Raw genomic sequence first — 57,671 nt, 5'->3', positions numbered from 1 at the left:
GGGAGCTGGCCGGGCTGCTGCGCGCGGGAGCGGGCGCCTACGCCCTGGACGCCGCGGCGGACCCCGCCCCGTACGGCAGGGCGCTGGGGTCGGTGCGGGTGGAGCGCACATCGGGGCTGGTCGAGCTGGCCCTCGACGCCGACGGGCAGACCCTGCGCATCCGGGGCGCAGCCGAGAGCCTGGCGATCCTGGCGGGCAACTTCGAGGCGGTCGCCACCGAACCCGACCCGCACTACCACGTGCACATCGAATACTTCCCCGACCACATGTACCTGGCCGAGACCTCCGACGCGCTGATCCTGATCGCCGACAGCTGACCGCCCGCGAAAGTCGGTGGTGGGCGGTAGGGGTCGGTGGCTACCGTCCGGACGTGACCCATCTGAGCCCGCTGGGATACCTGCTCGGACTTCAGGGTGCGGCCCTGCTGCGCGGCATGCGCGAGGGCACCGCCGACCGCGAGTTCGTCCGGGCGCGCATCGACGAGATCCGCGCCCTGCTCGACGAGCCCGCGCTGCGGGCGGGCGGAGTCGACGCCGTGCCCGGCGCGATCAGCTCCGCCGAGGTCTACCGCGACTGGGCGCCGAACTACGACCAGCCGAACACCATGATCGAGCTGGAGCAGCCCGTGGTGCGGCAGATCCTCGACGGGCTGCCGGTCGGCACCGCGCTCGACGCCGCCTGCGGCACCGGCCGGCACGGGGCATACCTGGCCGGGCTCGGCCACCGGATCATCGGCGTCGACGAGTCGCCCGAGATGCTGGCGCTGGCCCGCGCGCGGCTGCCCGAGGCCGAGCTGCACCGGGCCGGGCTGGACCGGCTGCCGCTGGCCGACGCCTGCGTCGACACGGTGGTGTGCGGGCTAGCACTGGCCCACCTGCCCGACCTCGGTGCGGTGCTGGCGGAGTTCGCACGGGTGCTGCGCCCCGGCGGGCACCTGGTGATCTCGGACGCGCACCTGCTGCTGTCGTACCTGCGCCCGACCCTGCCGCGCGATCCGGGCCCGGACGGGCGCCCGAGCATCCTCACCGAATACCACCGGCCGCTGAGCGCGTACCTGGGGGCGGCGCTGCCGCTGGGGTTCCAGGTGCGCCGGTGCGAGGAGCTGGTCCGGTCGACGGTGCTGCCCGAGCCGCCGGAGGCGCTGCCCACCCACATGAGCTGGGACCTCCAGTTCTGGTGCCCGGAGGCCTCGCTGGCCGCGATCGGCGGCCTCCCGTCGGTGGTCGTCTGGCACTTCCAGCTCGACCCGGTCACGCCGGGTGGGTCGGTGCAGGTCCGAGGCTGACCTGGGCGGCCGTGTGGTTGTCCACAGGTCCGCGGTCGCGTTTTCCGATTCGTCGGGGTCGGCGCCTAGGATCGACCGGTGAGTGATGCGGCAGAGGTGCTGAGCAGGGTCTTCGGTTACGACAGCTTCCGTGGCGCCCAGGCCGACATCATCGATCATGTCATCGGTGGCGGCGACGCGCTCGTGCTCATGCCCACCGGCGGCGGCAAGTCGCTGTGCTACCAGATCCCGGCCCTGGTCCGCCCCGGCGTCGGCGTGGTCGTCTCGCCGCTGATCGCGCTCATGCAGGACCAGGTCGACGCCCTGCGGGCGCTCGGCGTGCGGGCCGGTTTCCTGAACTCGACGCTGGACTTCGACGAGCGCCGGATGGTCGAGGCCGAGTTCCTGGCCGGGGAGATCGACCTGCTCTACCTCGCCCCCGAGGGCCTGGCCTCCGGGTCGGCGCTCAACCTGCTGGAGCGCGGCAAGATCTCGCTGTTCGCGATCGACGAGGCGCACTGCGTGTCGCAGTGGGGCCACGACTTCCGGCCCGACTACCTGGCCCTGTCGGTGCTGCACGAGCGGTTCCCGGACGTCCCGCGCATCGCGCTGACCGCCACCGCGACCACCTCGACCCGGGTCGAGATCGCGTCCCGGCTCGACCTGGGCGCCGCGCGGCTGTTCATCTCCAGCTTCGACCGCCCGAACATCCAGTACCGGATCGTGCCGAAGAACAACCCGGCCAAGCAGCTGCTGGAGCTGCTGCGTGAGGAGCACGCCGGTGACGCGGGCATCGTCTACTGCCTGTCGCGGGCGTCGGTGGACAAGACGGCGCAGTTCCTGGTCGACAACGGCATCCCGGCGCTGCCGTACCACGCGGGGCTGGACACGCGCACGCGCGCGCAGAACCAGTCGCGGTTCCTGCGCGAGGACGGCCTGGTCATGGTCGCCACGATCGCGTTCGGCATGGGCATCGACAAGCCCGACGTGCGGTTCGTCGCCCACCTGGACCTGCCGAAGTCGGTCGAGGGCTACTACCAGGAGACCGGCCGGGCCGGGCGCGACGGGCAGCCGTCCACGGCCTGGCTGGCGTACGGGCTGCAGGACGTGGTCCAGCAGCGCAAGATGATCGACAGCTCGGAGGGCGACCTCGCCTACCGGCGCGGCCTGGCCGCGCACCTGGACGCGATGCTGGCCCTGTGCGAGACGGTGCAGTGCCGCCGCAGCCAGCTGCTGGCGTATTTCGGCGAGCCCGGCGCCGCCGACTGCGGCAACTGCGACACCTGCCTGAACCCGCCGCAGACCTGGGACGGCACCGTCGCGGCGCAGAAGCTGCTGTCGACGGTGCTGCGGCTTCAGCGCGAGCGCAACCAGCGCTTCGGCGCCGGGCAGTCGATCGACATCCTGCTCGGCCGCGAGACCGACAAGGTGCGCCAGCACCGGCACCAGGAGCTGTCGGTGTTCGGCATCGGCACCGACCTGAGCGAGTCGGAGTGGCGCGCGGTGGTGCGCCAGCTGCTGGCGCAGGGGCTGCTGGCGGTCGAGGGGGAGTACAGCACGCTCGGCCTGACCGACGCCGCCGCCGAGGTGCTGGGGCGCCGCCGCGACGTGCAGATGCGCCGGGAGCCGGAGCGGCCCGCGCGATCGGGCGGCGGGTCGTCGTCGGGGCGCAAGGCCGCCGCGGCCGTGGCCGAGCTGCCCGCGCAGGCGGCGCCGCTGTTCGAGAAGCTGCGTGCCTGGCGGGCAGCCACGGCCAAGGAGCAGGGCGTGCCCGCGTACGTGGTGTTCCACGACGCGACCCTGCGCCAGATCGCGACCGAGGTGCCGTCCAGCCTTGCCGAGCTGGGCCGCATCAGCGGGGTCGGCGAGAACAAGCTCGCCAAGTACGGCGAGCAGGTCCTCGCCGCGCTCACGGAGTGACGGCGATGTTGGTCAGGCCGTTGACGGCGTTGCTGACGGTGTTGGAGGCGTAGACGACGTTGAGGTTGCCCGCGCACTTCGACGTCGACGTGATCTTGATGGCGTACTGGCCGACCCCGCCCAGGTCGGACGTGTTGCCGCGCCAGATGTTGCCGCAGCCGTTGAGGAACGACGGCGTGGTGGCCGGATTGTGCGTCTCGTACCCGTTGACGAACGTCCCCGGCGCGGCGAACGTGCCGGTGTTGCCCTCGATCAGGTAGCCGATGCCCTTGACGTCGATCCACGAGTCGGCCGAGTTCTGCCCGGAGATGCCCTGGCCGTTGAACGTGTTGCCCCGGATGACGCCGTCGAAGGTGCCCTCCTTGACGTCGATCAGCTCGGCGGCGACGTTCGGGCCGATCCGGTTGTTGAGCACCTGGACCCGGTCGGAGCGGTCGACGCCGCCGGAGTTGCCGTGGCAGTCCCAGTTCGACCCGGCCGACCCCAGGTAGACGCCCTCGCCGTAGCCGGGCTGGACCAGGCCGGTGTATTCGACGACCGAGTTGCGCAGGATGCCGTCGGCCGAGGAGCGCCGGAAGTGGATGCCCTCGTCCTCGGTGTGGTGGACGTACACCCCGTCGATGACGACGTGGTGTGAGTCGTCCAGCACGATGCCCTTCTTCGACTCCGCCACGGTGAACCCGGTCAGGTTCCAGTACGGCGCCCCGAACAGCCACAGGCCGTAGCCGGAGTCCCAGCCCGCGGTGGGAGCGGGGCACGACGGGGCGGTGCCGCTGGGCCCGTCGTTGATCAGGATCGCGGTGCGCGGCCCGGTCAGCGTGATCGGCGCGGCGGCGGTCCCGGCGCGCTGCGTGGCGAACGCCCCCCGGTACGTGCCCGCCGCCAGCCGGATCGTCTGCCCCGGCGTCGCCGCCGCCAGCGCGCTGACCAGCTGCGCCGCCGTGGACACATCGACGATGGGCCCGGACGGGCTCGCCGACGGGCTCGGTGACGGGCTCGCCGACGGCGACGCGCTCGGCGAGGCCGACGGCCGGGGCGACGGACTGGCCGACGGACTGGCCGACGGACTGGGCGAGGCGGTGCCGCCGGAGCAGGGTGCGCCGTTGACGGTGCAGTTCAGCGCGGTGCCCCGGCCGGCGGCGTTGAAGCCGAACGTCTGCGAGGCGCCCGGGTTGACGGTGCCGTTCCAGCTCAGGTTGGTGAACTTGTAGTGCTGGCCGGTCTGGGTGCGGGTCGAGCTCCACGATGAGCTGACCGTGGTCCCGGCGGGCAGGTCGAACTCCACCGTCCAGCCGCTGGCGGCCGCGTCGCCGCCGTTGCTGACGGCGACGTCTGCGCCGTACCCGGTGTCCCAGACGCTGACCTGCGTGATCGTCGCGGTCAGCCGGGGTGCCGCCGCGGCCGCCGGGCTGCTCAGCAGGGCCGGGACGGCTGCCGCGAGCAGGGTGGCCACCGCACCGGCGACGGCCAGGAGAGGTCTGCGCATCGACGCGCTCCTTTTAGGAAGGAAGGTTTACCGTTGTGGGGAACAGCGTCTCTGACTTCTCGATTTTGTCCAAATCGCGCGGCCGGTCCGCACGTGGCGTGGCTGGGTCGCCTCGGATCGGAGGTCTGCGGATGGGCAGTACTGACGCGGTTCTACGGCGATTTGGTTGATACCGCGAAGGTAACGCTTAGATAACAGGGTGCCAGGCCGCGAGTGACACAACGTGACTTTGCGCGTCGAGGGCGCAGGCCGCTGTTCGATGATCCGCAGGAGCGTGTGCTCATTTGTCCATATCGGCATAATTGCGCTCGGTGGTCGAAACCCCCTTCCCGTCGGTAGATCGTTTCGCGGCTGCCCCCCGCCGGGCGTCGGCCCTTGTTAGCGTTCGCTCGCTTTGAGGTGTGCTAACGGGAGGAGCCCCTGAATGGCTGGCGCAGCTATGCCCTCAAGACGTTTGATGACAGGACAGTCCGCGGCGCGATGGGCGCGCAGGACGGCCGGAATCGTAGCGGCGGCGCTGGTAGCGGCCGGGATGGCCGTGGTCAGCGCACCACAGACGGCAGATGCCGCAATGTCCTGCCAAGACTCCGCCGAGTCCGCTGCGGTCGCATCCGACATTGCGAAGCGATGCGGCAATCACGTGCTGGTGTCGGACATGGTGGACGAATACGCGACCCACGTCGCCAATCCTGACGGCACTTTTACCTTCAGTGCGTCGACGGACCCGCAGCGAGTCCGCAAGGCGCGGGGATGGGTGCCGATCGACCGCAGCCTGGCCGTGGTGGGAGACCGGGTCGTGCCGGCGGCGACGCTGCTCGACGTGTCGCTGTCGGCGGGCGGCACCGGCGATGCGGTGGTCATGCGCGACGGCGCGGCGAGCCTGAGCCTGTCGTGGCCGAAGCCGCTGCCCGCTCCCGTGCTGGACGGCAATGTCGCCACGTATCCGGAGGTCATCCCCGGGGTGGATCTCCGGATCACGGTCGAGGTGCAGTCGTTTTCCCAGGTGCTCGTGGTGAAGACCCGCAAGGCGGCGGCGAATCCGTCCCTCGCGCGTCTGACGTGGGGTGTCCGGGCCGACGGCGTCGACCTTCGCACCGCCTCGACCGGCGAGCTCCGCGCGGTCGACTCCACCGGGCGGGTGGTGTTCATGGCGCCTCCGGCCACGATGTGGGATTCACCGGCACAGCCGAACCCGGCTCAGGCCAGGATGCTCGGCCTGCCGGAAGGCGAGACCCTCGATGAGGCGCCGGCCTCGGTGATCGGCATCCCCGCGCAACTGTCCCAGGGCCGGCTCGCCGTGGTGCCCGACGCCGGCATGCTCAAGGCGGCGGACACGACGTTCCCGGTCATGATCGACCCCAGCTTCTCCTCCGGCTACGCCCGCTGGGCGACGGTGGAGAAGACGGCCCCGGACACCGCGTACCAGACGACCAACAACTGGCCGCGGGACTACATCCGGGCCGGTCGCGCGTGGGGCGAGACGAGTGTGTGGCGGTCGCTGATGACGTTCACCCTCACCGGGATGGCAGCCTCGACGCTGGTGTCCAACCCGTCGTTCACGATCAGGCTCGATCACTCCGGGGCGTGCGCCGACACGCCGGTGGAACTATGGCGCATCAACTACTTCCTGAACACCGGGGTCACCTGGAACAGCTCCAAGGCCGGCTGGATCAGCAACTACGGCAGCAGGTCCGGCAGCGCCAACGACTCCTGCTCGGCACAGAACTCGGAATACCTGGAATGGTCCACCTCGGCGATGAGGTCGATGATCCAGTCGACGCTGGACGGCGGCTGGGGCACGTTCAACGTCGGGCTGAAGGCGCCGAACGAGACTGACGAGAACCAGTGGAAGAAGTTCGGCATCGGCACGGCGACGTTGGAGGCGACCTACAACAGGGCCCCGAACACGCCCACCTCCGCCACGATGACCGACTGCCCGGCGCCGTGTGCCAGCGGCGCGTACGTCGCGGTGGGCAACCCGACGTTGAAGGCGCTGGCGTCCGACCCGGACGGGGGCACGTTGACGGTGTCGTTCGTGGTCGCCGACCTGGCCGGGGTGACGCAGCGCTCGGGCCAGGTGACCGGCTACCTGTCGGGGTCGGCGGCACCTGCGTCCTGGCAGGTCTCGCCAGCGTTGCCGACCGGGGTCTACCAGTGGCGGGTCCAGGCGTGTGACGCATACATATGCGGCTCGTTCACACCGTGGTTCGGGTTCACCACCGATCTGAACTCGCCGTCGACTCCGGCGATCACGCCGGTCAGTCCTTCGCTGTACTTCGAGGACAACGGATCGGGCGTCAGCTCCGGCGGGGTCGGTGTCGCGGGAAGTCTCAAGCTGAGCCCGGCCAACGGTGAGACCGACGTCGTCGCCTACGAATGGCACTTCGAGTCGGGCACGGTGACGACGGTGAACCAGCTGACGAACTACTCGGCCACGATCTCGGTGACGCCGACCTACGACGGGGTCCGCACGCTGTGGGTGAAGGCGGTGGACGTCGCGGGCCGCAAGTCCGCCGACAAGGCGTACCGGTTCCTCGTCGCCTCGCCCGCACCCGACGCCGCGGTCTGGATGATGAACGAGACCACCGGCACCACTGTTGCCGATTCCATCGGCAGCTATCCGGCGACCGCCGCCAACGTGACCTGGGCGGCGGGCAAGGTGGACAACGCCGCGCAGTTCAGCGGGACCGGCGCGATCACCACTGCGGTGCCGGTCCTGATGACCGGTCCCGACGTCGGCCAGCAGGTCGGCCGCGACTTCTCGGTGTCGGCCTGGGTGAAGCTGACCAATACGAGCGCTGACCGGGTGGCCGTGGCACAGATCGGCGCCCACCAGGCGATGTTCCGGCTGGGCTACTCCACGGCGGCCAACGGCGGCAGCGGCGGCTGGTGCTTCACGGTGTCCGCGGCCGACGTCAACAGCGCGGCCACCCAGTCCGTGTGCGCGAACTGGACGGTGGCCACCGGCCAGTGGGTGTACCTGACCGGCGTCTTCGACGCTGACGCCGGCAGCACCGGCAACATGTCCGACAACACCATGACGATCTACGTCGATGGCGGCGACCCCTTCGGAATGTCGACCGCGTCCGCGTACGCGGCGGTGCCCTGGGTCACCCCGCCGTCGGGCAAGTTGACGATCGGCCGTGGCCTGGTCGACTCGACCGCCACCGGCTACTGGATCGGTCAGATCGACACCGTGCGCGTGCACCAGCGCGCGCTGACCGCAGAGGACGTGCAGAGCTTCTACCTGACGGACGCCTTCCTGTGAGGGCGTGGACAGCCAGTGAACATGCAGTCGCCATCGATGACGGGGAGGAAACGATGCGAGCTGTACGTGCAAGAACAGTGCCGCTGATGCGGCGGGTGCTGCTACCGGTGCTGGCCGCGACGGTGCTGGTGGGCGGGCTGCAAGTGCCCGCCCAGGCACAGTCGGCCGGACCCGCCCAGGTGGCGCCCGTGGCGCCCGAGGCGGCACGGGTGCCGACGAGGCAGGTCAAGCCGGATGTGCGGCCGGTGTTCTCGGCCGGGCACCGGGTGGTGTCGCAGCCCGCGACCGTGTCCTGGCCGGCCGCCGGCCAGTCGAAGGTGTCGCTCGCCGGGGTTCCGGCGGGCATCCGTACCGAGCGCGGGGTGTCGGCAAGTGGCGCTGCCGCCTCGACTACCGGTGGAGTGGTGCGGGTGGCGCCCGCACCTGCCCAGGCGGGGTCGGATGTGCAGCGCGGCTTCGCTCCGGCCGGAGACACCGTGACGTCGGCGTCGGTGCGGGTGCACGGCCGTGCCGACGCCGAGGCCGCCGGCATCGACGGCGTGATCGTGGATGTCGCGCGCGCCGACTCGGTCCGCCGGTCGGGCGCGGTGACCGTGGCCGTCGACTACTCGGGTTTCGCGAAGGCCTACGGTGCCGATTGGGCGACGCGACTGCGGCTGGTGCAGCTGCCCGCGTGTGCCCTCACGACGCCGAAGGCGTCGCAGTGCGCGACGTCGAACCCGCTGGCGTCGACGAACGACGCAGGTTCCCAGACGGTGACCGCGGTGACGCCGCTGGCGGCCGACGGCGGATTCACGGTGCTGGCCCTGACCGCCGGTCCGTCGGGCAACAACGGCAGCTACAACGCCACCAGCCTGTCACCTGCCTCGACGTGGCAGGTCTCCGCGCAGACCGGTGCGTTCTCGTGGTCGTACCCGTTCCGCATGGTGCCGGGCGTCGGCGGCCCGCAGCCGTCGCTGTCGCTGTCGTACAGCTCGCAGGCCATCGACGGGCGCACGTCCACGACGAACACGCAGGGTTCGTGGATCGGTGACGGCTGGGACATGTGGACCGGCTACATCGAGCGCACCTACAAGTCCTGCGCTTCCGACACCGGTCAGGTCGGCGGCAGCGACCCGAACAACAAGACCAACCCGACCGGTGACCAGTGCTGGTGGAAGTCGAACGGCACGATGTCGCTCAACGGCCGGTCGACCGAGCTGGTCGACGCGGGCGGCGGCAAGTGGCGCGGCAAGTCCGACGACGGGTCGCTGATCGAGCTGCTGACCAACACCGGTTTCGGCAACGGCGACGCCGACGGCGAGTACTGGAAGGTCACCACGGTCGACGGCACCCAGTACTTCTTCGGCCGCAACCACGGTGTGGGCGGGGCGACCGCGTCGGAGGCGACCAACTCGGCGTGGCTGACCCAGGTGTACGGCAACCACGTCGGCGAGCCCGGCTACACCGCCGGCAACTTCGCCGCGTCCCGCCGCACGCAGGCGTGGCGGTGGAACCTGGACTACGTCGTCGATCCGCACGGCAACACGATGACGCTGTTCTACGGCAAGGAGACCGGTGCGTACGGGCGCGAGAGCGACCCGGCCAAGCGCACCACCTACGACCGCGGCGGCTACCTGACCAAGATCGAGTACGCCTCCCGCAACGACGCCCCGGCGACGACCCAGCCCGGTGCGCGAGTGCTGTTCGCGGTCAACGACCGCTGCGTCACGTCCTGCTACTCCAGCGGTGACCCGGTGGCCGCGAACTGGCCCGACACCCCGTGGGACCAGTACTGCAAGGCGGCGCCCTGCACCAACGCGCTGTCACCCACCTACTGGACCAGTCAGCGGCTGACCCGGGTGAGCACCCAGGTCTACTCCGGCTCCGGCACGGCGTTCAACGACGTCGAATGGTGGGACCTGCACCAGGACTTCCTCAACGCCGGGGTCAGCGAGGGCACCCCGATGTGGCTGCGCTCGATCGACCACACCGGCAAGGTCACCACCGCCGGCGGGGCTGAGGCGTCCGACCCTCCGATCACGTTCAACCCCGGGGCCGATCCGCTGGCCAACCGGGTCGACGGACCCACCGACGGGCGTACCAACCTGTTCCGGTTCCGGATCCAGTCCATCACCACCGAGTCGGGGACCCAGATCGGGATCACGTACTCCGCGAAGGAGTGCACCCGCACCGCCCTGCCCACCCCCGACACGAACACCAAGCGCTGCTACCCCCAGATGTACGCCCCGGACGGCGTCAACGCGACCGTCGACTGGTTCCACAAGTACGTCGTGACCCGCCTGGACGAGCACGACCAGACCGGTGCGTCGGCGGACATGCAGACGGAGTACTTCTACCTCGACACCCCCGCCTGGCACTACGACGACAGCGAACTGGTCAAGCCCGAGGAGCGCACCTGGGGGCAGTTCCGCGGCTACAGCCACGTCCAGATCAGCAAGGGCAAGGGCACCGACCCGCGCCTGGTCGACGACTACCTGTACTACCGCGGCATGGACGGCGACAAGCTGTCCGGCGGCGGCACCCGTACCGTGAAGATCACTGACTCGCAGGGCGTCCAGGTCGACGACCGCGACGAACTGAACGGGCAGGTCCGCGAGGAGACGAAACTCGACTCCGCCTCCAGCCTCGTCGTGTCCAGCACCATCACCGACATGTGGGTAAACGGCCCCACCGCGACTTCTGGGTCGCTGAAGGCGTGGATGGTCCAGCCGCAGACCCGCCGCGAACGCACCCGCCTGCTCAACGGCACCTACCGCTGGACCAAGCAGACCACGGGTTACAACACCGACGGCCTGCCCGAGACGGTCGACGACTTCGGCGACGAGGCCGCCAGCGGCGACGAGACCTGCACCCGCACCTGGTACGCCCGCAACAGCGGAAACTGGATGCTGGACCAGGTCAAGCGAATGCAAACCGTCGGCGTCGCCTGCGCGGCGACCCCGTCCGTTCCGGCAGACGTCCTGTCCGACGTGCGCACCACCTACGACGACGTGGCCAACGACTGGAACACCGACCTGCCGGTGCTCGGTGACGTCGCCAAGGTCGAGGAGGTCGACTCTTGGAACGGCACCAACCCGGTCACGGTGCTGACCGCGAAGACCACCTATGACGCCAACGGACGGCCGCGAGACAGCTTCGACGCAGCTGGCTATAAGACCAGCACCACCTACACCCCGATGCTGGCCGGCCCGGTGACCGGCGTCAGCGTCACCAACGCCAAGAACCAGACCAGCAGCACCACCTCCGCACCCGCATGGGGGCTTCCGGCGACCATCATCGATGCCAACGGCGCCGTCACGGCACTGGACTACGACGGACTGGGCAGGCTCCTGAAGGTATGGCAGCCCGGCCGCGACAAGGGCACCTATCCCCAGACACCCAACCTGGAGTACGTGTACCTGCTGCGCAACAACGCCCCCACCGCGGTAACGACCAAGATGCTGCTGCCCACCGGTAGCGGATACGCCACACAGATCACCCTGTTCGACGGCTGGCTGCGGCAGCGGCAGACCCAGACTCAGGCACCCGGCGGGGGCAGAGGCCTCACCGATACCATCTACGACTCCCGAGGCCTGACCGCCTGGACCGCGGCCGGCTACTACGACGCCTCCAATGCCGCACCCAGTACCGCGCTCTACACCGGTCTCACCAAACCGTCGATTCCGTCGGTAAGTGACTTCTTCTACGACAGCGTCGGCCGCAAGACCGCCGAGGCCCTGTCCTCGTACGGGGTCGAGCAATGGCGATCCCAGGTCCAGCTGTTCGGGGACCGGACCACCACCATCCCTCCCGACGGCGGCACCGCAACCACCACCATCCTCGACGCCGACGGCCGCACCACCCAGCTGCGCCAGTACCACGACCGGGCGTTCGCGGGCAGCGACGATCCGACCACGTTCGACGCCACCAACTACACCTACACTGACCGGGGCGAACTCGACACCGTCACCGACCCGGCCGGCAACACCTGGAACTACGACTACGACCAGCGGGGCCACCAGACCGACGTCTACGACCCCGACACCGGCCACGTCCACACCGAATACAACGACCTCAGCCAGGTCGAGAGTGTCACCGATGCCACGGGGATCACGCTCGGCTACGCCTACGACGCGCTCGGCCGCAAGACCAGCGTGACCCAGGGCGGCAACATCCGCACCACGTGGGAGTACGACACCCTCACCAACGGAATCGGCAGGCTGACCCGTTCCACCCGCCTCGAACCGGCGGGGTCGGCCAACGCCTACACCAATGAGGTCACCGGCTACGACATCGCCGGCCGGGTCACCTCCAGCAAGCTCGTCGTCCCGTCGGGCGAGGGCACGCTGTGCGCGTCGGGCACCCTGACGCCATGTGAGTACACCTACTCCACCTCCTACAAGGCAGACGGCCAGCCGTCGGTTACCAGCATCCCCGCCGCCGCCGATCTCGGCAGCGAGGTGATCGCGCACAACTACAACGACGTGGGTGCGCCGACCACGCTGACCACGAGCCTGTCCAGCAACGTGTACGCGGTCACCTACAACAAGCTGGGCATGCTCACCGAGCGTAAGCTCGGCAAGTTCGGCAGCCTCGTGACCGCCACCTACACCATCGACGAGGCCACCAACCGCACCACCGATGTGGTCGTCTCGCCCGACGGGCAACCCGTCCCCGCCTCCTACCACTACACCTACGACAAGACCGGCAACCTGCTCAGCATCAAGGACAGCCCGTTCGGGCAGACCGCCGACACCCAGTGCTACACCTACGACCACCTGCGCCGACTCACGCAAGCCTGGACGCCGCTGTCTGGGGACTGCGGTGCGACGCGCACCGTCAGCGGTCTTGGCGGCCCGGCACCGTACTGGCACTCCTACGCCTACACCGGCTCCGCCGGACTGGCCGGCAGCCGCACACAGGAAACCTGGCACGAGTCGGCCGGTGACACCGTCCGCGACTACACCTACCCCACCCAGGGCGGCCCCGTCGGGTCTCAGCCGCACACCGTCCAGCAGGTCGTCACCGACCGGCCGGGCACCGGCAACGACACCACCGACCTGTTCGACTACGACGCCAACGGCAACACCACTCTGCGAGACCCGGCCGGACCCGCCAGCCAGCAGCTGGCCTGGGACCCGGAAGGACACCTCAAGAGCGTCACCGACGGCGCCGGAACCACCGACTACATCTACGACGCCGACGGAAACCGGCTCATCAGCCACGACCCGACCGGCGCCACCCTCTACCTGCCCGGCGGACAGGAAGTCCGCCGCACAACGGGGCAGCCGACCAAGGCCACCCGCTACTACAACCACCTCGGCACGATCTACGCCGTCCGCACCGCAGCGGGACTGACATGGCAGGTCGCCGACCACCATGGCACATCCGAAGTCGGCATCTCCGCCACCAACCTCGCCAACATCTCCCGCAGGCGCAGCACCCCGTTCGGCACCGACCGCGGCACCCCACCCGCCACCTGGGCCGGTGACAAGGGCTTCGTCGGCGGCACCCGCGACAACACCGGCCTCACCCACCTCGGCGCCCGCGAATACGACCCAGCACTGGGCATGTTCCTATCCGACGACCCCGTCTCCGACCCGGGGGATCCACAGCAGCTACACGGCTACGCGTACAGCAACAACAACCCGACCAGCTTCTCCGACCCTTCCGGGCTGTACTACACCGAAGACAGCGACGACACCGGCGCCAAGGGCTACGGCCACAGCAACGGCCCGACTACCGTCGTCGACAAGTTCGTCCCACCACCCTGTGATGCTGCCTGCCAGGCCGCCCGCGCCGAGCGCGACCGAAAGGAACACGAACGCCTCGAACGCGAACGTCTCGAGCGTGAGCGCGCGCGCCGCGAGCGCGAAGCGGCCGAAAGAGCCAAGATAGACGATACCTGGTGGAAGCAGAGTATGGATTGGATCAGCGACGCGGCCCCGGCACTCGACCTGCTGGCCGCGGCAACGGCAGCGGTTCCCGGACTTGATATCGTGACTGCAACTCTTGCGGTCGCAGTGAATATCGTCTCGGTAGCAAACGGTGCAATCGACGTATGGAATGATATTCAGTATTCGACGACAACCACCGGCACTGAGACCGCCTTTGACGTCGCAGGAACTGTCCTAAGCGCTGTGGGTCTTGGGGCAACTGCCAAGCTTGCGCACGCAGAAAAGGGACTCGCGGCAGCTGCGAAGGAAGCGTCAAAGACTGCGCGAACGCTAAAGAACCTGGGCTCGCCGAAGTACGCCAATGCAGTTGCGAAGCAGGCAGCGGCTTCATTGGCGAAAGCGACTGTGGTGAAATCGGCCGCCGCCGAATTTGTTGTAGGAGCTGTGGGCAATGCCCTCGGATTCGCTCAGCAGTTGGTTCCGAACGCCGGCGGAGACGACCGATCGCCGAATATCTTCTCTTCGGTATTGCTTTCCGTTATCTAGCTGACAGCTCGCGGCGGCGGGCCCCCGAGAGTGGGCCTGCCGCCGCGACTGTTAAGATATGCGTCAATTCGGGTCATAGCTCGGAGGGCTTTTCATTCCATGATGAACCTGACTATTGAGATCGCTCGCCTGTATGCACGTGTCGCCGCGGTGCCACTGAAGCGTTGGAGGGCATCGGCGCTCTTGAGCAAGGATCGGTCCCGTCAGACCCGCGAACGTCGGCAGCTGGATGTCTTCTCGGCGTGGGTGTCACTCACGATCGTTTTCAGCGTAGCCTTCGTTGTTGCGGCGCTGGTCTGCCTAGGTCTTGGCATACACGGAAGCGCGGCCGACATAATTCTTTTGCCCTTTATCGGTCTCATTGTATTTACGGGTGTAACCTGTGTGGTGGAATTACTGCGCACGGATGCTAAGCCCTATGATGTGCTGTTCGGCCTTGCGGCTGCATCCCTCCTCCTTATGCAGCTGGTAGGGAATTGACGTGCTTGGTGATTTCCACACAAGTCCAATCGTGGCATGGTGGATAGCCGCCGTGCTCGGAATGTTCACGATGTTATTCGTGGCGTTGAGGCTGAATGGCGGGCAACCCAAAGTCAATCGTGCACTGATTGCGCTGGGCGTTATTTCACTAGTGTTCGGCTCTGGCCATAGCTCAGATCCCAGGATCCGGCTGTTGATCATTGCCGTAATTGGCGTTGCCACACTCTCCTTCCTCCCGCTTCGTCGGCGCACGGCATCCTTGCCGGCCACAGCAACTGATCGTGTGGCAGGGGTGCGACACGCAAAGCGAGCCATGCTGCACTTCGCCGCTATAGCAGCAGGATTAGTAGGTTTGTGCTTTCTGTTCTTTCGCTTTTGATCTGTAGGCTACCGTTGTGTACCGAATGAGTGGCATTCTCGCCGTACGACTACCCGGTCGGCGCGACGATCGCATGGACGCTTCGGAACGCCGACCGGCCCGTTGGGCCGTTCGAGTGGTCGAACTGTAGGCGTGGCGCCTCAGGCGCTGGCTGTCACCGTATGGCTCGTTGCGTTTGACCCCCAGCGCGCTGCGCGCTTTCTGCGGCGAGGGTCTGATCGGCTTCTTGCACAACCGGGTCGAACTCACCGCCCCCGCCTTCCGGCGAGCGCTGGTGCAAGTTCTCCTCGAACTTGCGCAGTCTCATCTCGCCCGGCCCTGGCCGGAGCGATCGGCGGAACGCTTTCGCAGCAGGCACGGGGGCTACACACTTGACGGCGACCGGGGTACGTTCGCTGTTCCAGCCGAGGAGGAGGGCCATGTCTGTGCTGCCGACGGGCACCGCTGCCGACCTGATGCAGCTGCTGACCCAGGCCGAACGGCTGCTGTCGCGGCGCGTGGCGGGCATCCTGCGCGAAGAGGGCTGCTCAGCCGAGGCGTGGCGGGTGCTGCACCTGCTCGCCGAGGGCGGCGGCCACCCGATGACCGAGGTCGCCGACCGCTCCTTCCTGCCCCCGGGCACCCTGACCAAGGTGGTGGACCAGCTCGTCGAGCTCGGCCTGGTCTACCGGCGCATCGACCCGGCCGACCGGCGCCGCATCCGCGCCTTCCTGGCCCCGCGCGGCCGCCAGCTGCATGAGCGCATCGCCGCGCGGATCGACGCCAGCGTCACCGAGCTGCCGCTGCCCGGCGCCGAGCGCGAGCACCTGGCCGCGCTGCTGCACACCCTGTCGCAGGCCATGACCGCCACCGCCGACGCGGCCGCGCCGGTGGCCGCGTGAGCACCGAGACGCCCGAGCTCACCGCCGAGCGGTTCGAGCCCCGCATCACCGACCTGGTGGCGCGGATGACCCCGGCCGAGAAGGCCGCGCTCTGCGCGGGCAGCGACTTCTGGCACCTGTACGGCGTGCCCCGCCTGGACGTCCCGCCGATCATGGTCGCCGACGGGCCGTACGGCCTGCGCAAGGAGCACGACGGCAGCGACGTCGACGGCAAGAGCGAGCCCGCGACCTGCTTCCCGACGTCCTCGGCCCTGGCCGCGACCTGGGACCCCGACCTGGTCGAGCAGATCGGCCGCGCCCTCGGCGACGAGGCGAGGGCGGGCGGCGTCAGCGTGCTGCTCGGCCCCGGCGTCAACATCAAGCGCAGCCCCCTGTGCGGCCGCAACTTCGAGTACTTCTCCGAGGACCCGCTGCTGGCGGGCACCCTCGGTGCCGCCTGGATCCGCGGCGTGCAGAGCCGGGGCGTCGGCGCCTCGCTCAAGCACTTCGCCGCCAACAACCAGGAGCGGCGCCGGTTCAACATCGACGCCGCCGTCGACGAGCGGGCCCTGCACGAGATCTACCTGGCCGCGTTCGAGACCGCCGTCGCGGCGGGTCCGTGGACGGTGATGTGCGCCTACAACCGGCTCAACGGCGTGCACTGCAGCCAGCATGAGTGGCTGCTCACCGAGGTGCTGCGGCGGCGCTGGGGCTTCGACGGCGTCGTGGTGTCCGACTGGGGCGCCGTCGACGAGCGGGTCCCCGGCCTGGCCGTGGGCCTGGACGTCGAGATGCCCGGCTACGGCGGCCACAACGACCAGCTCATCCTCGCCGCGCTCGCCGACGGCAGCCTGCCCGAGGAGGTTTTGGACCGGGCCGCCGCCCGGGTGCTGACCCTGATCGAGCGCACCGGGCAGATCCGCGCGGGCGGTCACGGCTACGACCGCGACGCCCACCACGCCCTGGCCCGCCGGGCCGCCGCCGAGGGCACCGTGCTGCTGAAGAACGAGGGCGGCCTGCTGCCGCTGGCCCCGGGCACGGGCCGGATCGCGGTCGTCGGCGCGTTCGCCAGACAGCCCCGGTTCCAGGGCGCGGGCAGCGCCGGGATCAACCCGCACCGGGTCGACGACGCGTACACCCGGATCTGCGAGCTGGTCGGCGAGCAGGTCGCCTACGCCCCCGGCTACCACCGCGACCGCGGCGACGTCGACGAGGAGCTGCTGGCGCAGGCCCGGGTGACCGCCCGCGACGCCGACACGGTGCTGGTCTTCGTCGGCCTGACCGAGGGGTACGAGACCGAGGGCCTGGACCGCACGCACCTGGCCCTGCCCGCCGCCCACGACGCCCTCGTGCACGCGGTCACGGCGGTGAACTCGCGCGCGGTCGTGGTGCTGGCCAACGGCGCACCCGTGGAGATGCCCTGGCTGCGCGGGGTGCCCGCCGTCGTCGAGGGCTACCTCGGCGGGCAGGCCGGCGGCAGTGCCGTGGCCGACGTGCTGTTCGGCGCGGCCGAACCCGGCGGGCGGCTGGCCGAGACGTTCCCGCACCGGTGGGAGGACAACCCCAGCCACGCCATCCCCGACGCGCCCGCCGTCACCGAATACCGCGAGAGCGTGTACGTCGGCTACCGCTACTACGACAGCGCGCGCGTGGACGTGATGTTCCCGTTCGGGCACGGGCTGTCGTACACGACGTTCGCGTATTCGGGGCTGACGCTGAACGCGGCGGCGGTCGAGGCCGGGGAGCCGGTCGAGGTCAGCGTGACCGTCACCAACACCGGCGAGCGCGAGGGCAGCGAGGTCGTGCAGGTGTACGTGAACGACTGCGCGTCCACCGTGTTCCGGCCCTGGCAGGAGCTGGCCGGCTTCGTCAAGGTGCGGCTGCGCCCCGGCCAGTCCGAGCAGGTCACCGTGGTGCTGCCGCGACGGGCGTTCGCGTTCTACGACACCGCGCGCGGCGACTGGTCCGTCGAGGCGGGGGAGTTCGAGATCCGGGCCGGGTCGTCCTCGCGCGACATCCGTGCCACCGTGCTGCTGGAGGTCACCGGCGGCGACCCGGTGCCCGAGCCGGTGAGCTATCCGCTGCCCGCATCAGGTCAGCAGTTCGACCGTGCCGCCTTCGCCGCCCTGTACGGCCGGGACCTGCCGGACAACACCGCGGACCGGCCCGGCGCGTTCACCCTGAACACGCCGCTGGCCGACATGCGGTCCTCCGTGGTGACCCGCACGTTGCAGTACGTCGCCCGCCGCAAGTCCCGGTCCGTCATCGCCGACCCGACCAGCCCGATGGCGTACCTGGTCGCGGCGATGCTCGACGAGATGCCGCTGCGGATGCTGGCGCTGGGCACCCGTGGCGCGGTCGGACGGCACGTCCAGCAGGGCATCCTCGACCTGATCAACGGCCGCCGCCTGCGCGGCCTGCGCCGGCTGCTGGGTGGCCGCCCCTCGGGCTCATAGCAAAACATCGATCATGGTCGCTAGTCTGGGCTGGTGGCGAACAGGTGGGTGTACCGAACCGTGGACGGGGAGCAGATCCCCGGCCGCGTCCGTCCGGTGTTCGTCGGTGGCGACGGCAGGTACATCCTGATGAACCTGGCCGTGTACGCCGACGGCGCTGTCGAGTGCGGCGGTCCACTGCTGACACTCGAAGAGCTCAGGACCAAGATTGCCGACGGGTCCATCACCGTTCAGCCTTCGGACGGTGCCAGGGTGTCGGCGCCCGCGCTAGCTGAGTGGCGCGCGACCGACGTGCGGGGCTACATCGACGCCGACATGCTCCACGGCGAGCTGCTCGACGTGGTCGAGCAGCTGAACGGGCGGCCGGACTCGAAGGCCCGCTGCCGGAGGCTCATCGTCGCGTACCGGGCCGATCGCAGCGAACACGCGCGGCTGGCGGTGCGGGCGGCCTACCTGGCCATTCCCGCGCACCGTCGGCGTGCCGTCCTCAGTCACCTGGACCCCAGGAACCGGGTGCTCCGGACGTTCATCAGCGAGGTCGGCCAGCCGCCTGCCGGCGCGGATGACGGCCCCGAGATCACCGAGCGGCAGTTCCGAGACGCCGTCGCCGAACTCGTCGAACACTCGGAGGCCCTGGCCGAGCCGGTCCCATCCCGGATCGTCGCGTGGGATGACGTGCGGGAGTCGCCGACTGCGGCGCTCAGCCAGGTTCCCTACGCCAGGGGTTGGCACGATCCGCCCGGCGTCGAGGCGCTGACGCCCGACTATCCGGCTCGGATCAGCGCCTTCGGTTCGTCGTATCCGTCCATCACCCATGCGATCCTCGCGCTGGCGGCCGCCGACCCGGCCGATCACGACCGGATCGCACGGGCCGACGGAACGGCCGCCGCACGCGCCGCAGCCAAGGGCGTGACCCGGCGGGCCGACTGGCACCATCGCCGCCTGGCGGTGATGGGCGTACTGCTGCGCGCGAAGCTCACCCAGCACCCCGAACTGGCGGACATCCTGCTCGCCACGGGCGACGGCCGCATCACCTACTCGTCCGGGGACGACGGCTTCTGGACCGCCGCCGGAGCCAACTGGATCGGCCGCCTCCTGGAGACCATCCGCAGCGAGCTCGCGCTCTCCCGTACTCCCTGAGCTCCCGGATCGTCGCTGTGCCCGGACACCGTTGCTACGGCGCCTCGGGGTAGGCGCCCGCAGGTGCGTTCGGGTCGGCTTGGTAACCCGACGGGTACTGCGGGCAGGTCCGGACGTAGGGCTTGTCGCCGTGGTAGCGGGCCCACTCGTCGCGGGTCAGGTTCCGCCCGGCCAGCTCGCACGCCTGCGCCACCCAGTTGCGCGGAGTGGCCCACAACCTGATCGTGCTGTCCCTGGAGGCACTGGCCAGCAGGTTCCCGTCGGGGCTGAACGCGAGATCGCGCACTTCATCCTGGTGCAGATCCAGCGGAGCGGCGAACGGCAGCCAGGTCGCGGTGTCGAACAGCTGCACGGTGCTGTCCCGGTCACCCACCGCCGCCAGCCTCCCGTCGGGGCTGAACACGCCGCTGACCGGCGTCGCGCCGGGGTACGCCAGCGGCTGCCTCGTCAGCTCGTCGCCGTCGACCCGCCACGCCTGCACGGTGCCGGTGAGGATGGTGTCCTCGACGAGGACGGTCTGCCCGTCGGGGCTCACCGCGAGGGGCTGCTCGGATTTGAATTTCGCATCCTTAGGCTCCCCACGTGCGATGAGTTCGCCGGCGGGCACACTCCACAGCTCTACGACGCCGAGCCGTCCGACTGCCAGAGACTTTCCATCCGGGCCGAACACGGCGGACGAGCCGTCGACCGGAAGTGCACCGACCTGCTTGCCGTCGACGAGGTTCCAGATCTCGACGGTGTCCGTGCCGTTGGTGATCGCGACCAGGCGGCCGTCGGGGCTGAGCGCCAGTGCGTACGTCTTCGCCGTCTTACGGGGAATCTCCATGATGATCTTGCGAGCGCCGGTATCCCAGCGTCGGACCGGCACGAATCCGCTGCGCGTCGACACGGTGCCGTCCGAGCCGAGTCTGACCTCGCTCAGCGCATAGTCAGTGATGGCAGTACCCGGCTGAACGGACTCGCCGGGCACGACAAGCGGGTCTGCGGATATCTTGCGGGTGGCGACATCCCAGATGCGGATCGAGGCGTCGAACCCGACTCCGGCCAGCGACGCACCATCGGGGCTGAAGGCGACGCCGTTGACGGAGTCGTCGGTCCCGGCCAGGGCCTCACCCAGCGGCTGGCGGCTGCTCAGATCCCACAGTCTCACCTGTTTGTCGTCGCTTCCGCTGGCCAGCACGGACCCGTCGCGGCTGATGGACATGGACGAGACCCGTGCGCTATGCCCGAGCAGTCGCGCTCCGGTGGTTCGCCGGGTCCGCAGGTCCCACTGCTGTATCTCGCCATCGGTGTCGGCGATGAGGAGCACGTCCGTGCCGGGGCGCAGCACCATGTCCGCGGCGCGTACGGGCAGCCGCAGAGTGTCGCCGACGAGTCTGTGGTCAGGACCGACCAGGTAGACGTTGCCGTCGCCGCTGCCGACGGCCAGCACGGAGCCGTCGCGGTTGAACTCGATCGCGTTGATCCGCTCGGTGACCCGGAACTGGTCGACCATCGTCCAGGTGGCGACGTCGTAGATCCGCGCGAGCGTCTCTCCCGCCACGGCGAGCCGCTTGCCGTCGGGGCTGAACGCGATCTCGCTGATGACGCCGATCCTGGCGTCGATCGGCTCTGTCGCACGCTGCCCGGTGGCCGTGCGCCAGACCGTGAGCACGAAGTGGCCTTTGGCCTGGCTGTCTTCGACGTACCCGGCGAGCATGCTGCTGTCCGGGCTGAACGCCAACGAGTCCTTCAGCAGGTAACCACGGCCGAGGCTGTTGCCGACCGGCTTCGCGGTGGCCGCGTCGCGCAGCCAGACGCCGTCGTCGCCGCTGCTGGCGAGCCACTTGCCGTCAGGGCTGTACTCGAGCGCGAGGTTGGCTCTGGGCTTGTCGATCAGCGCGGTCTGCTTGCCGCTCGCGGTGTCCCAGAGCCGGACGGCGCCGTCCATGTCGGAGCTGGCCACGGTCTTCCCACTGGGATGCGTCGCCACGGCGTAGATGAACTTCTGATGCCCGGTCAGGACCCGTGACGGCGCCACGGGGCGGGACAGGGCCGTGCCCAGCGCGCCCCAGGCGGCCTGGCTCGGGGCGATGCGCAGGCCTTCGAGGGCGAGCAGCATCGCCAGGTCGGGTTGGTGGTCGACGGCGGCGACGGCCTGCACGGCCAGGGAGCGGGAATCGGCCAGCAGGGTCTGGTGGCGTGCCTCCTCCGCCTGGGCCGAGGCGTTGCGCTGCTGGATCCAGGCGAACGACCCGAGCACGACCGCGAGCACCAGCAGCCCGGCCAGGACCATCACCCGGCGCCGGTCGCGGGTCAGCCGCCGCTGCTGGGCGCTGTCGCTGAGCTGGATGAACCGCGTCAGCACCGGGTCGATCTCGGTCGGCCGCCGGCCGAGCCAGCGGCGGGCGGCGTCCAGGGAGCTGCCGGGCAGCAGCAGGTCGGGGTCGGCTCCGCCGCGCCGCCCGGCCGTGGCCTGCCAGCGGGCGTGGTCGGCCTCCAGGTCCCGCCGCCAGGCCAGGAACTCGTGGTCCTCGGCGAGCCAGCGGCGCAGCAGCGCCCACTCGTGGATCAGCGCCTCGTGCGCGAGCTCTACCACGGGTTCGCCGCCGGTCGGGTCCTGGCCGGTGGTGACCAGCCGCCGGTCGGCGAGCAGCCCCACCACCACGGCCGTGGCGGTGTCGGCGGGGCGGGCGGAACCGGCGGCGCGCAGCTGGGTCAGGGGGCGCCGCTGCCGGGTGGGCGGGACGTTGGCGGACTCGTCGCCGGGCCGTACCAGCGCGGTGAGGATCTGGCGCACCAGCGGCCGCTGCTCGGGGGAGAGGGCCGCTGTCACGTCCGCGTACGCCCGGTCGCACCAGCGGTCCAGCCAGCCGACCACGCCGCCGAGGTCGGCGTAGGCGCGGTGGGTGAGCCTGCCCTGCTCGCGGCAGCGCTGCCACAGTTCGGCCAGGGCCGACGACAGCAGCGGCAGCACCGTGACGGACGCCCCGCCCGCCGCGCCGCTCAGTGCGGTCACCTGCGTCGTGTCGGCGACGATCCGCTGGGTGAGGCCGGGTTCGAGGGTGAGGCCGACGGAGGCGGCGGGGCGTTCGACGATGTCGGCGAGGTCGGCCGGTTCGAGCACCGCCGGGATGTTGACCAGGCCCTGTTGCAGCAGGGGCATCAGGGCGGGCGCCTGCGCGGCCAGCCGGCTGTAGAAGTCGTCGCGCATGGTGATCGCGACGGTGACGGCGGGCTGGTCGGCGACGAGGTCGACCAGCTCCCGCAGCAGCCGCTCGCGGGGCTGCGGCGGGGTGGCGACCAGGATCTCCTCGAACTGGTCGAGCACCAGCACCAGCCGGTCGTGCTCAGGGTGGGCGGACAGCCACCGCTGCACGGCGGCGGCGAGTCCCTGCTCGGCTCCGGGCAGTCCGGCCTGGGCGAGCTGGGTGACCGGGTCGCTGCCGGGCCGGGCGACGGCCCAGCCCCAGCGGTCGCTGCCGGGCAGCGCGTTCTGTTCCAGCGCCGGGCGGACACCGGCCTGGATCAGCGACGACTTGCCGCTGCCGGAGGGGCCGAGCAGGGCGAGGAAGCCGCGGTGGCGGCCGATGCTGGACACGACGGCGCGCACGGCCCGGTCCCGGCCGTGGAACCAGGCGGCGTCGGCGGTGGTGAAGGGCCGCAGTCCCGGGTACGGGCACACGTCCGACAGCACCAGTCGCGGATGGACCGCCCGCAGGGTGCGTACGGGGGTGACGTACGCGGTGGAGCGGCCGCGGCCGAGGCGGTCCGGGACGGCCACGGAGTCGACCATGCCGATGACCAGCCCGCTGCGTTCGTCGAGCACCGGCCCGCCGCTGAACCCCTGCGTGATCTCGGTGGCGTCGGTGAGCTGCAGCAGCTCGACGTCGTTGTCGGCGCGGACGGGGTCGCCGACGGCGCCGTAGCCGTAGTGGCCGCCGCCGGGGGCGTTGGCGGGGAACCCGAACGCCTTCACGGGGTGGCGGGCGCCGCTGACGGAGGTCCCCAGCGGCAGCGGCCGGGCCAGCGCCGGGGCCGGGTCGGCCAGCTGGAGGAACGCGACGTCGCCGACGTCGGCGGCGCGCCAGTGCGCGGGCAACGGCCAGGCGCGGCGCGGCTCGTCGTCCAGGTGCGCGAACCGGACCAGCACGGGCCCGGTCGGCGGCCCGCCGGGCCCCGGGTTCACCACGTGCGCGCAGGTCACCAGGAGGCCGTCGGCGACGAGGAACCCGGTGCCCGCGGTGCGCCCCTGCCCGTCCAGGATCTGTACGACGCCGCGCGTCACGTCGATCGAAGCACCCGGCGCCGTCATCGGCAGTACCGCCCCGTCAATGCCATGGCACCCTCCCGTGTCCCGACCGGGACACCATAATGGACTGCCGTACGCGCCCGCTGTCCATGCCGGACGGCAGCGGCGGCGAACCGCGAGCACACAACGGGAGCAGGGAGTTCACGATGGACGATGTGATGGCGGTGCCGCTGGCGGGCGGCGGTCTGATCCTGGTCGAGGGCGCGGGGCAGGCGGCCGCCGTCGGCGGCGGTCCGGTGAAGGCGGGCCGCATCAGCGACGCCGTCCAGGCGTTCCCGACCACATTGCAGCAGGCCATGGGCCCGATCGCGGAGGCGGCCCGCGCGGTGCTCGACGAGCTGCGCCGGGCCCAGCCCGACGAGGTCGAGGTCGAGTTCGGCGTGGACCTGGCGGTGGAGGCGGGCGCGGTCATCACCCGCAGCGAGGCGCGCTCGCACTTGCGGGTGACCGTACGCTGGCACAACGCGTCGGAAGGCCGCAGCCCGCAGTCGTGATCCGCCCCCGTCCCGTGCCCGCCCCGCCTGTCGCAGCCGTCCCGTAGGGTCTGCTCCGGCGACGACGGAAGGCGGGCTCGGGGGCATGCAGGCGTACGCGAGGAACGCGCCGGTCAACCCGCTGGCGATGATGGCGCTGGTCCATCAGGCGCGCAAGGCGGCCGACGCCGCCGATCACGACGCCCTGCGGGCCGTGGCCCGGGACATGCTGCATCTGCTCGGCGATCCGGGTGTCGCCCGGCGCCTGGCCAACGCCGACGAGGCCGAACTGGACCGGCTGTACGACGCGGCGTTCCCGCTCACCGATCCGGCCGACCTGGCCGACGTGCTCGACGCCCCCTGGCCGACCACGGCCCGGGTCCAGGCGGTGCTGGGGCTGCTCCGGCTGCGGGATCCCGGCGAGCTCCAGCTGGACCCGCTGGTCGACGCCGCGGCCACCGCCGGTGACCGGCGCCTGCTGCGCGCCATCGCGCTCACGCCGTTCGGCCGCACGGACAGGCCGTCGCGCGCGATGCTGCTGGAGGCGCTGCACACCTCAGGCGGGCTGGACGACGAGGTCGTCGCGCATCTCGCCGAAGACATGGACCTGGTCCATCATCTGTTCGGCTACTACGCCCCGGCCGTCGCCGCGGCCGTCTCCGACCGGTTCCGGCCCGCCTGGGAGGAGCACCTGTGGCAGCTCACCAGCGCACCGGACGTCGACTACGACCGCGTGGTGTCCATGCCCGAGCCGCGCGGGCTGCGGTTCGTGCTGCGGGCGCTGGACTACACCGGCAACTGGCGCGTGGTCCGGTACCTCGGCGCGGCCGAACTGACCCCGGCTGAACGCGCCGAGCTGGTCGAGCATCTGCGCGGCGCGCCGCCGCAGCGGCAGGAGCAGGCGTTCACGCTGCGGCTGGCGGCCGGGGACGCGCAGGTGCTGCTGCCGCTGCTGGGGCTTGCGGGCGCCGACCGCCTGCTGCGGCTGATCCAGACCGGCCAGGCGACGAGCCGGGTGGTGCGCAACGACCGGGCGGCGATCCTCGCGGCGGCGGCCGAGGCGGGTGCGGCCGACCTGGCCCGGCTGCTGAAGCTGGCGCCCAACGACGTGGTCGCGGCGGCGCTGGGCCTGCGCCGCGACGCGGTCATGGCCCGGGTGGCCAAGGACTCGCCGGTCGGCATCACCGCGTACGGCATGCTGCCGCTGTCCGACGGTGAGACGGTGCTGGACCGCTGGGTGGCGCTGCGCGAGCTGCACCGGCACGGGATGGAGCTGCCCGCGACGGACCGGCGCCGCCAGCACGCGAACGCGGTGAGCGTCGCCCTGGACCATCTGGCCCAGCTCGGCGGGTATGCCGACGCCGCCGCGCTGGACGCCGCCGGGGAGGCGTACTCGCCGACCCCGGTCGCGCCGGTGCTCACGGCCGGGCCGTACACGGCCGTGGTCGGGTTCGACGGCGTCGAACCCGCGATCATCGCCGCCAAGGGCGCCCGGGTGCTGAAGTCGGTGCCGAAGGCCGTGCGCGACGAGCCGGGCGTGGCGGCGCTGCGCGAGCAGCACGAGCTGCTGCGCGGCCACACCGCGCGGCTGAGCCGGATGCTGCGCCGCCTCGTCACGACCGGGGTGCCGCTGCCGCCCGCGGAGCTGGCCCGGTTGCGGGCCACCCCGGCCGGTGCGGCGCTGCTGCCGCTGCTGGTGTGGCAGGACGCGGGCGGGCGGTTCGGGCTGCTCGACGAGCTCGACGGCGCGGGCGCGGTCACGGCCGCGCACCCGGCCGCGCTGGCCGCGGCCGGGCAGCTGGCGTCCCGGCAGGCCGAGGCGGCCCGGCGCCGGTTGTGCCAGCCGGTCCCGCAGCTGTTCCGGGAGTGGTACGCGCCGACCCCGCAGGAGGTGGCGGGGCAGTCGACCCGATTCACCGGCCGGGTGATCGCGGGCGCCGCGGTCGTGCGGGAGCTGTCGACCCGAGGCTGGTCGCTGCACGACGCCCCGCTGCCGTACGCGGTCAGGCAGATCGGGGCGCACAGCGCCGTGCTGCACGGGACCACGACGGGCTACTGGGGTGCGGGCGACGTGTCCTTCGACCGGCTGGAGTTCCGCGCCGGTGACGGGACCGTCGCGGCCGACGGGGTGCCGCCGGTGGTGTTCTCCGAGGCGGTGCGCGATCTGGACCTGGCCGCGTGGGCGGGGCGGCGCAGCGTCGGCGACTACGCGACGGGCCGGGCCCGTGCCCGCGCCGAGCTGCTGACCGCCGTGCTGGCCGAACGGGCCACGGACCGGATCAGCTGGGACGGGGACACGGTCGTGATCCGCGGTTCGCTCGCGGTGTACCGGGTGCACCTGGGTACGGAAGTCGTCCTGATCGGTGACGGCATCCGGCCCGCCGACGTGCCGCACAGCCTCGGCGACGAGTCCCATCCGGCGCTGTTCCGGACCGTCGAGTCCGTCGACTACCGGATGATGCGGCTGCTCGGCCGGGTCCTGGCGCTGGCCGAGGACGAGAAGATCGACTCGTGGACGCTGGGCAGGATGGGACTGGGCGCCGAGCCGAGCTAGCCCGGAGCGGTGCCGAGCCGGGTCTGGCCGGCCGACCGCCGGCGCGGCTCGGGCCCGGTGATCGCGCCTTCGTCCACCAGGGAGAGGAAGGCGTCCAGCACGGCCGGGTCGAACCGGGTGCCGCGGCCGGTGGCGAGCATCAGGCGGGCCTCGCCGGTGCTCAGCGCCGGGCCGCGCGCGTCGGCCCAGGCATGGCATACGGCGATGATCCGCGCGCCGATCGGGATGTCCCGCCCGGCGAGCCCGCACGGGTAGCCGCTGCCGTCGTGGTGCTCGTGGTGGGCGGCGATGAGTGGTGCCAGGTCCGGCCGGTGGGACAGCTCTGCGACGAGGTGGGCGGCGCCTTCGGGCTGGGGCGGGGTGCCGTCCGGCCGGGCCGGATCCGCCCCGTCAGGTCGGGGGCGGCCGCAGCCGAGGTTGAGGCAGCCGATGCCGTACAGGCGGGCGGCGGCGGCGGTGCGCAGCTGGGCCGCCTCGTCCAGCCCGAGCCGGGCCGCGGTCTGCCAGGCCCATCCGCTCACCGCCGCGCCCAGGGAGTCGTCGCCGCGGATGCGGTCGGCCTCGTCGGCCAGCCAGACCAGGCCGGCGGGCAGGTCGAGCGCCGGAGCCGCCTCGACCTGTCCGGACCGCCCGCACAGGATCACCTGGTCGCGTCCGAGCGCCTTGGCCCGGTACAGCGCCCGGTCGGCGGCGTCGACGAGGCCGTCCGGGGGGAGCTGGCCGTCGCCGTCGGCCGGGTCGGCGCAGGCGACCCCGAACGACGCGGTCAGCGGCAGCGGCTCGGCGGCGCCGGAAACCGCCAGCGGGGTCGAGCGCAGGTCGGCCCGCATCTGTTCGGCCAGTTCCACGGCCGCGTGCCCGTCGGTGCGGGGCAGCAGGCACACGAACTCCTCCCCGCCGTAGCGGCAGAGCAGCTCGCTGCCCCGGATCGGGCGCCGCAGCCGGTCGGCGACCGCGGTCAGCACCGCGTCGCCCACGGGGTGGCCGTGGGTGTCGTTGACGGTCTTGAAGTGGTCGAGGTCGATCAGGATGAGGCTCAGCGGGGCGTGGCGGCGGCCTGCGGCTATCTCGCCCGCCAGCATCTCCTCGAAGAAGCGCCGGTTGTACAGGCCGGTCAGCGCGTCGGTGATGGCGGCGGTACGCAGCTGGTCGGTCAGCCGGGACCGGTCCCGCGCGGCGGCGATCTGGCGTAGCAGCAGGCCCATGAGCAGCAGCATCGCGACCGACAGGGTCACCCGGCTGATCTGCCCGACCAGGATCATGTCCGCCACGACGAGGCCGCCGACGATCACCACGGCCACCAGCGCGGGCAGGAAGGACACCTCCTGGGCCTGCTGGAGCAGGCGCTCGTCGCCGTCGCGCCGGCGGGCGGCCATCAGCGCCGCGACGCACAGCAGCAGCACCTCGGCCTGCCAGCCGACGTTGAGCCAGGTGGAGCTGGTGTACGCGCCCAGCACGCTGGAGTACGCGTACACCGCGTCGAACACCGAGGCGAACCCGAACGCCGTGCCGACCACGACCATGGAGGCGGGCACCCGGCGCGACCCGGTCAGCAGCAGGGCCGCCAGCACGCTGGCGATGATCACCGAGAACACCGGGTACAGGAAGGTGACGAACGCGGCGGGGTTCCAGTTCTCCGGCACCAGCGGCGCGATGATGACCTGCCAGCCGATCGCGGCCGCCGCGGCGGCCACCAGCAGGGCGTCGAGCATGCCGCGGATGCGCAGCCCGAGCCCGATCACGATGGCGAGCAGCGTCAGCAGGTAGCGCAGGATGTAGCAGGCGTCGGCCGCCGAGGGCACCGGCGGGCCGGTCGGGGAGATGTAGACGTACACCGCCCAGATGGTGTCGCCGATCGTCCACAGGACGTTGGCCACCACCAGCAGCCGCCATGCGGTCCGGATCCGGCCGGTGGTGCGCCGGGCGGCGTAGACGCTCAGTCCGACCAGGGTCACCATCGGGACCAGGTAGACGATCTCGCCGACGAACTTGGCCAGGTCCGGGGAGTCCCGCGTCAGGTAGGTGAGCGCGCCGTAGAGGATCAGCCAGCCGAGGGCGCCTAGCGCGAAGCCGACCACGACCCGATCGCGGTCGGGCGGCGATACCCGGCCTGTTTCGACCATTCCCCTGCCCCCGTGATGACCCGCCGGCATGGTGGCAGCGAATGCCTGCCCCATCATTCTGTCAGCAATGGTCCGTAATAGTCAGCAATCGTCACGTTCCGGCAAGCTCCGCTGTGAGCTACTTCTCCGACAAGTGTTGGCGAAGTCGCGGAGAGCTGGCTAGGCTGGCCTGGTGGGAAGCGTCGTCACGTCCGGCTCCGGGCACAGCAGCGACCCCCGGGCCGTGCGGACCCGGGCGCGGCTGGCCGGGGCGTTCACGGCGATCACCGCCCGCGATCCGGGCGTCCCGGTGACGGTCAGCGCGATCGTGGCCGAGGCCGGGCTCAACCGGTCGTCGTTCTACGCGCACTTCGACACCACCGGCGCGCTCGCCGTGTACGTCCTCGAACAGGCCCTGCGCGACCTGCCCGAACAGGACCTCGCGGTCCGGCTGAGCGACACCGCCAGCGGCGAGCAGGCCTCACGGCTGGTCCTGGGCAACATCGTCGACCAGGTCGAACGGCAGCGGACCGAGCTCGTCGCCGTGTTCGGCTCGGCCGACGGCGGTGCCGCGCTGGCCCGGTTCGGCCAGCAGCTGGCCGACAACATCAGCTACTACTTCGAGCGGATCGGGTTCGCGCCGATGCGCCCGCCCGCCGAACTCGCGACCGCGGCGGTCTTCCTCGGCCACGGGCTGGCGGCGGCCGTCGCCGCCTGGCTGGCCGAGCCCCGCCCGCGCGAGGAACTGATCGCGGACCTGGTCGCGCTGGTGCCCGCCTGGGTGCACGCGCCCGGCCCGCGCTGAAACAACGGTAAGGAGAGACACCTCATGTCCAAGACCTGGCTGATCACCGGAACCTCCAGCGGCTTCGGGTACGAGCTGGCCAAGGCGGTGCTGGCGCACGGCGACACCGTCGTGGCCACCGCCCGCGACACGTCCGCGCTCACCGCGCTCGTCACCGAGTACGGCGACCGGGTGCGTGCGGTCGCCCTCGACGTGACCGACGCGGCGGCCGCCAACGCTGCGGTCCAGGCGGCCGTGGACGCCTTCGGCGGCCTCGACGTCGTCGTCAACAACGCCGGGTACGCCAACTCCGGGTCGATCGAGGAGATGCCCGACGACGAGTTCCGGGCCCAGATCGAGACGAACCTGTTCGGCGTCGTCAACGTGACCCGGGCGGCGCTGCCGGTGCTGCGGCGCCAGCGCCGCGGCCACGTCATGCAGTTCTCGTCGGTCGGCGGCCGGGTCGGCGGCTCGCCCGGCCTGGCGGCGTACCAGACCGCGAAGTTCGGGGTGGAGGGGTTCTCCGAGGTGCTGGCCCGGGAGGTGGCGCCGTTCGGGGTGAAGGTGACCATCGTGGAGCCGGGCGGGTTCCGCACGAAGTGGGGCGCGGGCGCGGGCCGCACCTCGGTGCCGGTGGGTGCGGACTACCAGGCCACCGTGGGGGAGTTCCTGAAGTTCCGGGAGAAGTACCAGGGCAGCGAGCCGGGCGACCCGGTCCGCGCGGCGCAGGTGCTCATCGACCTCGCCGACGCCGAGGAGCCGCCGCGGCGGCTGCTGCTGGGCTCCGACGCGCTGCGCTCGGCCCGCACCGCCGAGCAGGCCCGCGCGGCGGAGACCGAGAAGTGGGCCGAGGTCAGCGTGTCGACAGACTATCCGGCGTGAGGCGTCCGGGGGCGGCCCCCGCTCAGGCGAAGGCCGCCACCCGGGCGGCGAGGTCGCGGTGGCGCTGCTGGCGGAAGCCCGGCCGGAAGCCCTCCGTCCAGGGCTTGCGCGGACCGGCGAAGTGCATGATGCGCACGTCCTGCGCGGCGCGCTCGGACGCCGCCATCGGCTCCAGCTCGTAGCTGCACATGTGGTTCCAGCGGGGCGGCAGCCGCCGCCAGCGCTCGTACGCGACCAGGTTCAGCGCGTCCTGGTCGGGGAAGCGCAGCCGGTCGCCGTTCTCGGCCAGGTAGGCCAGGCAGCGCTCGGTCACGTCCAGCTCGCGCCACTGCGGCAGGTTGATCAGGATGACCCCGGAGTTGAAGTACGGCGCGTCGGCGGGATGCTCCGGGCCTGACCCGGGGATGCCGCCGAAGGCGTCGAAGCGGTCGGCGAACGCGTCGCGCACCGCCGCGAGCGGCACGCCGTCCAGCGGCACCTGCCACAGCGGGCCGAGGTCGCCGCAGACGTGGACGTCGGCGTCCAGGTAGAGCAGGCGGTCGGGGCCGTCGACGAGGTCCGGCAGCAGCAGCCGCAGGTACATGCCGGGAGTGAGCCAGGACATGGCCTCCAGCTCGGCCACCGGCAGCGAGCGGAACGCGTCGCCGGCGGTGAGCAGGTGCAGCCGCCCCCGCCCGGCGAGCTGCCGCCGCAGCGACGGTTCCTGCTCCTTGGCCACCTGGTCGGTGGTCAGCAGCCAGAACGTGACGTCGTCGCGCTCTCCGCGGTCCAGCACCGACTCCAGGGCGACCCGGGCGTGCCCGGCGTACGCCTCATCGAACGCGAAAGCAATATCCACTCCGGCTGTATAGCAGAGCTTAACCGGATCATTGAATACCTATATCGAAATCTGGCATCGGCAAGTGGAGTTATTGCATGCTCATGCCTAAAACTTGCACTTTGGACCGGGTACGACCTGCGGCCCGGCTGGCCCGCCGTACCCGGTCCGGTCGCCACGCCCGGTGTCGCTACGCCCGGCCGGCGAGCCCGGCCGCCTCCAGCAGGCGCATGGCCTCGTCGGCGGCGTCGGCCTCGACCAGGATCTGGTAGCGCTCGGCCTGCATCGCCGACACCGACGCGAAGTCGCGGCGGCCGCCGGACAGGGCGTGCCCGGCCAGGCCCATCAGGGCGCCGGCGACGGCGCCGAACAGGATGCCGTACAGCACCAGCAGCAGCAGCGACACCAGCGGGCTCACCCAGTTGAAGAAGCCGAACAGCCAGGCCAGCAGCGCGCCCATCACCGCACCGGACACCGCCGCCTGGAGGGCGGCCCGGCCCATGGTCAGCCGCCCGGTGACCTGCTCGACCAGGCTCAGCCCGCGCCCGGCGATGGCGGTGCGCTCCACCGGGAACCCCTGGTCGGACAGGTGGTCCACGGCCCGCTCGGCGGCGGGGTAGTCGTCGTATGTGGCGATGACGACCTGCCCGGTGGCGCGGCTGTCGGCGGTCCACTCGGTCTGCGTCATGGCGTCCCTCCTCATCGGCTCTTCGTTGAGCCGCCTATGCCCGCCGCGCCGGTGCCGGAAACGGGGCGGCGCACGGATCGGTGCCGCCGTGTGGCACGGCGGCACCGATCAGCGGACGCGCATCCGGGATGCGCCGGTCCGGGGCTTGCTCAGGCCGCGATCACCGGTAGGTAGATCGATCCGGAGCAGGTCGTCGACCCCACGTTCTTCACGTAGAAGAGGATCTGCCGCGAGGCCGAGCCGTTGCTCTCGATGATCTGGCGGTAGTCCAGGCGGGTGGTCTCCAGCTGGCAGCCCGAGGTGCTGGACGCGAGGCCGATGGCGTGGGTGTAGTTGCCGATGTTGGAATACCAGAGCCAGCCCACCGAGGCGCCGGGCGCCAGGGTGCCGGTGCTGACGGTCGAGCCGCCGCTGACGGTCGCCAGCTGGATGTCGGCCTGGCAGGTGACGGCGCCGACGTTCTTGATGGTGAACCAGAACTGGCGGGCGGCGCCGGACTGGACGTACCAGCTGCGCACCACCTGCCACTGGCACGCCGCACTGCTGGTGGAGCCCGTGGGCTTGAACCCGGCCACGTAGGTCAGGCCGGCCGGGAGGTTGGTCCACAGGTGGGTCTGGGTGCCGCCGGGGGCGACGCCTCCGGTCGAGTTGATCGTCCACGACGACAGGCCGGACAGCAGCACCGTCGCGGCGCAGGCGATCGAACCCGTGTTCTGCAGCGTGAACTGGAACCGGCGCTCGCCGCCCCACACCTGCAGGTACCGGCTGTCGGTGGTCTGGAACTGGCAGGCCGCCGAGGTGCTGGCGCCGGACGGGGTGTAGCCGACGACGTACGCGACGTCGGCCGGGGCGTTGTACCAGACCCAGGTCTGCGACCCGCCCGCGTTGACGGTGCCGGTGTACCAGGTCGAGTTGATGCCGATCTTGCCGGTCGCCGCGGCGGCCGCCCGCGCGTCGAGCCGGGGCGTGCCGTCGGCGGAGCCGGGTTGGGCGTGCGCCGCGCCCGCGGTCGCGATCGCCGCGGTCAGCGCCAGCGCGGCGACGGCGGCGCGGATGAGCGTTCTCATGGAGACTCCTTGTCCGGGTCGGGCGCCCGGTTCATCTAGAGGCTGCGCGGCCCGGCTTGGCGGCGGCTAGCCGTCGGCTAGCCGACCTGCCCAGGTGGGTACACTTGTCAATGCGTCAATGTGGACGGTCACGGTGATCAAGGTGTACTGATCCGCATGGGGGCTGCATGCAATGGCGTCTGCTCGGCCCGGTCGAAGCTGTCGTGGACGGCGAACCGCTGGCGATCACCCGCCCCCAGCAGCGGGCCGTGCTGGCCTACCTGCTGCTCAACGCGAACGTGACGGTCTCCAGCGAGCAGCTGGAGGAGGCGCTGTGGGGCGGGGCCGCCCCGGCCCGGGCCCGCACGCAGGTCCAGGTGTGCGTCTCCCGGCTGCGCCAGCTGGCCCGCGGGGCAGGGGCGGGTGAGCCGATCGCGTCGGGCGCCGGGGGATACCGGCTCGCGGTGGCCGACGGCGACCTGGACGTGCTGGCTTTCACCGCCCTGGCCGCCGACGCCCGCGAACACGCCGCGGCCGGTGCGGCCGAGCCGGCGGCGGCGCTGCTGCGGCAGGCCCTGGGCCTGTGGCGCGGGCCCGCGCTGTCCGGAGCCGCCGCCGCGTTCGTCGGTCCGGCCGCGGCCGGCCTGCAGGACGAGCGGCTCGCCGCGTACGAGGACCTGTTCGAGGCCGAGCTCGCGCTGGGCCGGCACGCGGCCCTGATCGGGCCGATGCGCGACCTCGCGGCCGAGAACCCGTGGCGGGAGCGGCTGGCGGCGCAGCTGATGACCGCGCTGGTGCGGTCGGGCGACCAGGCGCAGGCGCTGCGGGTGTACGAGCAGACCCGCCGCCGCCTGGCCGACGAGCTGGGCGTCGAACCGGGCACGCAGCTGACCGAGACCCACCTGCTGGTGCTGCGGCAGGGCCTGCCCACCAGCGCCCGACCGCCCGCCGTCCCCGCCGCGCCGCCCGCCGAGCCGTCCGGCCCGGCCCAGCTGCCGGCCGACCTGTCCAGCTTCAGCGGCCGGGAACCGGAGCTGTCCGCCCTGGGCACGATGCTCGACCGGGCCCGCGACAGCAACGCCACCGCGGTCGTCGCGGTCGTCGGCACCGCCGGGGTGGGCAAGACGGCCCTGGCCGTCCGCTGGGCCCACCGGGTGCGGCACCTGTTCGGCGGCGGCCAGCTCTTCGTCGACCTGGGCGGCTTCTCGCCCACCAGCCCGATGCCGACCGCCGAAGCCCTGTCCCGCTGCCTGCGCGCCCTGGGCGTGCCCGCCGGGCGGATACCCGACGACCTCGACGAGGCGGCGGCCCTGTTCCGCAGCGTGCTCGCGCACCGGCGGGTGCTCATCCTGCTCGACAACGCCCGCGACACCGCGCACGTCCGGCACCTGCTGCCCGGCGGCGCCGACTGCCTGGTGATCGTGACCAGCCGCAACCGGCTCGACGGGCTCGTCGCCCGGCACGACGCGCAGCGGCTGTCGCTGGACGTGCTGTCCCCGGAGGAGGCAGACCGGCTGCTCACCCGGGTGCTGGGAGCCGAGCGCAGCGCCGGGCAGCGCCCCGCGATCACCCGGCTGGGCCGGGCGTGCGCCCGGCTGCCCCTGGCACTGCGCATCGCGGCGGCCGACCTGCTCGGCCGGCCGCAGGAGACCGTCGACGGCTACCTGGCGCGGCTGCGCGACGGCGACCCGCTGACGATCCTGGCCGTGGCCGAGGACGAGCAGCTCGCCGTACGCCACGCCTTCGCCGTCTCCTACCGGGCCCTGCCGACCCCGCTGCGCCGTCTGTTCCGCCTGTTCGGGCTGGTGCCCGGGTGCGACGTGACGGCGGACTCGGCCGCGGCGATGCTGCGCTGCCCGCCCGGCGAGGCGGCGCCGATGCTGTCCGGGCTGGCCGACGCGCACCTGGTGTTCGAGCGGGCGCCCGGCCGGTTCACCGTGCACGACCTGCTCGGCCTGTACGCGACGCAGCTGGTCGGTGCCGACGACAACCGGCAGGTGCGGGCCGACCTGTTCGACTGGTACCTGTCGAGCCTGCACGCGGCGGCCGACCAGCTGTATCCGCAGGTGCTGCGCCTGCCACCGGCCCCGGCACCCGCGCGGGCGCCGCAGCGGTTCGCCTCGCACGTGGAGGCCCGCGCCTGGCTCGACGCGCAGCGCCACGACCTGGTCACCTCCGTGCGCCACGCCGCCGACGCCGGTCTGCACGCCAGCGCCTGGTCGCTGGCCGACGGCCTGCGCGGCTACCTCTGGCTGGGCATGCACACCGCCGAATGGGCCGAGGTGGCCACGGTCGGCCTCGCCGCGGCCCAGGCCGACGGGCATCGGCGGGCCGAGGTGGCGGCCCGGCTCAGCCTCGGCGCGCTGCACTGGCGGCGGGAGCGGTTCGCCGGGGCGATCGACGAGTACGAGCGGGCGCTGGCCTGCGCACACCGCGCGGACTGGCCCGAGGGGCAGGCCGCGGCGCTGGGCAACCTCGGTCCGGTGTACCGCATGTCGGGCCGGCCGCACGACGCCCTGCACATCCTGGAGGAGGCGCTCGCGATCAACCGGCGCGCCGGCCGGGACGCCGGGGTGGCGGTCAACCACAACAACCTCGGCATGGTCTGCTGCGACCTCGGGCGGCTCGGGCAGGCCGCCGAGCATTACCACGCCGCGCTGTCGCACCAGGCCGGCTCGGCCGCCAGCCGGGCGCTCGTGCTGTCCAACCTGGCCCAGGTCCTGCACCTGCTCGGGCACTCGGAGGAGGCCCTGCGGACGGCGACCGACGCGCTGCGGCTGCACGAGCAGACGGGCAGCCGGGGCCGGGGGACGGCACTGTGCCTGCTGGCCCGGGTCCACGGCGACCGCGGCGACCGGCCGCAGGCGGTGCGGCTCGCGCAGCAGGCCCTCGCCATGGCGCGCGAGCCCGCCGAGCCGCGGCTGGAGGCCAGCGCCCTGCACGCCCTCGGCATCGTCGAGCAGGACACCCGCGCGCTGGTACGGGCCCTGTCACTGGCCCGTACGGCGGGTGACCGGTACATCGAGGCCGATGTCACCGTCAGCCTCGCCGAGCTCGACGAGGCCGCGGCACTGTCGTGGTGCCACGCGGCGCTGTCGATCGCGCAGGGCTGCGGCTACCGGGTGCTGGAGGGGCGGGCGTTGACGGCCCGCGCGGTGGCCGAGCGGCGCGCCGGCGACCTCACGTGCGCCCTGGACTGCGCGCTGGCGGCGCGGCGGCTGCACGCCGAGACCGGCCACCAGCCGGGCACCGAACGGGTGGAGAAGCTGCTGGCCCGGCTCGGCCCGGTCCCGTCCTGACCGCGCCGGGCACCCGGATGCGCGCCGGGCACCGGCCGCCCGGGATGTCCGGCGGCCGGTGCCCGACGGGTGCCGCGCGCGGGTGACTACTTCGACCGGCGGCCGAGCCACCACACGACGCCGATGACGGCGGCGCCGGCGACCCACGGGGCGGGGTTGTTCCGGATGCTGTCGCGCAGGCCGCGGCCCATCGACTCCCACTGCCGGCGGTCGCTGGGCACCCGGTCGGCCAGGACGTGGACGACCTCGCCCGCCCGGTCCTTGGCCAGCGCGGCGGTCGCGGCGACCTGCTCCCTGACCTCGCCGGCCGACGCGGCGACGGTGCGGCCGGAGTCGACCAGGGCCTGCCTGACCTCCCCGGCCTGCGCGGCGACCGCACGACCCGAGTCGGCCAGCGCCTGCTTGACCTCGCCCGCCTGGTCGGCGACGGCGCGGCCGGTCTCGGCCAGCGTCTGCTTCACCTGGCCCGCCGCAGCGGGCACTCCGTTCGTGCTTCTAGCCATGAGCGGACCTCCTCGTCGTGCCGGACCGCTGACGGCCCGACGAGGTCCGGATACCCACCGGTGCCGGCTTCAACCGCGCCGGGGCGGTGTTTCACGCCGTGGCGGCCGTCCACTCGATCCACGGCGGACGGACGCTGGCGCAGACCGGTCCGCCGTCGCCCCCGGTCAGCGGGAGGGCGCCGGTGACCAGGGTGCGGTCGTACGGCTGCGCGAAGGCGAGCGCGGCGACCGGCGCCAGCTGCAACTTCGCCCGCCGGAACCCGACCGGGCCGTGCGGTGACCCGTGTGTCCAGACCAGATACAGGAAGCGCTCGCCACGGCGGCCGTGCACGTAGGGGCCGCGGAAGTCGGGGCCGGTGGCGGTGTCGACCACGGTGACGTCGAGGTCGAACCGCACGGACGCGGCGTCGGCGGGGATCGCGTCGACGACCTCGCGCCCGCGCTGCACGCCGACCCGGACGTCGCCGTGCTCGCCGAAGCGGGTGCCGGGCAGCGCGGTGCCGATGATGCGTACCTGCATGGGCCCACTGTGCCACCTGGGGGCCGGGCCCGCCGGGTCACCTGGCCGCGATGCCGTGCAGGAGCAGGTCGACCAGCCGGGTGGCCAGGGCGGGCCGGTGCTCCTGGCCGGCGATGAGCGAGATCCCGCCGAGCGCCATCAGCACGTCCTCGGCGTCGACCTGCGTACGGGTGGTGCCTGCCCGCGTCCCGGCCGCCAGCAGCACACCGATCGCCTCGGCGAGCTCGGCCCGGGTCTGCCGCCGCTCGCTGTCGTCGGTCAGCACGACGCGCAGGGCGTCGGCCATGCCGTGCTTGGTGGCCATGAAGCCGATGAACCGCTCCATCCAGGTGCGCAGGGCGGGCATCGGCGCCAGCGTGGCCGCCAGCTCGGCGGCGGCCGCGCACAGCGCCTGCACCTCGTGCCGGTAGGTCGCCTCGATCAGCAGTTCCTTGGACGGGAACCGGCGGTAGAGGGTGCCCACGCCGACTCCGGCGGCGCGGGCGATGTCCTTGACCGAGGCGTCCGCGCCGTCGCGGGCGAAGGCGGCCGCCGCGGCCTGGAGCAGGCGGTCCTCGTTGCGCTGAGCGTCGGCGCGCAGCGGCCTGCGCGAGGGTGCCGCGCCGTCGTCGGCGGTGGGGGCCAAGGCGGGTCCTTCCAGGTGCCGTCTGGTATCCGGAACCAGTTCCGGTTACTGTCGGATGAAACCGGAACCAGTTCCGGATACGAGCCTACGGCAACCGGCCCGGGGCCGCCCACCTGGAGGACGACATGGCACGCCACCTCATCACCACCCCCTTCGGCGCGCAGAGCACCGCCGCCGACGTGCTCGCGGGCGTCGACCTGTCCGGCAGGCGCGCCGTGGTCACCGGCGGAGCCTCCGGCATCGGCCTGGAGACCGCGCGCGCCCTGGCCGCAGCCGGTGCCGAGGTCGTCCTCGGCGTACGCGACCCGGACGGCGGGAACCGGGTCGCCGCCGAGATCGCCCCCGCGGGCGGACCGGGCACGGTGCGCGCCGCCCGGCTCGACCTCGCCGACCAGGACAGCGTCCGCGCCTTCGCGCAGGACTGGTGCGGGCCGCTGCACATGCTGGTGCTCAACGCCGGGATCATGGCCGCGCCGCTCGCCCGGACCGGGCAGGGCTGGGAGTCGCAGTTCGCCACCAACCACCTCGGCCACCTCGCCCTCGCCCTCGGCCTGCACGACGCGCTGGCGCGAGCTCGCGGTGCCCGGGTCGTCTCGGTCAGCTCGGTCGGCCACGTCAACGGCGACATCTGCTGGGACGACGTCAACTTCGAGCACCGTCCGTACGACCCGTGGGCCGCCTACAGCCAGTCCAAGACCGCCAACATCCTGTTCGCCGTCGAGGCGGCCCGCCGCTGGGCGCCCGACCGGATCGCCGTCAACGCGCTGAACCCCGGCCGCATCACCGGCACCGGGCTGTCGCGCCACATCGGCGACATCTCCCGCAGTCCGGCCTCGTTCGACCCCGCCAGCACCGACGTGTCCTGGAAGGATGCCGCGCAGGGCGCCGCGACCTCGGTGCTGCTGGCCGCGTCGCCGCTGGTCGAGGGCGTCACCGGGCGCTACTTCGAGGACTGCGCCGAAGCGGCGCCGCACCGGCCGGGGGTGCGCCGCGGCGTGGCCGCGTACGCCCTCGACCCCGATCACGCCGCCCGCCTGTGGCAACTCTCCCTCGCCCTACTCCACCCCTGACCGCCCGCCCCCGTCCACCGGCCACCGGCCACGGGCCACGGGCCACCCCAAGATCACCCGACTTGCCGGGCAATCGGGCATGTGAACCGTCAAGATACGCCCGACTGCCCGGCAAGTTGGGTGATCTTGGGGTGGGTTTCGGCCCTCGCGGGCGGGATGGGCCGGTGTGGCCCGGCGGGCGGGGCGGCCGGGGGCGCGGGGTCGCCCAGAACGTCACGCGCGGTGACCGAACCCGGTTTGATGGAACTGGCCATGTTCCACCTGACGGGGAAGGAGGCGCCATGCGAGCGACGTTGATCTACGGCGCGGGTGACGTACGGGTCGAGGAGGTGCCGGACCCGGTGCTGCGGGAACCGACCGACGCCCTGGTACGGGTGCTGCGCTCCTGCATCTGCGGCAGCGATTTGTGGCCGTACGGGTCGCGGCCGGCCACGGCCGAGGGCGACCGCATCGGCCACGAGTTCCTCGGCGTGGTCGAGGACACCGGCGCCGAGGTGTCCCGCTTCAAACGCGGTGACGTGGTGGTGGCCCCGTTCGTGTACTCCGACGGCACCTGCGACTTCTGCGCGCAGGGGCTCCAGACCTCCTGCCGGCACGGCGGCTTCTGGGGCGCCGGCGGCGTCGACGGCGGCCAGGGCGAGGCCGTCCGGGTGCCGCAGGCCGACGGGACGCTGGTCAAGCTGCCCGTCGGCGAGGACTCGGCGCTGCTGCCGTCACTGCTGACGCTGTCTGACGTCTTCGGGACCGGCCACCACGCCGCCACCACCGCGGGCGTCGGCCCGCGCACCACCGTCACGGTCATCGGAGACGGCGCCGTCGGCCTGTGCGCGGTGCTGGCGGCCAAGCGCCTCGGCGCCGAGCAGATCGTCCTGATGGGACGGCACAAGGTCCGGACCGACATCGGGCGCGACTTCGGCGCCACCGACGTCGTGGCCGAGCGCGGCGAAGAGGGTGTCGCGAAGGTCATGGAACTGACCGGCGGCGACGGCACCCACGCCGTGCTGGAGTGCGTGGGCCTCAGGGACGCGATCGACACCGCGTACGGCGTGGTCCGCGCGGGCGGCCGGATCAGCCGCGTCGGCGTGCCGCAGTACCCGGAGGTGCCCGCCGGCGCCCCGTCGTTCCTGCGCAACGTCACCCTGACCGGAGGAGTGGCCCCGGCCAGGGCCTACATCGAGGAGCTGCTGCCCGACGTGCTGGACGGCAAGGTGCAGCCGGGCCGGGTGTTCGACACCACGATCGGGCTCGACGGGGTGCCCGAGGGCTACCAGGCCATGGCCGACCGCCGAGCCCTGAAGGTGCTCATCGCCGTCTGACGGCGCCGCTCACCGCCGCCGCACCCGCAGCACGCCGGTCAGCATCGGGAGGGTGAACTCGCCGTCGGCGGTCTCCGGCCGGCTCGCGAGCACCGCACGGATCCGGTCGAGCGCGGCCTGCCGCTGCGGCTGCGGCATGACCAGCATGCCCGCGCGCGTCGCGAGGGTCGCGACGAGCGAGTCCGCGGTGCGGCGCTGCCCGTGCGGGAACTCGGCCTGCTCCGGCGACCCGAACCGGGCGGCGCCGGTCTTCGGCAGGTGCATGCCCGCCGTGGCGGCACGCCAGTCGCCGAGCGTGTCGCGCGGGCCGATCGCCGCGCTGCCGCCGACCCGGGCGAGCCCGGCGACCCAGTCGACCCGGTCGTCGAGCACGTTCCACAGCCCGGCGAGGACGCCGCCGGGGGCGAGCACCCGGGCGATCTCCGGCCCGGCGGCGGCCATGTCGAACCAGTGCATGGCGTTGCCGGCCAGCACGGCGTCGACCGAGGCGTCCGGCAGCGCGATCGCCTCGGCGCTGCCCGGCAGGGCACGGACCTCCGGCAGGGTGCGGCGCAGTTCGGCCAGCATCGCCGGGTCGGGCTCGACCGCGACGACGTCGGCGCCCAGCGCGGCCAGCACGGCGGTCAGCTTGCCGGTCCCGGCGCCGAGGTCGAGCACGCGCAGGCCCGGCGCGGGTTCGAGCGCCCAGCGTACGGCGGCCTGCGCGTAGTCGGGGCGGTGCTCGGCGTACGCGGTGGCCGCCGCGCCGAACGACGACGCGTGACGTGCCCGCTCATCCTGCTCCATCTGTCGGTCCTCTCTGGAACGCTGCCGGTCGGTCAGATCCCCGGGACGGTCCCCGGCCAGACGACCGCCTGGACGGCGATCATCTTCTCACCGTCGAAGGCGACCGAGGCGCCGCCGTGCAGCCGGTACCCGAGGTCGAGGGCCTCGCTGACGCGGCGGCAGAACGTCGCGTCGCCAGGCCCGGTCAGCAACCGGTATCGGGGCAGCCCGTGCGGAGGGCACGGCAGGTCCGCCTCGTCGCGCTTGCCCGACAGCATGCCCTGCGGCAGGCGTCCGGGCTGGCGGGGCGGGGGAGCAGGGCTGACCGGCGCGGTGACCGCCTCACGCCGGACCCGGCGCGGCACCGCGATGGCCGCCAGCCGGCCTCGGCGGTCCGGCCTCGGTGCGGCGGTCGCCTCAGGCGGCGGACCATGCCGCAGCGCCATGCCGACGCCGTCGCCGTGCCCGCGCGCCACGGCGCTGAGGCGCGGGGTGCCCGTGGGGCGGCGCTCGTCCGGCAGGGCCCCGTCCCAGCCGAGCTCGCGGTCCTGCACGATGGCGTCGGCGAGTTCGGTGAGCTCACGGCCGGGATCCAGGCCGTCCCGCTCGGCCAGCCGCACCCGGTACTCCCGGAACACCTGGAGCGCCTGGGCCTGGCGGCCCGAGCGGTGCAGCGCCACCATGAGGCAGCCGCGCATCCGCTCCCGGAACGGATGCAGCTCGGTCAGCGGGAGCAGCTCGCCGACGACCTCGTCGTAGCGGCGCAGCGCCAGCCGGGCCACGGCCAGGTCCTCGACCGCGCACAGGCGCTGCTCCTCCAGGGCCACGCGGGTCGGGTCGACGAAGGCACCGGCGGCGTCGGCCAGCGGGCCGCCCCGGCACAGGCCGAGCGCGCCGCGCAGGCACTCCTCGGCGGCGGCGTGGTCGCCCTCGGCGAGCAGCCGCCGGGCCCGGCGCAGCTCCTCGTCCATGCGGTGGGCGTCCAGGCATTCGCGCGGAGCGTCCAGCAGGTAGCCGTAGCGGTCGCTGGTGATGGGGTCGGTGAGGCCGATGTCCTGGAAGCAGCGGCGGATGTCGGAGACCGCGGTGTGTATCCGCGACCGGGCCCGCCGCGGCGGGGTGTCGCCCCACATGGCCTCGGCGATGCCGTCGTGGGTGACCACCCGGCCGGTGTTGAGTGCGAGCAGGGCCAGGATGCCCCGGGTCTGGGCTCGGTCGACGCGATGGGTCGACCATCCTGACAGGACGACGACGCGACCCAATATTTGTATCTGCATCTATCCCCCCGTGGATGTGTGCGTGTGAAGCATATGTGAATCCGGTGTGGAGCGTCGGCCCGCACGATGGACGCTGTGGTGCTGCTCCAGCCGGAGTTTCACCACGGATGTCTCTGTCGATGAAAGGGAGGCAAGCATGACGAAGCTGCTTGACCGGGTCCTCGGGCTGGCCGCCAAGGCCGACGCCGCCGCCGGCTGCCCGCCGGACCCGTACCAGCAGAAGCGGGTCGAGTGCTACAACGGCGTCTACGTCCAGACCTGCTACCGCACCTGCTCCACCTCGGGCAACTGCACCACCAGCTGTGGCGCCTGGGGCGGCTGCCGGTGCGTGGCGGCCGACGCCTCGTACTGCTGAGTCACCGCGGCCGGGCGCTGCACAGCGGCGCCCGGCCGCCTTCGGCGATCCGCTAAGGAGCGACGGTGAACCTCGTCCTGATCACTCTGCACGCCGCGCTGGCGGTGGTGTTCGCGACCGCGGCGTACTCGAAGCTGCGCCGGCCGTCCGCGCTGCGCGCGTTCACGGCCTCCCTGCGGGAGCTCGGCTTGGTGCCGCGGGCGCTGGCGGCGCCGCTGGGCCTGCTGGTGGCCGCCGCCGAGGTGGCCGCCACGGGACTGCTGCTGTGGCCGCCGACCGCCGGGGCCGGGCTCGTCCTGTCCGGGCTGCTGCTGGTGGCGTTCAGTGCCGTCATCGGCCTGGTGCTGAGGCGCGGCACCACGGCGTACTGCCGCTGCTTCGGGGCATCCGGCGGACTTCTGCGGGCCGACCATGCGGTCCGCAACCTCACCCTGGCGCTGGCCGCCGCGCTCGGCCTGGCCGCCGGACCGGTCGACCTGACGGCGTCCGGCTCGGTCGCCGAACTGGCCGCGGCGGCTTTCGCGGTCGCCGTCGGCGTGAGCCTGGCGCTGCCCGTGGTGCGCTGGGACGACCTGCGATTCCTGTTCACGACGACGAAGGAAGTCTGACATGCTGACCGTCCTGACGGTGGCGGTGGCCGTGCTGGCCGCCATGTGCGCCGTGAACCTGGCCCTGGTGCTTCGCCTGAGTGCCATCGTGCGCGAGGTGAAGGCCACGGGCGGGCAGAGCCGCCCGGAGTTGCTGGTCGGCGACCGGCTGCCGGAGTTCGCGCCGATCGAGACGCTCGACGGCGGGCTCGTCGCCCGCGAGCAGTTGCAGAAGTCGCCCACGCTGATCGGGTTCTTCACGCCGACCTGCGCGCCCTGCCACGAGGCGATGCCCGACTTCGCGACCGCGGCACAGCAGCTGCTCACGTACGGGGGCCGGGCGGTCGCGATGGTGCGGGTGCACCGCGGCGACGACCTGGACGAGACCCTGGAACGGCTGCAGGGCTGCCAGGTCCACCTCATCCACGACGGCGACACGGAGCTGATGCAGGCGTTCAAGGTGGCCGCCTTCCCGACCGTGCTGCGGTTCGAGGGCGGGTCCGTCGCGGCTACGAGCATCGACGCCGTGGGAATCAAGCACCTCGCGCACGCATGAGCGCGGTAGAGGTCACGCGGGTGCAGACCGTCCGCGTGGAGGACGGCGCGCGGTCGGGTGCGCCGGCCCGCGCCATGGCGCGGCGGCTCGGCCAGGCGGCCCGCCAGTGCTGGCGGGCCGCGCCCCGGCTGCTGCTCACCGCGCTCGCGCTGAACCTCGTCGGCGGGCTCCTGCCGGTCGCCGTCGCGTTCTACACCAAGCAGCTGCTCGACGGCCTGGCCTGGCCGAGCCGGGCGATCTGGCCGCCGCTGGCGGCGGTCGTGGTCGGCGGCGCCGCCATGGTGCTGGTCCAGCAGCTCTCGGGGTTCGTCGACCACGAGCTGCGGCGCCGGATCGCCACCGACGTGCAGCGGCGGCTGTTCGCCAAGGTCAACACCTTCATCGGGCTGGGCCGGTTCGAGGACCCGCGGCTGCACGACCAGCTGCGGATGGCGCAGCAGTCCGGCGGGTTCGCCCCGCAGCAGATCGCCGGGGCCGGGCCGCGCCTGGCGCGGGCGGCCGTGCAGTCGATCGGCTTCGCCGTCGCCGTCTGGGCGCTGTGGCCGCCGATCCTGGCCCTGGTCGTGGTCGCGGCGCTGCCCGCGATCGTGGCCGAGGTGCGGCTGGCGCGGGCCAACGCGCAGCTTGAGTCGACGATCTCGCATACGCTGCGGCGCAGGCACTTCTACGAGACGCTGCTGACCGAGCCGGACGCCGCCAAGGAGGTGCGCCTGTTCGGCATCGGCGGTTTCCTGTACGACAAGCTCGTCGCCACCCTGACCGCGACCGACCGGGCCGAGGCGGCGCTGGACCGGCGCCTGACCACGGCCCGCACGCTGCTCGGCCTGCTCGGCCAGCTCGTGACGGCGGCGGGTCTGATCCTGGCCGTCAGCCGGGCCGCGGCGGGGGACCTGTCCGTCGGCGACGTCGTGCTGCTGCTGGCAGCGCTGGCCGGTGTCCAGGCGTGCCTGCTGTCCATGGTCGGCGACCTCGGCATGTCCTACGGGGCGCTGCTCACCTACGGCGCCTATCAGGACCTGCTCAGCATGGCGGGCGACCTGCCCGCCGGCGAGCTGCCCGCGCCGCCGCTGCGGCAGGGCGTCGAGTTCCGCGACGTGTGGTTCCGCTACGACGAGGACGGGCCGTGGGTGCTGCGCGGCGTCAGCCTCACCCTGCGCCACGGCGAGTCGGTCGGCCTCGTCGGTGAGAACGGTGCGGGCAAGAGCACGCTGGTCAAGCTGCTGTGCCGCTTCTACGACCCGCAGCGGGGCCAGATCCTGTGGGACGGCGTCGACGTGCGTACGCTGCGCACCGACGAGCTGCGCGCGCGGGTCGCGGCGGTGTTCCAGGACTTCGTCCGCTACGACCTGACCGTGCGGGAGAACATCGGGCTGGGCGACCTTCCCGCGCTGGACTCCGCTGACCGGGTGCGGCGCGCGGCCGACCTCGCCGAGGCGGACGGCTTCCTCGCCGGCCTGCCCCAGGGCTACGACACGCTGCTGAGCCGGATCTTCTACGCCGACGAGCAGGACCGGTCCGGCGTGGGCAGCACCCTGTCGGGCGGCCAATGGCAGCGGGTGGCGCTGGCGCGCTCGCTGATGCGCGGCGACGCCGACCTGCTGATCATGGACGAGCCCAGCTCGGGGCTGGACGCCAACGCCGAGTTCCGGGTGCACGAGACTCTGCGGACGCACCGGCTGGGGCGGACCAGCCTGCTCATCTCGCACCGGCTGAGCGCCATCCGGGCCGCCGACCACGTCGTGGTGCTCGACGGCGGCCAGGTCGTGGAGTCCGGTTCGCACGACGAACTCGTCGCCGCCCGGGGCCACTATGCGCAGATGTACCAGCGCCAGGCTGAGGGATACCAGGAGCTGGTCTCATGACCGGGCCGGCGATCGCCGCCGCCGCGGTCGTGGTGCTCGTCGCGGCGCTGCTGGCGCTGTGGCGGCGGGTCCTGGTGGTGACCGTCCGCGGCGGGAGCATGACCCCCGCCCTGCACGAGGGTGACCGGGTGGTGGTGTGGCGGCGGCCGGGCCGGATCAGCGCCGCCCGCGACCTGGTGGTGGTCCGGGCGCCGGAGACGGCCTACGAGGCGGCCATACGCCCGATCCGGATCAAACGGCTGGTCGGGCGCCCCGGCGACCGGGTGCCCGCGGTCATCAGCGCCGCGCAGGGATGGGACCGCGACTTCGTGGTCCCGCCGGGCCGCGTCGCGGTGCTCGGCGACCATCCGCGCAGCGAGGACAGCAAGCAGTGGGGGCTGATCCCCGCCGACCGGATCGTGGGTTTCGTGGTGCGGATGCTGCCACCCGAGACGTCGGAGCACGCCTCCCACCCGTGACCGGCGTCAACGCTGCTGCCGGGCGCGCCCCATCGGCGGCGGGATGCCGCAGTTTCGGGCAAAGTGCTGGAATCCTGTGCTGCTTTCGTGCAGTTTCCCCGAAACTGCACCACCACGGAGAGGGCCGCACGTAGATGTCACGGCGCGGGTGGGGCCTGGCCGTCGTCGGGGGGCGGCGGGCTGTCCGGCATGCTCCGCAGTTCGGTGGCGACGGCCTTGACCGTGGCGGCGATCGGGATGGCCATCAGCGCGCCGATCAGGCCCAGCAGCCCGGCGCCGAGCAGGCTGGCCAGCAGCACGGCCAGGGCGGGCATGTCGAGGCTGCGCCGCATCACCCTCGGGACGATCAGGTAGTTCTCGATCTGCTGGTAGACCAGCAGCCACAGCACGATCCCGATCGCGGCGGGCCACAGTCCGGACGCGATCGCCGCGACGATCCCGCATACCGCGGTGCCCAGCGTCGCCCCGACCAGCGGGATGAGGTCGGTGACGGCGACGATCAGCGCCAGGGGCAGCGCGAACGGGATGTGCAGCAGCGCGAGCCCGGCGTACGCGGTGACGCCGGCGATGAGGGAGATCAGCAGGTTGCCGATCATGTAGGAGCCGACCTTGTCGACGCTCACGTCGACGACGCGGCGGACCCGCTCACGGTGCCGCAGCGGCGCCAGCAGCTGGACCTGACGGCGCAGGCGGGGCAGGTCGGCCAGGAAGTACAGCGAGAGCACCAGCACGGTCAGCGCCACCGCGAGCGTGCCGAGGAACGTCCGGAACAGGCTGAGCAGTCCGGTGCCGACCCGCTCGGGCACCGAGGCGGCCAGCTCGTTGAGCCGGTCGCCGAGCCCGTAGCGGGCGCTGAGGCGCCGGAACGCCCGGGACCGCTCGGCGAGGTCGGCGATGTAGCCGGGCAGGCCGTCCGACAGCTGCCCGGCCTGGTGCACCAGCGGCGGCCCGATGCCCGCGCAGAGCAGCCCGACCAGGACCAGGGCGGCGAACAGGATCAGGACGACGGCGTACGGGCGCCGGACGCGGTGGGCGACCAGCCAGCGTACGGCCGGGTCGAGGCTGACCGCGACGAACAGCGACACCAGCACGAGCACCAGGATCCCGCGGACCGCCCACACCGCTGACAGCAGCAGGCCGACCAGGGTGACGCCGCATGCCGCGGCGACCGCCCAGCCGAACACCTCGCGCCTGTCGACCCGCCGCCTGTCCGCCACAATCCCGACGCTCCGTTCCCCGTAGCGGGCGCCTGTCACGGGCCAGCCTATGGGCATCCCCGGGCTGTTCAGGCCGTTTCGGCCTGATCGGCGGCCCGCGCGGAGATCGCGTCCAGCCACGCCACGGCCTGCTCCGGGTCCGGGCCGACCTGTCCGAACAGGTCCGCCACCGCCGCGGCCGCCGCGGCCCAGTCGTGGTCGCGCAGGGCCAGGCAGGTCCGGGTGACGGCGTAGTCCCACCAGGCCTGCCGGTCGAGCCGGGGCGGCGGCCAGCCGTCGTGGAACCGGGTGAGCCGCTGGTACGCGGCCGCGTGCACCGCCTCGACCGTGGCCGGGACCGGGCCGTCCGCGGTCGCGGCGGCCAGCGGTGCCCGCCACGGCGGGGGTATCCGGTCCGGGTCGATCAGGCTGAGCGCGTGCCGCACGAGGTGGTCGCCGGGTGGTGGACTGGCGCGGGACACGGCGTGGCCGAGCCGGGCGAACGGGGCGGCGTCGTCGAACCGTACCCACTGGTCCAGGCCGCAGAAACCGGCCGCGACGGGCGGCAGCGGCCCGCCCGCGCCCAGGCCGGCCGCCTGTCGCGCGCTGACGGCCCGGCCGCCGGGCAGCAGCGCGGCGCCGACCCGCAGCCGCACCGGGCGCTGCGGGTCGGCGCGGTCGTGGAAGCCGACCTGCGGGCTCCAGCACCAGCGCCGGACCCGCGGGACGCGCGGCGCGCAGCGGTGGGTGCCGCCGTGGTCGGGGGCCACCGTCAGCGGGTCCCGTTCGCGGCGAACGGGACGTCGGGCGTCTCGGCGGCGCCGTCCCCGGCCGGGTGCCGCCACAGGCCCCGGGCCCGCAGCAGCGGCAGCACGCCCTCGCCGAACCAGTACGCCTCCTCCACGTGCGGGTGCCCGGACAGGATGAACTCGCTGATCCCGAGCTCGGCGTATTCGGCGATACGGTCGGCGACCTCGGTGTGGCTGCCGACCAGGGCGGTGCCCGCGCCGCCGCGCACCAGGCCGACCCCGGCCCACAGGTTCGGGGCGACCTCCAGCCGGTGGCGGCTGCCGCCGTGCAGCGCCAGCATCCGCCGCTGGCCCTCGGACTCGCTGCGGGCCAGGCCGGTCTGCACCCGTTCGATGTCGGTGTCGGTGATGCCCGCCAGCAGCTTGCCCGCCTGCGCCCAGGCCTCCTCGGCGGTGTCGCGGGTGATGACGTGCAGCCGGATGCCGTAGCGCAGCTCGCGCCCGGCCTCGGCGGCGAGCTTGCCGATCCAGGCGAGCTTGGCGGCCACGTCCGTGGGCGGTTCGCCCCAGGTCAGGTAGACGTCGGCGTGCCGGGCGGCGACGGGGCCGGCCGCCGCGGAGGAGCCGCCGAAGTAGACCGGCGGGACCGGGTCGGGCACCCGCGGGATCGTCGCGCCCTCCACGCGTACGTGGCGGCCGTCGAAGTCGGTGCTGCCGCCGCGCCACAGCGACCGTACGACGTGGAGGAACTCGTCGGCGCGGGCGTAGCGGTCGTCCTTGTCCAGGAAGTCGCCGTAGGCGCGCTGCTCGTGCGCCTCGCCGCCGGTGACCACGTTGAGCAGCAGCCGCCCGCCGGAGTGCCGCTGGAACGTGGCGGCCATCTGCGCGGCCAGGGTCGGCGACAGCAGGCCGGGCCGGAATGCGACCAGGAACTTCAGCCGCTCGGTCACCTCGGTCAGCATCGCGGTGGACAGCCAGGCGTCCTCGCACCAGGCGCCGGTCGGGGTGAGCGCGCCGACGAAGCCGAGCTGCTCGGCGGTGCGGGCGATCTGGCCCAGGTAGGCCAGGGTCGCCGGGCGGGCTCCGGTCGCGACGCCCGCGGGCAGCCCGTGGCCGCCGCCGACGATGAAGCGGCTGTCGCCGTACGTGGGCAGGAACCAGTGGAAGGTGAGGCTCATCGAGTCGCTTCTCTCGCTCGGGTGGGTGCGGGGGTCAGGCCGAGACCCCGAGCCGCGCCAGCAGGCGCCGGCGCAGGCTGCCGAAGGCCGGGTCGTCGGGCGTACGGGGGTGGGCCAGCTCGACGGCCCGGTCCTCGACCAGGCGCCCGCCGTCCAGCACGACGGTCCGGTCGGCCAGCAGCAGCGCCTCCTCGACGTCGTGGGTGACCAGCAGTGCCGCGAAGCCGTGCTGGCGGTGCAGCCGCAGGAACAGCTGCTGCATGCGCAGCCGGGTGAGCGCGTCCAGTGCCCCGAACGGCTCGTCGAGCAGCAGCAGCTGCGGTTCGCGGACCAGGGCGCGGGCGACCGCGACCCGCTGCGCCTGCCCGCCGGACAGCTCGGCGGGCCAGGCGGCGCCGCGGCCGTGCAGGCCGACCTCTGCCAGCGCGGCGTCGGCGCGGGCGCGTACGCCGGGGCCGGACAGGCCGAGCGCGACGTTGTCGGCGACCCGCTTCCAGGGGAGCAGCCGGTGCTCCTGGAACACCACGGCCAGGTGCGGCGGCCGCCGGACCGTGCCGGTGGCGTCGGGGTCGAGCCCGGCCAGCACGCGCAGCAGCGTGCTCTTGCCCGAGCCGCTGCCGCCGAGCAGCGCCACGACCTCGCCGGGTGCGATGGACAGGTCCGCTCCGGCCAGCACGACGGTGCCGCCGAACGAGCGCCGCACGCCCTCGGCGGTCAGCACGGGGGTCAGCTCGCCTTCAGTCCGCGACGCCACGCCAGGGCCCTCCGTTCCGCGATCCGCAGCAGCAGGTCGGACAGCAGTCCCAGCAGCGCGTACACGAACAGGCCGACCAGCACCACGTCGGTCTGCATGAACTCGCGGGCCTCCATCATCAGGAAGCCGATGCCGGACTGGGCGTTGACCTGCTCGCCGACGACCAGGCTGAGCCAGGCCGCGCCGATGGCCAGGCGCAGTCCGAGGAACAGCGACGGCAGGGCGCCGGGCAGCACCACGTGGCGCAGCCGGGCGAGCTGGCCGAGCCCGCAGGTCCGGGCGGCCTCGACGAGCCGCTCGTCGATGTCGCGGATGCCCGCGTACGTGTTGAAGTAGATGGGGAAGAAGCTGCCGAGCGCGACGAGGGTGATCTTCAGTTCCTCGCCGATGCCGACCCAGATGATCAGTAGCGGCACCAGGGCGAGGTGGGGCAGCATGCGAGCCATCTGCACGGGCGGGTCGACCAGGTCGTCGCCCAGCCGCAGCAGCCCTGCGGCGGCGCCGAGGGCGAGGGCGAGCAGGCCGCCGGCGAGCAGGCCGATCGCGGCCCGCTGCAAGGAGTCGAGCAGGTGTTCGCCCAGGGTGCCGTCGGCGGCCAGCCGCCATCCGGTGCGCAGGACGTCGCTGGGCGCGGGGAGTTTGTCCGGGGACAGGTAGCCGGTGCGGGCGGCGATCTCCCATGCGGTCACCAGCGCGAGCGGGGTGAGGGCGCGCTGCCAGCGGCGTACGCGGTCGCGGGGTCGCGGCGCGGCCGGCCGGGTGTCGTCGTCGGTGGCCGCGGCGGCGGCGGGGGCCGCCGCCGCGGCGGCTGTCACTGGAGCACCTCGTTGAAGCGGGAGTCGATGCGCGACTTGATGTCGATCTTCTCCGGGATGAGCTGGAGCGCCGCGAATCCGTCCGCGATGGCCTGCAGCTCGTCGCCGATCTCGGGGGTGATCGCGGCGAGGGGCTGGGCGCTGCGGGACAGAGCGCGGGTGGTGACGTCGAGCGGGATCTTCAGTTCCGGGGCGAGCGCGGCGGCACGCTCGTCGGGGTGGGCGATGCCCCAGTCGGTGACGGTGCGGTACTGCCGGATGAAATCGGCCAGCCGGTCGGCCTTCTGGTCGAGGGCGGCCGGGTCCGCCAGCAGGTATTCGCGGTTGGAGGCGAGCCCGGTGGCGTCCTCCAGGACCGCGACGCCGGGCTGCTCGGCCAGTGCGAAGTACGGGTCCCAGATGATCCACGCGTCGACCTGGTCGCTGTCGAAGGCGGGCCGGGCGTCGGCGGGCTTGAGGTACTTGACCTCGATGTCCTTCAGGGTCAGGTGGTGCTTCTCCAGCAGCTTGACCAGCAGCCAGTTGACGTTGGACCCCTTGTTCAGGGCCACGGACCTGCCCTTGAGGTCGGCGAACGAGGCGAAGCCCTTGGCCTTCTTGACCAGGACCGCCTCGCCCTTCGGTACCGGTGCCGAGGTGCCGATGATCTTGAAGTCGATCTTCCCGGCGGCGGCGAAGATCGGCGGGGCCTCGCCGGTCTGGCCGAGGTCGATCGACCTGGCCTTCAGGCCCTCGGTCAGCGCGGGTCCGCTCTCGAACAGCGACCACGTCGCCTTCGGGTCGGCGGCGTTGCGGGCCTTGACGAGGCTGAGCCCGCCGAAGCGCTGGTAGCCGATGCGCAGCGGCTGCCCGCCGGCGGCCGGTTCGTCCTCGCCGCAGGCGGTGAGGGTCGCCGACAGCGGCGCTGCGGCCAGCGCGGCCAGCAGGGTGCGGCGGGACAGTCGGGGCAGGACGGTCATGGGTGTTCTCCTGGGGTGGCAGCGGTCGTGTCGTCGCCGGTGACGGCCATACACTATCAACCCGATAGGAATTATGGGAATGGCGCTGCCATGCGGGCTGAGGGCGGGTCTGCGCACCCGCTACCCTGCATCGGAAGACTGACCGACCCAACAGTCAGGAGACGGCGTGCGCTTCTTCATCCAGGAGAGCCGGGACCCCGGCCTGCACGACCTGACCGACGGCGCCTTCGGGATGCGGGCCACCGACGACTACGTCGAGCTGGAGATGCGGCTCGACGACAGCTGCCTGGTCATGTACGCGGTCCCGTACGGTCCCCGGCAGGTGGCGTTCGTCGCCAATCTCGACGACGAGATCGACGTGCTGCTCGACGACGTGTCCGGGGCGACCGAGGAGCAGGGACGCCGGCTCGCCGCCGAATACCCGACCTTCGCGCGGCTGCTGTTCAACGGAGAGCAGGACGACCTGGCCAGCGGCGCGCTGCTGCCGATGACCGATCCCGACACCCGGGAGGAGACCGTCGTGGTGGCGGTGCTGCTCGAAGGGGTCGACACCGGCTTCCCCGAGACCTGGTTCGACGCGGCGGGCATGGAGCGCCTGCAGCTGCTCACCGAGCTGACCGCGACCCTGCTCGACGAGAACCACGAGCGGACCACGATCACCCTGTGAGCCGCCCGGCGGGCACCAGACGCGAACCGGCCCGGGAGCATCCGCTCCCGGGCCGGTCACCCGTCGTGCGCGACAGCCCGTCCCGCCCGGGCCGCCGCGCCGCTACCTGCCCCGCACTGCCCGATCCGGCGAGATCTTGTGCGTTTTCCGTCGCTCCAGCAGCAGAAAACGCACAAGATCTCGCCGTCCGAGGGCCGCGACGCGCGGCTGAGCCGGTGCAGCGGCGCTACGTCACTGGAGCTGGTTCGGGAGTGCGCCGGCAGGGCAGCCGGCCGGGTGGTGGATCCAGCGCGGAAGCTTCAGCTCCAGGATCGTGTGCGAGGTGACCGCCCCGGCTGTCACGCCCCGCAGGGTCAGCTTGTCGGTCCAGAGCAGTTCGCCGCCTCGGAAGCACAGCAGCTGCCCCTGCCGCCCGTCCTGGCCGACCAGGTCGACGCGGCGCAGGACGCGTCCGTCGGCCAGGGAGAACTGGATCACTCCACTGGCGATGGAGACCGTCTCGTTGCCGGGCTCGTGCCGGTAGAACTCGACCGCGGCGACACCGTCCGCCGCCACGACGACGGGGGTGAGGATGCCGCCCGCTACGTTGGTGATGCTCACCTGGGCCAGCTTCTCGTCCGTGCCCAGCTGCCCGGTCAGGTCGACGGCGAGCTCGTGCTCGGCTCCGGTGGCCGGGGAGACCAGACGCAGCGGGACCCGCGTCCTGCTGGTGCCCTCGGCGGTGCACAGCAGCTCGCCCGCATCGGTGACGGCGAGGAACGAGCGTGCGGTCACCGGGTCGACCTCGTGCGGTGACCAGTCGGTCAGCGAAGCCAGCCAGGCGGGGCCGTCGACGGTCGTGCCGTACAGCCAGCCGCTGGCGGGGGCCCACCAGACCTCGTCGGCGCGTGGCAGTGTGTGCTGCGCCGTGCCGACCAGGTCGCGCACCACGACCTGCGTCTCGTCGCGGCGGGCCAGCCAGCGGCCGTCGGGCGACAGCTGGTAGACGCCCGGCTTGGTCTGTGGGCGCCGCCACCAGGTGCCGTCGGCGCCCACGAGGTAGCCGTCGCGGCGGTCGAGCGCGTCCAGCAGCAGCGTCGCCCGCCCGACGCCCCGGTCCTCGGGCAGCGGCTGGGCGGTGGAGCTGCGGTCGGCGAGGCTGGAGGGCAGGGTGACCGGCGCCGAGGGCGGGTACGGCGACGGGAACGCTGACGGCGAGGCGGCCGGCGGGGCTGGTTCGAATCTGGTCAGGCGGCTGCCGAACACGGCGTATCCGCCGGCGGCCAGCAGCAGTGCCAGCGCCGCGGTGACGGCGATCCGGCCGGTCCGGCGCCGCTTCGCCGTGGTCACGGCGGCACCGGCGTCGGCGTACTGCCCGGCGTGCTCGGCCAGCATGGGCAGGGCTTCGCGCAGCCGGTTCAGGGCGTCATGGGTGTTGCGTTTGACCGCGCCGACGGAGCAGCCGATGACCGAGGCGGTGTCAGCTTCGGACAGGTCCTCGTAGAAGCGCAGCACGACTGTCGCGCGCTGGCGCGGGGTCAGCCGGTCCAAGGCTTGGTCGAGCATGATCCGGTCCAGTACCCGCTGCCCGTGATCGGGGCCTGGCCGGTCGGGGACCTCCGCGACCGGGCGGGCCGGACGGCGCCGCCACCACGAGATCTGCTCATTGATCATGATGCGCCGCACGTAGGCCTCTGGCTGGCCGCCGTCGCGGATCTGCCGCCACCGGGTCGCGGCCTTGGCCAGCGCGGACTGCACCAGATCCTCGGCCGCGTGATGCTCGCCGGTCAGCAGGAACGCCGTGCGGGACAGCGCGCCACCGCGCGCCACCACGAACTCCTGAAAGCCCTCATACCTGTTCACGTGATCAACCTCCACCACCAATACGCAGCCGCCCGGCGGGAGGTTGGGGCACATCGCGGCCGCGGTGGCGCCGGATGCGCATCGTACCGGCGGAGCGGTTATCCGGAGTCGGTCGTTAGAAAGGTGCAAAGTAAAGCAACTCAGGGCGGAAAGCGAAGCAGAAATGATCACAGACGGTTGCGCGCGCGGCCCGCGCACCGCCTCCCCCGGGGGTTCGGCCGTGGTGCGGATGCCGTGTGCCACTCGACGGGAATGGTGGTGACCGATGTCCTCACGTCCCACGCCCCGGTCGCGCCGGGTCCCGCCGGACCCGGACGGCCACCAGCCGCCCGAGGGGGAGAACGGCAGCGGCGGCGCCGCGAGCGCCGGGGAGGCGGGTACGCGCGCCGTCGGTCGCGCCAGCGTGCCCGCGGCCGCCATGCGCCCGGACGGGCGTGACGCGGGCAAGGCCCCGCCCGGCGCCGGGGTGCGCCCGGGGCGGGGCAAGGGCCGTGGGCGCAGGTGGCGCAGCCTGCTGCTGGCGGGGGTCGCGGTGCTGATCCTGATCGCCGGTGCGGGCATGATCGGTGTCGCCTACTTCTACGACTCGGTGCCCGAGCCCGCCGACTTCAGCGCGGCCGAGAACACGTTCGTCTACTCCTCCGACGGCGCGCGCATCGCCAAGCTCGGCGGGGAGAACCGCGAGATCGTCGCCATGTCGTCGCTGTCCGACCAGGTGAAATCCGCGCTGATCGCGGGCGAGGACAAGAACTTCTTCACCCACAGCGGCATCGACCTGTGGGGCGTGGCCCGCGCGGCCTGGAACAACCTGACCGGCGGCGAGACGCAGGGCGCGTCGACCATCACGCAGCAGTACGCCCGCAACGCCGCCAAGGACCTGGAGGTCAGCTACGCCCGCAAGCTGCGCGAGGCGGTGATGGCGCGGCGCCTGGAGCAGGAGCACACCAAGGACGAGATCCTCGGGTACTACGTCAACACGGTGTGGTTCGGGCGGGCCTCCACCGGGGTCGGCGCGGCCGCGAAGGCTTACTTCGGCAAGCCCGCCGGGCAGCTCACGGTCGAGGAGGCGGCGGTGCTCGGGGCGGTGCTCAGGCAGCCGGAGCCCAACGACGGCGACGGCTCGAAGGGCTACGACCCGCACTTCAACCCGGACGCCGCCCGCAGCCGCTGGGGTTACGTGCTCGACAACATGGTCGAGATGGGCAAGCTGGACCCGAAGCAGCGGGCCGCGATGATGTATCCGGAGAAGTCGCTGCGCAAGTACACGGCGAGCTCGGGGGAGACCGGGATCCAGGGCACCGGCACCGGTTTCGTGATCACGAAGTACGTCGAGCGCGAGCTCGCCGCCTGGGGCATCCAGGACTGGCGCAACAGCGGGTACCGGATCACGACGACGATCGACTCCCGGGCGCAGAAGGCGCTGGAGGCGCAGCTGTTCCGCACGTACGAGTGGAAGGAGACGTGCACCGGCAAGGGCGACAAGCGCCGCTGCGACAACGACGTGGTCAAGGCGGTCGACCGCAAGGGTACGAAGATCGCCGGGTACCCGAAGAACGTGATCGCGGCCGGGGTCGCCATCGACCCGCGCAACGGGCGGGTGCTGGCCTACTACGGCGGTGCCGACGGCACGGGCATCGACTACGCCGGGAAGACGAACGAGGGCACGATCTGGGAGGACGGCGGCCACCCGCCCGCGTCGTCGTTCAAGGTGTACACGCTGGCGGCGGCGATCGACGCGGGCATCTCGCTCAAGTCCACCTGGGACCCGACCCCGATCGTGGCGGAGGGCAAGGGCAAGAACTGCGACAAGTACCAGGCCTGCCCGTACGAGGTGGAGAACGCGGGCCGCTCGCAGGGCAAGATCAAGTGTAAGCGGAAGTGCACCCTGGAGGAGGTCACGAAGATGTCGCTCAACGTGCCCTTCTTCAAGATCGCCAAGAAGATCGGCCCGGACAAGGTCGTCTCCATGGCGCACGCGGCGGGCATCGACACCATGTGGGCCCTGATCGACGGCAAGGCCCGCCACCTCGACGAACCCGGCACCGACATCAGCCGCGCCTCGTTCGACTACCAGGTCGGCTTCGGGCAGTACCCGATCACGGTGCTGGACCACGCCTCCGGCATGGCCACCTTCGCCGACCGGGGCATCTACCACAAGCCCCACTTCGTGATGAAAGTGGAGAAGAAAGACGAGAAGACCGGGCAGTACCACCTCGTCCCCAACAGCGGCGAGGTCGTCACGGGCGAGCGGCGTATCCGGACCGAGGTCGCCGACGAGGTCACCGGCGTGCTCAAGCAGATGCCGGCGTACTACTACCACCCGGTCACCGGCCGCCAGGCCGCCGCGAAGACCGGCACCTGGGAGAGCCGGGCCGTCGAGGGCGGCAACGCCCACGCCTGGACCGTCGGTTACACGCCGCAGATCGCGGCGGCGATCTGGGTCGGCAACGTCAAGAACGCCTCCGACCCGATCTACCTGCCCAAGGCGCGCGGCGGCGGCAACATCCTCAGCGTCGGCCTGCCCGCCGACATCTGGCAGGGCTTCATGAACACCGCCCACGCCGACATGAAGCTGGCGCCGGAACCGCTGGCCAACGGCACCGGCGGCAAGCTCGGCGAGACCAAGGACGTCGGCGACGGCGTCGAGCCCTCGCCCAGCCCGTCCCCGAGCAAGGCGTCGCCGCCCGGCTGCGTCGTCGACCTGCTCTGCCCGGACGACCAGGATGACGATCAGCCGCCGCCGTCACCGGCCGGGGCGCAGGACGCCAGCGATCCGCCCAGCCCGGACGCGTCCGAGCCCGACGACGATCCGGGCGACCTCCACTGATCCGTGCCGCCGCGCGCCGGCGGCGGTGCCCCGAAGCGCGACGACAGCGCCGGCCGACCGGGATGACCGGTCGGCCGGCGCTGCCGGTCAGGTGCTACTGGCGGGGGTTGCCGTCGAGGACCGGCGGGGCCGCGCCGACGTAGGCCTGCGCGGCCTTCTCGCCGAGCACCGCGACG

At 72.3% G+C, this 57,671-nt stretch carries 42 protein-coding genes (2 of these 42 running past the window's edge); 23 read left to right on the top strand and 19 right to left on the bottom strand.

Annotation, left to right across the window (positions count from 1 at the left end; genetic code table 11):
- The 3 genes from Cs7R123_RS24760 to recQ form a co-directional block, all read left to right on the top strand.
- Positions 1-317, top strand: partial view of a hypothetical protein gene (locus tag Cs7R123_RS24760; protein ID WP_212835138.1) — the 3' portion only. Its footprint begins 64 nt before the window's first position; 317 of the gene's 381 nt are visible here — the last part of the coding sequence; its start codon lies off the left edge, out of view; it ends in the stop codon at positions 315-317.
- Positions 318-370: 53 nt separating this feature from the next.
- The gene (locus Cs7R123_RS24755; protein WP_212830112.1) at positions 371-1,285 is read left to right on the top strand and encodes a class I SAM-dependent methyltransferase; all 915 of its coding nucleotides are present in this window, start codon (positions 371-373) and stop codon (positions 1,283-1,285) included.
- 78 nt (positions 1,286-1,363) lie between these two features.
- Entirely contained in the window at positions 1,364-3,184 is a 1,821-nt protein-coding gene (gene recQ, locus Cs7R123_RS24750) for a DNA helicase RecQ (protein ID WP_212830111.1), read from the top strand.
- Here the strand turns inward: recQ and Cs7R123_RS24745 are convergent.
- On the bottom strand, positions 3,174-4,670 hold the full coding sequence (locus Cs7R123_RS24745; protein WP_212830110.1) for a cellulose binding domain-containing protein: 1,497 nt from the start codon (positions 4,668-4,670) through the stop codon (positions 3,174-3,176). The two genes, recQ and Cs7R123_RS24745, sit on opposite strands and share 11 nt — an antisense overlap.
- Before the next feature lie 655 nt (positions 4,671-5,325).
- On the opposite strand from Cs7R123_RS24745, the gene Cs7R123_RS24740 reads away from it, so the two are divergent.
- The 6 genes from Cs7R123_RS24740 to Cs7R123_RS24715 all read left to right on the top strand — a co-directional run bounded on the left by Cs7R123_RS24740 (position 5,326) and on the right by Cs7R123_RS24715 (position 19,678).
- Positions 5,326-7,938 (top strand): LamG domain-containing protein, encoded by a 2,613-nt coding sequence (locus Cs7R123_RS24740; RefSeq protein ID WP_212830109.1) that lies wholly within the window; start codon positions 5,326-5,328, stop codon positions 7,936-7,938.
- Between the two features lie 53 nt (positions 7,939-7,991).
- Positions 7,992-14,363, top strand: a complete 6,372-nt coding sequence (locus tag Cs7R123_RS40850; RefSeq protein WP_212830108.1) for an RHS repeat-associated core domain-containing protein — start codon at positions 7,992-7,994, stop codon at positions 14,361-14,363.
- A 102-nt stretch (positions 14,364-14,465) separates the two neighbouring features.
- Positions 14,466-14,843, top strand: a complete 378-nt coding sequence (locus Cs7R123_RS24730; protein ID WP_212830107.1) for a hypothetical protein — start codon at positions 14,466-14,468, stop codon at positions 14,841-14,843.
- 798 nt (positions 14,844-15,641) lie between these two features.
- Positions 15,642-16,103, top strand: a complete 462-nt coding sequence (locus tag Cs7R123_RS40845) for a MarR family winged helix-turn-helix transcriptional regulator (RefSeq protein ID WP_212830106.1) — start codon at positions 15,642-15,644, stop codon at positions 16,101-16,103.
- On the top strand, positions 16,100-18,538 hold the full coding sequence (locus Cs7R123_RS24720; protein ID WP_212830105.1) for a glycoside hydrolase family 3 C-terminal domain-containing protein: 2,439 nt from the start codon (positions 16,100-16,102) through the stop codon (positions 18,536-18,538). The genes Cs7R123_RS40845 and Cs7R123_RS24720 overlap by 4 nt, the downstream gene beginning before the upstream one ends.
- 60 nt (positions 18,539-18,598) lie before the next feature.
- On the top strand, positions 18,599-19,678 hold the full coding sequence (locus Cs7R123_RS24715; RefSeq protein WP_212830104.1) for an NADAR family protein: 1,080 nt from the start codon (positions 18,599-18,601) through the stop codon (positions 19,676-19,678).
- Positions 19,679-19,712: 34 nt separating this feature from the next.
- Here the strand turns inward: Cs7R123_RS24715 and Cs7R123_RS24710 are convergent, their stop codons facing one another.
- Complete coding sequence (locus tag Cs7R123_RS24710; RefSeq protein ID WP_212830103.1) at positions 19,713-23,972, bottom strand: trypsin-like peptidase domain-containing protein; 4,260 nt, start codon at positions 23,970-23,972, stop codon at positions 19,713-19,715.
- A gap of 143 nt (positions 23,973-24,115) precedes the next feature.
- On the opposite strand from Cs7R123_RS24710, the gene Cs7R123_RS24705 reads away from it, so the two are divergent.
- Together Cs7R123_RS24705 and Cs7R123_RS24700 are read left to right on the top strand one after the other, a co-directional pair.
- Positions 24,116-24,463 carry a CU044_2847 family protein gene (locus Cs7R123_RS24705; protein ID WP_212830102.1) on the top strand — a complete coding sequence of 116 codons (348 nt, stop codon included), beginning with the start codon at positions 24,116-24,118 and terminating at the stop codon, positions 24,461-24,463.
- A gap of 85 nt (positions 24,464-24,548) precedes the next feature.
- Entirely contained in the window at positions 24,549-26,996 is a 2,448-nt protein-coding gene (locus Cs7R123_RS24700) for a DUF4132 domain-containing protein (protein WP_212830101.1), read from the top strand.
- On the opposite strand, the gene Cs7R123_RS24695 is transcribed toward Cs7R123_RS24700, so the two are convergent.
- Complete coding sequence (locus Cs7R123_RS24695) at positions 26,993-29,074, bottom strand: diguanylate cyclase (RefSeq protein ID WP_212830100.1); 2,082 nt, start codon at positions 29,072-29,074, stop codon at positions 26,993-26,995. The genes Cs7R123_RS24700 and Cs7R123_RS24695 overlap by 4 nt on opposite strands.
- 217 nt (positions 29,075-29,291) lie before the next feature.
- On the opposite strand from Cs7R123_RS24695, the gene Cs7R123_RS24690 reads away from it, so the two are divergent.
- A complete protein-coding gene (locus tag Cs7R123_RS24690; protein ID WP_212830099.1) occupies positions 29,292-29,903 on the top strand; it encodes a TetR/AcrR family transcriptional regulator in 612 nt (203 codons plus the stop codon).
- A gap of 24 nt (positions 29,904-29,927) precedes the next feature.
- On the top strand, positions 29,928-30,764 hold the full coding sequence (locus Cs7R123_RS24685) for an oxidoreductase (protein ID WP_212830098.1): 837 nt from the start codon (positions 29,928-29,930) through the stop codon (positions 30,762-30,764).
- 22 nt (positions 30,765-30,786) lie between these two features.
- Here the strand turns inward: Cs7R123_RS24685 and Cs7R123_RS24680 are convergent, their stop codons facing one another.
- The 3 genes from Cs7R123_RS24680 to Cs7R123_RS24670 form a co-directional block, all read right to left on the bottom strand.
- On the bottom strand, positions 30,787-31,602 hold the full coding sequence (locus Cs7R123_RS24680; protein ID WP_212830097.1) for a glycosyltransferase family 8 protein: 816 nt from the start codon (positions 31,600-31,602) through the stop codon (positions 30,787-30,789).
- A 169-nt stretch (positions 31,603-31,771) separates the two neighbouring features.
- Positions 31,772-32,269 carry a general stress protein gene (locus Cs7R123_RS24675; protein WP_212830096.1) on the bottom strand — a complete coding sequence of 166 codons (498 nt, stop codon included), beginning with the start codon at positions 32,267-32,269 and terminating at the stop codon, positions 31,772-31,774.
- 149 nt (positions 32,270-32,418) lie between these two features.
- Positions 32,419-33,336 (bottom strand): hypothetical protein, encoded by a 918-nt coding sequence (locus tag Cs7R123_RS24670; protein WP_212830095.1) that lies wholly within the window; start codon positions 33,334-33,336, stop codon positions 32,419-32,421.
- A gap of 167 nt (positions 33,337-33,503) precedes the next feature.
- Here Cs7R123_RS24670 and Cs7R123_RS24665 point away from each other — a divergent pair, with 167 nt between their 5' ends.
- Positions 33,504-36,614, top strand: coding sequence for a BTAD domain-containing putative transcriptional regulator (locus Cs7R123_RS24665; protein WP_212830094.1), 3,111 nt, complete (start codon positions 33,504-33,506; stop codon positions 36,612-36,614).
- An 86-nt stretch (positions 36,615-36,700) separates the two neighbouring features.
- Here Cs7R123_RS24665 and Cs7R123_RS24660 read toward each other — a convergent pair whose 3' ends face one another.
- The 3 genes from Cs7R123_RS24660 to Cs7R123_RS24650 form a co-directional block, all read right to left on the bottom strand.
- Positions 36,701-37,117, bottom strand: coding sequence for a hypothetical protein (locus Cs7R123_RS24660; RefSeq protein ID WP_212830093.1), 417 nt, complete (start codon positions 37,115-37,117; stop codon positions 36,701-36,703).
- 91 nt (positions 37,118-37,208) lie between these two features.
- Positions 37,209-37,637 (bottom strand): DUF5990 family protein, encoded by a 429-nt coding sequence (locus Cs7R123_RS24655; protein WP_212830092.1) that lies wholly within the window; start codon positions 37,635-37,637, stop codon positions 37,209-37,211.
- A gap of 37 nt (positions 37,638-37,674) precedes the next feature.
- Complete coding sequence (locus tag Cs7R123_RS24650) at positions 37,675-38,262, bottom strand: TetR/AcrR family transcriptional regulator (protein ID WP_244872110.1); 588 nt, start codon at positions 38,260-38,262, stop codon at positions 37,675-37,677.
- Between the two features lie 125 nt (positions 38,263-38,387).
- Here Cs7R123_RS24650 and Cs7R123_RS24645 point away from each other — a divergent pair, with 125 nt between their 5' ends.
- Both Cs7R123_RS24645 and Cs7R123_RS24640 read left to right on the top strand, forming a co-directional pair.
- Complete coding sequence (locus Cs7R123_RS24645) at positions 38,388-39,332, top strand: SDR family NAD(P)-dependent oxidoreductase (protein ID WP_212830091.1); 945 nt, start codon at positions 38,388-38,390, stop codon at positions 39,330-39,332.
- A gap of 281 nt (positions 39,333-39,613) precedes the next feature.
- Complete coding sequence (locus Cs7R123_RS24640; protein ID WP_212830090.1) at positions 39,614-40,648, top strand: zinc-binding dehydrogenase; 1,035 nt, start codon at positions 39,614-39,616, stop codon at positions 40,646-40,648.
- Positions 40,649-40,657: 9 nt separating this feature from the next.
- Here Cs7R123_RS24640 and Cs7R123_RS24635 read toward each other — a convergent pair whose 3' ends face one another.
- Together Cs7R123_RS24635 and Cs7R123_RS24630 are read right to left on the bottom strand one after the other, a co-directional pair.
- Positions 40,658-41,434, bottom strand: coding sequence for a class I SAM-dependent methyltransferase (locus Cs7R123_RS24635; protein ID WP_212830089.1), 777 nt, complete (start codon positions 41,432-41,434; stop codon positions 40,658-40,660).
- 32 nt (positions 41,435-41,466) lie between these two features.
- Positions 41,467-42,690 (bottom strand): BTAD domain-containing putative transcriptional regulator, encoded by a 1,224-nt coding sequence (locus tag Cs7R123_RS24630; protein WP_212830088.1) that lies wholly within the window; start codon positions 42,688-42,690, stop codon positions 41,467-41,469.
- A gap of 136 nt (positions 42,691-42,826) precedes the next feature.
- On the opposite strand from Cs7R123_RS24630, the gene Cs7R123_RS24625 reads away from it, so the two are divergent.
- From Cs7R123_RS24625 to Cs7R123_RS24605, 5 genes are all read left to right on the top strand, one after another.
- Positions 42,827-43,045, top strand: coding sequence for a hypothetical protein (locus Cs7R123_RS24625; protein ID WP_212830087.1), 219 nt, complete (start codon positions 42,827-42,829; stop codon positions 43,043-43,045).
- A 65-nt stretch (positions 43,046-43,110) separates the two neighbouring features.
- Positions 43,111-43,653: a MauE/DoxX family redox-associated membrane protein gene (locus Cs7R123_RS24620; RefSeq protein WP_212830086.1), complete on the top strand. Its 543-nt coding sequence runs from the start codon at positions 43,111-43,113 to the stop codon at positions 43,651-43,653.
- 1 nt (position 43,654) lies between these two features.
- Positions 43,655-44,188, top strand: coding sequence for a TlpA disulfide reductase family protein (locus Cs7R123_RS24615; RefSeq protein WP_212830085.1), 534 nt, complete (start codon positions 43,655-43,657; stop codon positions 44,186-44,188).
- Entirely contained in the window at positions 44,185-46,050 is a 1,866-nt protein-coding gene (locus Cs7R123_RS24610; protein ID WP_212830084.1) for an ABC transporter ATP-binding protein, read from the top strand. The genes Cs7R123_RS24615 and Cs7R123_RS24610 overlap by 4 nt, the downstream gene beginning before the upstream one ends.
- A complete protein-coding gene (locus Cs7R123_RS24605) occupies positions 46,047-46,508 on the top strand; it encodes a S26 family signal peptidase (RefSeq protein ID WP_212830083.1) in 462 nt (153 codons plus the stop codon). The genes Cs7R123_RS24610 and Cs7R123_RS24605 overlap by 4 nt, the downstream gene beginning before the upstream one ends.
- Before the next feature lie 137 nt (positions 46,509-46,645).
- Here Cs7R123_RS24605 and Cs7R123_RS24600 read toward each other — a convergent pair whose 3' ends face one another.
- From Cs7R123_RS24600 to Cs7R123_RS24575, 6 genes are all read right to left on the bottom strand, one after another.
- Positions 46,646-47,725: an AI-2E family transporter gene (locus Cs7R123_RS24600; protein WP_212830082.1), complete on the bottom strand. Its 1,080-nt coding sequence runs from the start codon at positions 47,723-47,725 to the stop codon at positions 46,646-46,648.
- 68 nt (positions 47,726-47,793) lie between these two features.
- Complete coding sequence (locus Cs7R123_RS24595; protein ID WP_212830081.1) at positions 47,794-48,474, bottom strand: hypothetical protein; 681 nt, start codon at positions 48,472-48,474, stop codon at positions 47,794-47,796.
- Between the two features lie 2 nt (positions 48,475-48,476).
- Positions 48,477-49,631: an LLM class flavin-dependent oxidoreductase gene (locus Cs7R123_RS24590; RefSeq protein WP_212830080.1), complete on the bottom strand. Its 1,155-nt coding sequence runs from the start codon at positions 49,629-49,631 to the stop codon at positions 48,477-48,479.
- A 34-nt stretch (positions 49,632-49,665) separates the two neighbouring features.
- Entirely contained in the window at positions 49,666-50,385 is a 720-nt protein-coding gene (locus tag Cs7R123_RS24585) for an ABC transporter ATP-binding protein (protein WP_212830079.1), read from the bottom strand.
- Complete coding sequence (locus Cs7R123_RS24580; protein ID WP_212830078.1) at positions 50,358-51,200, bottom strand: ABC transporter permease; 843 nt, start codon at positions 51,198-51,200, stop codon at positions 50,358-50,360. The genes Cs7R123_RS24585 and Cs7R123_RS24580 overlap by 28 nt, the downstream gene beginning before the upstream one ends.
- Positions 51,197-52,159 carry an aliphatic sulfonate ABC transporter substrate-binding protein gene (locus Cs7R123_RS24575; protein WP_212830077.1) on the bottom strand — a complete coding sequence of 321 codons (963 nt, stop codon included), beginning with the start codon at positions 52,157-52,159 and terminating at the stop codon, positions 51,197-51,199. The genes Cs7R123_RS24580 and Cs7R123_RS24575 overlap by 4 nt, the downstream gene beginning before the upstream one ends.
- A 166-nt stretch (positions 52,160-52,325) precedes the next feature.
- On the opposite strand from Cs7R123_RS24575, the gene Cs7R123_RS24570 reads away from it, so the two are divergent.
- On the top strand, positions 52,326-52,826 hold the full coding sequence (locus tag Cs7R123_RS24570; RefSeq protein WP_212830076.1) for a hypothetical protein: 501 nt from the start codon (positions 52,326-52,328) through the stop codon (positions 52,824-52,826).
- A gap of 231 nt (positions 52,827-53,057) precedes the next feature.
- Here the strand turns inward: Cs7R123_RS24570 and Cs7R123_RS41145 are convergent, their stop codons facing one another.
- Positions 53,058-54,668 carry a SigE family RNA polymerase sigma factor gene (locus Cs7R123_RS41145; protein ID WP_374707023.1) on the bottom strand — a complete coding sequence of 537 codons (1,611 nt, stop codon included), beginning with the start codon at positions 54,666-54,668 and terminating at the stop codon, positions 53,058-53,060.
- 265 nt (positions 54,669-54,933) lie between these two features.
- Here Cs7R123_RS41145 and Cs7R123_RS24560 point away from each other — a divergent pair, with 265 nt between their 5' ends.
- Complete coding sequence (locus tag Cs7R123_RS24560; protein ID WP_212830075.1) at positions 54,934-57,495, top strand: transglycosylase domain-containing protein; 2,562 nt, start codon at positions 54,934-54,936, stop codon at positions 57,493-57,495.
- A gap of 94 nt (positions 57,496-57,589) precedes the next feature.
- On the opposite strand, the gene Cs7R123_RS24555 is transcribed toward Cs7R123_RS24560, so the two are convergent.
- A protein-coding gene (locus tag Cs7R123_RS24555; RefSeq protein WP_212830074.1) for a hypothetical protein crosses the window boundary here: on the bottom strand, positions 57,590-57,671 show its 3' end. Its footprint extends 1,697 nt past the window's final position; only the last 82 of its 1,779 coding nucleotides appear in the window; its start codon lies beyond the right edge, outside the window — the gene reads right to left on this strand; its stop codon occupies positions 57,590-57,592.

Origin of the sequence: Catellatospora sp. TT07R-123 (assembly GCF_018327705.1) — a bacterium.
Lineage (GTDB): Bacteria > Actinomycetota > Actinomycetes > Mycobacteriales > Micromonosporaceae > Catellatospora.
Note: the sequence above shows the minus strand (reverse complement) of the source record. Positions and strands in the feature narration are given on the sequence as shown.

Coding starts and splice junctions, on each gene's coding strand:
- Cs7R123_RS24745 (WP_212830110.1), bottom strand. CDS start 4,670: ATGCGCAGACCTCTCCTGGCCGTCGCCGGTGCGGTGGCCACCCTGCTC.
- Cs7R123_RS24740 (WP_212830109.1), top strand. CDS start 5,326: ATGGTGGACGAATACGCGACCCACGTCGCCAATCCTGACGGCACTTTT.
- Cs7R123_RS40850 (WP_212830108.1), top strand. CDS start 7,992: ATGCGAGCTGTACGTGCAAGAACAGTGCCGCTGATGCGGCGGGTGCTG.
- Cs7R123_RS24730 (WP_212830107.1), top strand. CDS start 14,466: ATGAACCTGACTATTGAGATCGCTCGCCTGTATGCACGTGTCGCCGCG.
- Cs7R123_RS40845 (WP_212830106.1), top strand. CDS start 15,642: ATGTCTGTGCTGCCGACGGGCACCGCTGCCGACCTGATGCAGCTGCTG.
- Cs7R123_RS24710 (WP_212830103.1), bottom strand. CDS start 23,972: ATGACGGCGCCGGGTGCTTCGATCGACGTGACGCGCGGCGTCGTACAG.
- Cs7R123_RS24705 (WP_212830102.1), top strand. CDS start 24,116: ATGGACGATGTGATGGCGGTGCCGCTGGCGGGCGGCGGTCTGATCCTG.
- Cs7R123_RS24700 (WP_212830101.1), top strand. CDS start 24,549: ATGCAGGCGTACGCGAGGAACGCGCCGGTCAACCCGCTGGCGATGATG.
- Cs7R123_RS24685 (WP_212830098.1), top strand. CDS start 29,928: ATGTCCAAGACCTGGCTGATCACCGGAACCTCCAGCGGCTTCGGGTAC.
- Cs7R123_RS24675 (WP_212830096.1), bottom strand. CDS start 32,269: ATGACGCAGACCGAGTGGACCGCCGACAGCCGCGCCACCGGGCAGGTC.
- Cs7R123_RS24670 (WP_212830095.1), bottom strand. CDS start 33,336: ATGAGAACGCTCATCCGCGCCGCCGTCGCCGCGCTGGCGCTGACCGCG.
- Cs7R123_RS24665 (WP_212830094.1), top strand. CDS start 33,504: ATGCAATGGCGTCTGCTCGGCCCGGTCGAAGCTGTCGTGGACGGCGAA.
- Cs7R123_RS24660 (WP_212830093.1), bottom strand. CDS start 37,117: ATGGCTAGAAGCACGAACGGAGTGCCCGCTGCGGCGGGCCAGGTGAAG.
- Cs7R123_RS24655 (WP_212830092.1), bottom strand. CDS start 37,637: ATGCAGGTACGCATCATCGGCACCGCGCTGCCCGGCACCCGCTTCGGC.
- Cs7R123_RS24645 (WP_212830091.1), top strand. CDS start 38,388: ATGGCACGCCACCTCATCACCACCCCCTTCGGCGCGCAGAGCACCGCC.
- Cs7R123_RS24640 (WP_212830090.1), top strand. CDS start 39,614: ATGCGAGCGACGTTGATCTACGGCGCGGGTGACGTACGGGTCGAGGAG.
- Cs7R123_RS24635 (WP_212830089.1), bottom strand. CDS start 41,434: ATGGAGCAGGATGAGCGGGCACGTCACGCGTCGTCGTTCGGCGCGGCG.
- Cs7R123_RS24630 (WP_212830088.1), bottom strand. CDS start 42,690: ATGCAGATACAAATATTGGGTCGCGTCGTCGTCCTGTCAGGATGGTCG.
- Cs7R123_RS24625 (WP_212830087.1), top strand. CDS start 42,827: ATGACGAAGCTGCTTGACCGGGTCCTCGGGCTGGCCGCCAAGGCCGAC.
- Cs7R123_RS24615 (WP_212830085.1), top strand. CDS start 43,655: ATGCTGACCGTCCTGACGGTGGCGGTGGCCGTGCTGGCCGCCATGTGC.
- Cs7R123_RS24610 (WP_212830084.1), top strand. CDS start 44,185: ATGAGCGCGGTAGAGGTCACGCGGGTGCAGACCGTCCGCGTGGAGGAC.
- Cs7R123_RS24605 (WP_212830083.1), top strand. CDS start 46,047: ATGACCGGGCCGGCGATCGCCGCCGCCGCGGTCGTGGTGCTCGTCGCG.
- Cs7R123_RS24590 (WP_212830080.1), bottom strand. CDS start 49,631: ATGAGCCTCACCTTCCACTGGTTCCTGCCCACGTACGGCGACAGCCGC.
- Cs7R123_RS24575 (WP_212830077.1), bottom strand. CDS start 52,159: ATGACCGTCCTGCCCCGACTGTCCCGCCGCACCCTGCTGGCCGCGCTG.
- Cs7R123_RS24560 (WP_212830075.1), top strand. CDS start 54,934: ATGTCCTCACGTCCCACGCCCCGGTCGCGCCGGGTCCCGCCGGACCCG.